This window comes from Psychrobacillus psychrotolerans, assembly GCF_900115805.1.
Taxonomy (GTDB): Bacteria; Bacillota; Bacilli; order Bacillales_A; family Planococcaceae; genus Psychrobacillus; species Psychrobacillus psychrotolerans.
The window spans coordinates 230,687-288,357 of the sequence record NZ_FOXU01000001.1 but is presented as its reverse complement, the minus strand read 5'-3'; the positions used below and the strand labels follow the sequence as shown (position 1 = coordinate 288,357).

Annotated in this window: 56 protein-coding genes, 1 pseudogene, 1 riboswitch and 1 other annotated feature (2 of these 59 running past the window's edge); of the genes and pseudogenes, 42 read left to right on the top strand and 15 right to left on the bottom strand. The window is 35.8% G+C overall.

Features of this window, described 5'->3' with window-relative positions; all coding sequences use genetic code 11:
- The 3 genes from BM260_RS01610 to BM260_RS01600 all read left to right on the top strand — a co-directional run.
- On the top strand, positions 1-430 hold the 3' portion of the coding sequence (locus BM260_RS01610) for an ATP-binding protein (protein WP_093534348.1). 434 nt of this gene lie to the left of the window's left edge; the window shows 430 of its 864 coding nt (coding positions 435-864); its start codon lies off the left edge, out of view; it ends in the stop codon at positions 428-430.
- 9 nt (positions 431-439) lie between these two features.
- On the top strand, positions 440-2,323 hold the full coding sequence (locus tag BM260_RS01605) for a vWA domain-containing protein (protein ID WP_093534346.1): 1,884 nt from the start codon (positions 440-442) through the stop codon (positions 2,321-2,323).
- 132 nt (positions 2,324-2,455) lie between these two features.
- Positions 2,456-3,028, top strand: coding sequence for a GNAT family N-acetyltransferase (locus BM260_RS01600; protein ID WP_093534344.1), 573 nt, complete (start codon positions 2,456-2,458; stop codon positions 3,026-3,028).
- A gap of 103 nt (positions 3,029-3,131) precedes the next feature.
- On the opposite strand, the gene BM260_RS01595 is transcribed toward BM260_RS01600, so the two are convergent.
- From BM260_RS01595 to BM260_RS01585, 3 genes are all read right to left on the bottom strand, one after another.
- On the bottom strand, positions 3,132-4,316 hold the full coding sequence (locus BM260_RS01595) for a toxic anion resistance protein (RefSeq protein WP_093534342.1): 1,185 nt from the start codon (positions 4,314-4,316) through the stop codon (positions 3,132-3,134).
- Positions 4,288-4,965 (bottom strand): 5-bromo-4-chloroindolyl phosphate hydrolysis family protein, encoded by a 678-nt coding sequence (locus BM260_RS01590; RefSeq protein WP_093534340.1) that lies wholly within the window; start codon positions 4,963-4,965, stop codon positions 4,288-4,290. The genes BM260_RS01595 and BM260_RS01590 overlap by 29 nt, the downstream gene beginning before the upstream one ends.
- A gap of 218 nt (positions 4,966-5,183) precedes the next feature.
- A complete protein-coding gene (locus tag BM260_RS01585) occupies positions 5,184-5,465 on the bottom strand; it encodes an acylphosphatase (RefSeq protein WP_093534338.1) in 282 nt (93 codons plus the stop codon).
- A 154-nt stretch (positions 5,466-5,619) separates the two neighbouring features.
- On the opposite strand from BM260_RS01585, the gene BM260_RS01580 reads away from it, so the two are divergent.
- The 4 genes from BM260_RS01580 to BM260_RS01565 all read left to right on the top strand — a co-directional run bounded on the left by BM260_RS01580 (position 5,620) and on the right by BM260_RS01565 (position 7,932).
- The gene (locus BM260_RS01580; protein ID WP_093534336.1) at positions 5,620-5,898 is read left to right on the top strand and encodes a DUF1033 family protein; all 279 of its coding nucleotides are present in this window, start codon (positions 5,620-5,622) and stop codon (positions 5,896-5,898) included.
- 184 nt (positions 5,899-6,082) lie between these two features.
- Positions 6,083-6,283: a cold-shock protein gene (locus tag BM260_RS01575; RefSeq protein WP_093534334.1), complete on the top strand. Its 201-nt coding sequence runs from the start codon at positions 6,083-6,085 to the stop codon at positions 6,281-6,283.
- 127 nt (positions 6,284-6,410) lie between these two features.
- Positions 6,411-7,232 (top strand): STAS domain-containing protein, encoded by an 822-nt coding sequence (locus BM260_RS01570; RefSeq protein WP_093534332.1) that lies wholly within the window; start codon positions 6,411-6,413, stop codon positions 7,230-7,232.
- A gap of 196 nt (positions 7,233-7,428) precedes the next feature.
- Positions 7,429-7,932: a YkvA family protein gene (locus BM260_RS01565; RefSeq protein ID WP_322788051.1), complete on the top strand. Its 504-nt coding sequence runs from the start codon at positions 7,429-7,431 to the stop codon at positions 7,930-7,932.
- Positions 7,933-8,173: 241 nt separating this feature from the next.
- On the opposite strand, the gene BM260_RS01560 is transcribed toward BM260_RS01565, so the two are convergent.
- Together BM260_RS01560 and BM260_RS01555 are read right to left on the bottom strand one after the other, a co-directional pair.
- Entirely contained in the window at positions 8,174-9,775 is a 1,602-nt protein-coding gene (locus tag BM260_RS01560; RefSeq protein WP_093534328.1) for an ABC-F family ATP-binding cassette domain-containing protein, read from the bottom strand.
- 174 nt (positions 9,776-9,949) lie between these two features.
- On the bottom strand, positions 9,950-10,639 hold the full coding sequence (locus BM260_RS01555) for a site-specific integrase (RefSeq protein ID WP_093534326.1): 690 nt from the start codon (positions 10,637-10,639) through the stop codon (positions 9,950-9,952).
- Positions 10,640-11,809: 1,170 nt separating this feature from the next.
- Between BM260_RS01555 and BM260_RS18905 the strand changes: the two genes are divergently transcribed.
- The 3 genes from BM260_RS18905 to BM260_RS01540 all read left to right on the top strand — a co-directional run bounded on the left by BM260_RS18905 (position 11,810) and on the right by BM260_RS01540 (position 13,542).
- Positions 11,810-11,923, top strand: a complete 114-nt coding sequence (locus tag BM260_RS18905; protein ID WP_139219888.1) for a transposase — start codon at positions 11,810-11,812, stop codon at positions 11,921-11,923.
- Between the two features lie 217 nt (positions 11,924-12,140).
- Complete coding sequence (locus BM260_RS01545; protein WP_093534322.1) at positions 12,141-12,659, top strand: RNA polymerase sigma factor; 519 nt, start codon at positions 12,141-12,143, stop codon at positions 12,657-12,659.
- Entirely contained in the window at positions 12,652-13,542 is an 891-nt protein-coding gene (locus tag BM260_RS01540; RefSeq protein WP_093534320.1) for an RsiV family protein, read from the top strand. The genes BM260_RS01545 and BM260_RS01540 overlap by 8 nt, the downstream gene beginning before the upstream one ends.
- 1,276 nt (positions 13,543-14,818) lie before the next feature.
- On the opposite strand, the gene BM260_RS01530 is transcribed toward BM260_RS01540, so the two are convergent.
- A complete protein-coding gene (locus BM260_RS01530; RefSeq protein ID WP_093534316.1) occupies positions 14,819-16,432 on the bottom strand; it encodes an MFS transporter in 1,614 nt (537 codons plus the stop codon).
- 374 nt (positions 16,433-16,806) lie between these two features.
- On the opposite strand from BM260_RS01530, the gene BM260_RS01525 reads away from it, so the two are divergent.
- The 3 genes from BM260_RS01525 (at position 16,807) to BM260_RS18310 (ending at position 17,806) form a co-directional block, all read left to right on the top strand.
- A complete protein-coding gene (locus tag BM260_RS01525; RefSeq protein ID WP_093534314.1) occupies positions 16,807-17,172 on the top strand; it encodes a hypothetical protein in 366 nt (121 codons plus the stop codon).
- A 152-nt stretch (positions 17,173-17,324) separates the two neighbouring features.
- On the top strand, positions 17,325-17,612 hold the full coding sequence (locus tag BM260_RS01520) for a hypothetical protein (protein WP_093534312.1): 288 nt from the start codon (positions 17,325-17,327) through the stop codon (positions 17,610-17,612).
- A 17-nt stretch (positions 17,613-17,629) separates the two neighbouring features.
- Positions 17,630-17,806, top strand: a complete 177-nt coding sequence (locus BM260_RS18310) for a hypothetical protein (RefSeq protein ID WP_175496153.1) — start codon at positions 17,630-17,632, stop codon at positions 17,804-17,806.
- Positions 17,807-17,893: 87 nt separating this feature from the next.
- Here BM260_RS18310 and BM260_RS01515 read toward each other — a convergent pair whose 3' ends face one another.
- Entirely contained in the window at positions 17,894-19,060 is a 1,167-nt protein-coding gene (locus tag BM260_RS01515; RefSeq protein WP_407691694.1) for a sensor histidine kinase, read from the bottom strand.
- Complete coding sequence (locus tag BM260_RS01510) at positions 19,041-19,736, bottom strand: response regulator transcription factor (RefSeq protein ID WP_093534310.1); 696 nt, start codon at positions 19,734-19,736, stop codon at positions 19,041-19,043. Before BM260_RS01510 ends, BM260_RS01515 begins: the two co-directional genes overlap by 20 nt.
- A gap of 216 nt (positions 19,737-19,952) precedes the next feature.
- Between BM260_RS01510 and BM260_RS01505 the strand changes: the two genes are divergently transcribed.
- Genes BM260_RS01505 through BM260_RS01495 form a run of 3 tightly spaced genes read left to right on the top strand, consistent with a single transcriptional unit; the run spans position 19,953 to position 24,290 of the window.
- Positions 19,953-21,896 carry an ABC transporter ATP-binding protein gene (locus BM260_RS01505; protein ID WP_093534308.1) on the top strand — a complete coding sequence of 648 codons (1,944 nt, stop codon included), beginning with the start codon at positions 19,953-19,955 and terminating at the stop codon, positions 21,894-21,896.
- A 47-nt stretch (positions 21,897-21,943) separates the two neighbouring features.
- On the top strand, positions 21,944-23,692 hold the full coding sequence (locus BM260_RS01500) for an ABC transporter ATP-binding protein/permease (protein WP_245762607.1): 1,749 nt from the start codon (positions 21,944-21,946) through the stop codon (positions 23,690-23,692).
- A gap of 40 nt (positions 23,693-23,732) precedes the next feature.
- Entirely contained in the window at positions 23,733-24,290 is a 558-nt protein-coding gene (locus BM260_RS01495; protein WP_093534304.1) for a hypothetical protein, read from the top strand.
- A 388-nt stretch (positions 24,291-24,678) separates the two neighbouring features.
- Here the strand turns inward: BM260_RS01495 and msrA are convergent, their stop codons facing one another.
- Positions 24,679-25,197: a peptide-methionine (S)-S-oxide reductase MsrA gene (gene msrA, locus BM260_RS01490; RefSeq protein ID WP_175496152.1), complete on the bottom strand. Its 519-nt coding sequence runs from the start codon at positions 25,195-25,197 to the stop codon at positions 24,679-24,681.
- 142 nt (positions 25,198-25,339) lie between these two features.
- On the opposite strand from msrA, the gene BM260_RS01485 reads away from it, so the two are divergent.
- The 8 genes from BM260_RS01485 (at position 25,340) to metA (ending at position 34,246) form a co-directional block, all read left to right on the top strand.
- The gene (locus BM260_RS01485) at positions 25,340-26,281 is read left to right on the top strand and encodes an LCP family protein (protein WP_093534302.1); all 942 of its coding nucleotides are present in this window, start codon (positions 25,340-25,342) and stop codon (positions 26,279-26,281) included.
- Between the two features lie 71 nt (positions 26,282-26,352).
- Entirely contained in the window at positions 26,353-27,546 is a 1,194-nt protein-coding gene (locus BM260_RS01480; protein WP_093534300.1) for an AI-2E family transporter, read from the top strand.
- Between the two features lie 5 nt (positions 27,547-27,551).
- Positions 27,552-27,944, top strand: a complete 393-nt coding sequence (locus tag BM260_RS01475; RefSeq protein ID WP_245762606.1) for a sporulation protein — start codon at positions 27,552-27,554, stop codon at positions 27,942-27,944.
- Positions 27,945-28,501: 557 nt separating this feature from the next.
- Entirely contained in the window at positions 28,502-28,738 is a 237-nt protein-coding gene (locus BM260_RS01470; protein ID WP_139219887.1) for a hypothetical protein, read from the top strand.
- Between the two features lie 59 nt (positions 28,739-28,797).
- Complete coding sequence (locus tag BM260_RS18735) at positions 28,798-28,932, top strand: RAxF-45 family protein (RefSeq protein ID WP_322788050.1); 135 nt, start codon at positions 28,798-28,800, stop codon at positions 28,930-28,932.
- A gap of 122 nt (positions 28,933-29,054) precedes the next feature.
- On the top strand, positions 29,055-30,938 hold the full coding sequence (abc-f, locus tag BM260_RS01465; RefSeq protein WP_093534294.1) for a ribosomal protection-like ABC-F family protein: 1,884 nt from the start codon (positions 29,055-29,057) through the stop codon (positions 30,936-30,938).
- A 146-nt stretch (positions 30,939-31,084) separates the two neighbouring features.
- On the top strand, positions 31,085-33,091 hold the full coding sequence (locus tag BM260_RS01460; protein WP_093534292.1) for a methyl-accepting chemotaxis protein: 2,007 nt from the start codon (positions 31,085-31,087) through the stop codon (positions 33,089-33,091).
- A gap of 65 nt (positions 33,092-33,156) precedes the next feature.
- A riboswitch (SAM riboswitch) is annotated at positions 33,157-33,262 on the top strand.
- 75 nt (positions 33,263-33,337) lie between these two features.
- Positions 33,338-34,246, top strand: coding sequence for a homoserine O-acetyltransferase MetA (gene metA / locus BM260_RS01455; RefSeq protein ID WP_093534290.1), 909 nt, complete (start codon positions 33,338-33,340; stop codon positions 34,244-34,246).
- Between the two features lie 70 nt (positions 34,247-34,316).
- Here metA and BM260_RS01450 read toward each other — a convergent pair whose 3' ends face one another.
- Entirely contained in the window at positions 34,317-35,255 is a 939-nt protein-coding gene (locus BM260_RS01450; RefSeq protein ID WP_093534288.1) for an aldo/keto reductase, read from the bottom strand.
- Between the two features lie 80 nt (positions 35,256-35,335).
- Between BM260_RS01450 and BM260_RS01445 the strand changes: the two genes are divergently transcribed.
- From BM260_RS01445 to BM260_RS18580, 4 genes and pseudogenes are all read left to right on the top strand, one after another.
- Complete coding sequence (locus BM260_RS01445; protein WP_093534286.1) at positions 35,336-35,848, top strand: DUF1572 family protein; 513 nt, start codon at positions 35,336-35,338, stop codon at positions 35,846-35,848.
- Between the two features lie 16 nt (positions 35,849-35,864).
- Complete coding sequence (locus tag BM260_RS01440) at positions 35,865-36,407, top strand: GrpB family protein (RefSeq protein WP_093534284.1); 543 nt, start codon at positions 35,865-35,867, stop codon at positions 36,405-36,407.
- A 2-nt stretch (positions 36,408-36,409) separates the two neighbouring features.
- Positions 36,410-36,961, top strand: a pseudogene (locus BM260_RS18585) (histidine phosphatase family protein); the annotation flags it as partial.
- Positions 36,962-37,405: 444 nt separating this feature from the next.
- Entirely contained in the window at positions 37,406-37,501 is a 96-nt protein-coding gene (locus tag BM260_RS18580) for a putative holin-like toxin (protein ID WP_245762605.1), read from the top strand.
- Between the two features lie 213 nt (positions 37,502-37,714).
- On the opposite strand, the gene BM260_RS01430 is transcribed toward BM260_RS18580, so the two are convergent.
- A complete protein-coding gene (locus tag BM260_RS01430; RefSeq protein WP_245762604.1) occupies positions 37,715-37,945 on the bottom strand; it encodes a PepSY domain-containing protein in 231 nt (76 codons plus the stop codon).
- Between the two features lie 189 nt (positions 37,946-38,134).
- Positions 38,135-38,350 (top strand) — a binding site (T-box leader).
- 81 nt (positions 38,351-38,431) lie between these two features.
- Between BM260_RS01430 and trpD the strand changes: the two genes are divergently transcribed.
- From trpD to trpA, 5 genes are read left to right on the top strand one after another with little or no spacing between them, the layout of a single operon-like run.
- Positions 38,432-39,463, top strand: a complete 1,032-nt coding sequence (gene trpD, locus BM260_RS01425) for an anthranilate phosphoribosyltransferase (RefSeq protein WP_093534280.1) — start codon at positions 38,432-38,434, stop codon at positions 39,461-39,463.
- Positions 39,460-40,251, top strand: a complete 792-nt coding sequence (gene trpC, locus BM260_RS01420; RefSeq protein WP_093534278.1) for an indole-3-glycerol phosphate synthase TrpC — start codon at positions 39,460-39,462, stop codon at positions 40,249-40,251. The genes trpD and trpC overlap by 4 nt, the downstream gene beginning before the upstream one ends.
- Complete coding sequence (locus BM260_RS01415; RefSeq protein ID WP_093534276.1) at positions 40,248-40,868, top strand: phosphoribosylanthranilate isomerase; 621 nt, start codon at positions 40,248-40,250, stop codon at positions 40,866-40,868. Before trpC ends, BM260_RS01415 begins: the two co-directional genes overlap by 4 nt.
- Positions 40,868-42,073: a tryptophan synthase subunit beta gene (gene trpB, locus BM260_RS01410; RefSeq protein WP_093534274.1), complete on the top strand. Its 1,206-nt coding sequence runs from the start codon at positions 40,868-40,870 to the stop codon at positions 42,071-42,073. The genes BM260_RS01415 and trpB overlap by 1 nt, the downstream gene beginning before the upstream one ends.
- Complete coding sequence (gene trpA / locus BM260_RS01405; RefSeq protein WP_093534272.1) at positions 42,066-42,854, top strand: tryptophan synthase subunit alpha; 789 nt, start codon at positions 42,066-42,068, stop codon at positions 42,852-42,854. Before trpB ends, trpA begins: the two co-directional genes overlap by 8 nt.
- 115 nt (positions 42,855-42,969) lie before the next feature.
- On the opposite strand, the gene BM260_RS01400 is transcribed toward trpA, so the two are convergent.
- Entirely contained in the window at positions 42,970-44,391 is a 1,422-nt protein-coding gene (locus BM260_RS01400) for a DHA2 family efflux MFS transporter permease subunit (RefSeq protein WP_093534270.1), read from the bottom strand.
- A 58-nt stretch (positions 44,392-44,449) separates the two neighbouring features.
- Positions 44,450-45,019 carry a TetR/AcrR family transcriptional regulator gene (locus tag BM260_RS01395; protein WP_093534268.1) on the bottom strand — a complete coding sequence of 190 codons (570 nt, stop codon included), beginning with the start codon at positions 45,017-45,019 and terminating at the stop codon, positions 44,450-44,452.
- Positions 45,020-45,199: 180 nt separating this feature from the next.
- On the opposite strand from BM260_RS01395, the gene BM260_RS01390 reads away from it, so the two are divergent.
- Positions 45,200-46,072, top strand: coding sequence for a GNAT family N-acetyltransferase (locus tag BM260_RS01390; protein WP_093534266.1), 873 nt, complete (start codon positions 45,200-45,202; stop codon positions 46,070-46,072).
- 3 nt (positions 46,073-46,075) lie between these two features.
- Here the strand turns inward: BM260_RS01390 and BM260_RS01385 are convergent, their stop codons facing one another.
- Complete coding sequence (locus tag BM260_RS01385) at positions 46,076-46,294, bottom strand: hypothetical protein (RefSeq protein WP_093534264.1); 219 nt, start codon at positions 46,292-46,294, stop codon at positions 46,076-46,078.
- Positions 46,295-46,662: 368 nt separating this feature from the next.
- Between BM260_RS01385 and BM260_RS01380 the strand changes: the two genes are divergently transcribed.
- The 7 genes from BM260_RS01380 to BM260_RS01350 all read left to right on the top strand — a co-directional run bounded on the left by BM260_RS01380 (position 46,663) and on the right by BM260_RS01350 (position 53,984).
- Positions 46,663-47,457 (top strand): DUF4097 family beta strand repeat-containing protein, encoded by a 795-nt coding sequence (locus BM260_RS01380; protein WP_093534262.1) that lies wholly within the window; start codon positions 46,663-46,665, stop codon positions 47,455-47,457.
- A 142-nt stretch (positions 47,458-47,599) separates the two neighbouring features.
- Positions 47,600-48,415, top strand: a complete 816-nt coding sequence (locus BM260_RS01375) for a YitT family protein (RefSeq protein ID WP_322788049.1) — start codon at positions 47,600-47,602, stop codon at positions 48,413-48,415.
- A 201-nt stretch (positions 48,416-48,616) separates the two neighbouring features.
- On the top strand, positions 48,617-50,233 hold the full coding sequence (locus BM260_RS01370) for a spore germination protein (RefSeq protein WP_245762603.1): 1,617 nt from the start codon (positions 48,617-48,619) through the stop codon (positions 50,231-50,233).
- Positions 50,226-51,431, top strand: coding sequence for a Ger(x)C family spore germination protein (locus BM260_RS01365; protein WP_245762602.1), 1,206 nt, complete (start codon positions 50,226-50,228; stop codon positions 51,429-51,431). The genes BM260_RS01370 and BM260_RS01365 overlap by 8 nt, the downstream gene beginning before the upstream one ends.
- A gap of 6 nt (positions 51,432-51,437) precedes the next feature.
- Positions 51,438-51,665 (top strand): hypothetical protein, encoded by a 228-nt coding sequence (locus tag BM260_RS01360; RefSeq protein WP_093534258.1) that lies wholly within the window; start codon positions 51,438-51,440, stop codon positions 51,663-51,665.
- Between the two features lie 18 nt (positions 51,666-51,683).
- Positions 51,684-52,805 carry a GerAB/ArcD/ProY family transporter gene (locus BM260_RS01355; RefSeq protein WP_093534256.1) on the top strand — a complete coding sequence of 374 codons (1,122 nt, stop codon included), beginning with the start codon at positions 51,684-51,686 and terminating at the stop codon, positions 52,803-52,805.
- A 198-nt stretch (positions 52,806-53,003) separates the two neighbouring features.
- Entirely contained in the window at positions 53,004-53,984 is a 981-nt protein-coding gene (locus BM260_RS01350; protein ID WP_093534254.1) for a tyrosine-type recombinase/integrase, read from the top strand.
- Positions 53,985-54,275: 291 nt separating this feature from the next.
- On the opposite strand, the gene BM260_RS01345 is transcribed toward BM260_RS01350, so the two are convergent.
- Positions 54,276-56,021 (bottom strand): glycoside hydrolase family 13 protein, encoded by a 1,746-nt coding sequence (locus BM260_RS01345; RefSeq protein ID WP_093534252.1) that lies wholly within the window; start codon positions 56,019-56,021, stop codon positions 54,276-54,278.
- A gap of 353 nt (positions 56,022-56,374) precedes the next feature.
- Here BM260_RS01345 and BM260_RS01340 point away from each other — a divergent pair, with 353 nt between their 5' ends.
- A protein-coding gene (locus tag BM260_RS01340) for an extracellular solute-binding protein (protein ID WP_093534250.1) crosses the window boundary here: on the top strand, positions 56,375-57,671 show its 5' portion. It continues 8 nt past the right edge of the window; only the first 1,297 of its 1,305 coding nucleotides appear in the window; it begins with the start codon at positions 56,375-56,377; its stop codon lies beyond the right edge, outside the window.

The following is a 57,671-nucleotide window of genomic DNA, read 5'->3' as shown; positions in this document are numbered from 1 at the left end:
AAGAATGCTCACAAACCCGTTTACAGGAGAGGTGATAAGAGCTCATCCTGATTTCTCGGTTATTTCAGCGATAAATGAAGGATATATAGGTACAACCCCTATGAATGAAGCATTAAAAAATCGTTTCGTTACCTTTTCAATTCCATATATTTCAGGTGAGCATCTGGAAAAGCTATGGCAGGAGATGTTCCCCACAGCACCGAAAGACTTACATATACTTATGTTGAATTTGGCAAAAGATTTAATGGAACAAGTAGAACAAGGAATGCTCTCAGAAGAAGCAGCCTCCATTAGAAGTTTACTGTATGCTACTGAACTGGCATTATATATGGAACCAATCAGAGCGATTACCTATGCTATTGCTGAAAAGCTTGAAGATGACCAAGAAAAACAGCTTGTGTTAGCATTGGCATCTACTTGGATTAAGTGAGGGAGATAAATGGCTTCAGTTGACCGTTTTATACAGTTCAATAATGAAACGATAGATGCTAGGCAACTCATGCATTACGAAAATGTTGCTAAAGCTTTAACCAAAAATACATTATTAGCGATTAATGAGCGTAAACTGATCGAATTTCAACCAGCGGATCAAATAATTTCCTTAAGTGTGTTTTGGAGACATCGTGAGAAGCATGTGATGCATGCAGGCAGAATTTCTGACATTTTCTTGATGGCAGAAGGGTTTTGGAAGTCCTTTGACGTGATGAAATGGCAGCAGTTTCAGGAGGAAAAACCGACTAGCTTAACTAAATTCATGGATCAGTTACTATTTTGTTTGGAAGAATTTCGTATGGTTGAAATGATTCAGAAAAAAAGAATAGGTACGCAAAAAGTATTTACAATTCGTATTCATACTTATTTAGAATTTCACAAACAGCAACTTCGAGTAAATGTTCAAAAAGGTTTTTTAGCGGACGCTTTTATAAGTTATTTATATATTTGTCTGTATGAAGGTACGATGTATGTAACAGGTCCAGATATATTTTCTGTGACAAATAGTATCATTCAAAAAGTATATGAATCTAAAAATACTCAACAATCTATTGATTTGGCCTATCAGCTATATTTTCTTTTAAACGAATATATAAATGAGGATAGCCTGCTACAATATTATGCAATTATATCGTACACACGGGTAGCATCCAAAGACTTTCACTATCATCAAGGGGCTAAAGATTCAGAACGTGGTGAGGAAGGTGAAAAAGATACGATTGAAGAGATATTTAGAACCTGGCACCGAGAAAATGAACAAGAAAATGGTGTGCATCTTCAATATGAACTAGAGCACGGCAGAGATGGGAAAGCACAACAAGCAATAGAAGCGGAGGAAGGACAGGAAGGGCACGAAATTACGATGACCGGTAAAGGTCAATCAAGTGGGAATAGCAAGGAAGGTCAGGTGGATCAGTCCACTAATGACCAATCCAGTGACTTAAAAAAAGCTGGTAAGTCCTTCGGAAAAGAACATACAAATGTGATGTATCAGGAAAAGCGTATTGCGATTAAGAGTATTTCCGAAAACCAACATCTCCTATACAAATATCGACAAGACCATGCACCTTATCTAAAAGCATTTGTACAGGAAATGAAAAAACGATTAGAACAAAAGCGAGTAGATAAGCGTACGAACTTAACAAAGGGTAGGTTATCTACAAAGCTAACGGCTATTTGGACAGATGAAAGACCAAAACCCTTTTATAAAAAAAATGCGCCAAGTATTCAATTAGATGCTGTTTTTGGTCTGTTAGTCGATGGATCAGCTTCCATGCAGGATAAAATGGAGGAAACAAAAAAAGCTGTTTTACTATTTCATGATGTATTAAGAGAACTAAAAATTACCCATGAAATTGTCCTCCATTATGAAGATGCTTATGAAGCGACGGAAACCTCTCAACCAAATGCATTTGAATGGATTCACAAGTTAGAAGATGGGCAAAAAGATAATGGTTTGGATATTCTTTCCATGGAAGCACATGAAGACAATAGAGACGGATTTGCCATCAGATGGATGGGTAAACGATTAGAAAATAGAGCAGAGGCTCATAAGTTTCTACTTGTATTTTCAGATGGAGAGCCTTCTGCATTTGGTTATGCCCAAAATGGTATTATGGATACAGCAGAAGCAGTGTTAGAGCAGGAGCAACTTGGTATCAACGTTTTACATTTGTTTTTGAATGATCGGGAAGCAACAGAAGAACAATTAAACTTGTTTCGTTTAATCTTTGATAAAAAGTCTGCCACTGCGTCTTCATTAGAAAAATTTTCAGAGGAAACACTTCGATTACTTCGGAAGATGCTACATCTGGTTGTGCAAAGTTCTTAAAAGAATCCTTATAACATGTTTATGAACCTTTAAATAGGGAATAAATATACTCGAGGATTTTTTTCGGCAACTTGTTCCTATTTAAAACAAACCTCCGAGCAAAATATAATTTTGAAAGGAGAACTATTACACATGAATTGGTATGAAAAGCTTAATCAATATTTTCCAGTGGATGAAATGAAATCTCGCGTTCATATGGAAACACTTTTGACGGATAAAGAAGATATCTATATAAAAGACGAGGGACCAAAGCATGTATTGATGTACGTGGAGTTTGAAAACTTCATTTTTGTAGACTATCTATTTGTTTCTAAAGAAGCTCGTGGAGAAGGCCTAGGTCGGAAATTATTGAGTCAATTAAAAGAAAAGAATAAGGTCATACTATTAGAAGTAGAACCTGTTAACTATGATGACTCTGATTCTGAGAAGCGTCTAAAATTTTATGCACGTGAAGAATTCAAACACGCTACTCGCATAGGATACTCACGGCGTTCTCTAGCAACTGGAGAAAATACCATTTTGGAAATTTTATACTGGTCCCCAACAGACCAAGATGAGTATGCCATTTATGAAGCTATGAAATGGACATATGAAAATATCCACACGTATAAAGATGAACATTTTTATGGTGATTCTTATGATGCTTCTCATGAGGTATTAGTATTTAATGATGAGGATAAGAAAAATATGCTGAAGCCTTACTAAAGGGTCTTGCGACTTAAAAAAGAATTCATTTTAAATCAAATGTGATTTAAAATGAATTCTTTTTGTTGTGGTAATCTATTCTTTACTGCTCCATATAATATTCTTAGGAAGAACGGTTTTTAGATTGGTCAGCAATTAGTAGTAGACGTTGTTTTAGTTCTTCTTCCATACGACCAATTTCTATTTCTGCTGCTTTTCGTTTTACACGACCATCAGCTTGAATACGCATCGTTTCTTCGATTGTTTGTAGTAAATTTTCTTGTGTTTTCTTCAATGTATCAATTTCTACAATGCCTCGTTCATTTTCTTTTGCCGTTTCAATACTATTCACTTTTAACATCTCCGAATTTTTCAATAATAAATCATTCGTCGTCTGCGTTACTTGCTTTTGTGCAGCTACTGCTTTTTGCTGACGATTTAAAGTTAAAGCAATAGCAATTTGGTTTTTCCAAAGCGGGATAGATGTCATAATAGATGATTGAATTTTTTCGGCAAGCGTTTGGTTGGTTTGTTGAATCATACGGATTTGTGGTGCACTCTGTATCGTAATTTGACGAGATAACTGTAGATCATACACTCTTTTTTCTAAACGATCTACGAATTGTGCCATATCATTGACTTCTTGATAAGCCATTTGATCGTTGGATAATTCTGCTTTTCGTCGTAACTCCGGAATAGTTACATTTACTATGTCATCCTTTTTTAACTCTGCAGCAGCAATATATACATTTAATGCTTGGAAATACGTTTTGTTTTGATCGTAAAGTTTGTTTAGCATTTGAACATCTTCCACAAGTCCTCTTTTAGAATGTTCTAGCTGAATGCCAATACGATCTACTTGTGTACTAAGCTTCTGATATTTTGTCATTACCTCCTGGACGGAGCGATTGACACGACTAAATAATTTTTTAATACCTGATTTTTTCTCCGTAGATAGTTCTTCGGGATTAATCTCGGATAATTTGCGCATCAAATCACTTAATATATCTCCAACAGGTCCGATATCTTTTTTTTGCACATGATCTAACATCTGATGAGAAAAACGGGTAAGCTCAGATTGTGCGTTTGCACCGTAGGTTAGAATCGCTTCGTAGTCACCAGCTGGTATTTGGTCAGCTAATTGTCGAGCTTTTTGTTGCTCAGCTTCCGAAAGTCGATCGATCAGTTTAGTCGGGGCTGCTTCTGTTTCTGTAATGGCTTGTGGCTTAGTAGTATCTAGGTTAAAAGGACTGGATAATAGTTCGTCCATTAATATATCTTCACTTGTATTTGATATCTTTTCGCTCATTTTCGGATTCTCCTTTTAAATATAAAGGTTTTTCTGTTTGTTTAACGGATAATTTAGCAAAATCTAACTCCATTTTAAGTAGCTCTACATCAGAGGCTAAGACACTTTGTAAATCTTCTTCCATAACTGTGTTGATAGATTCTAATGTCTCTCGCGTATCTTGCAAAGCTAATTTCATATCTTTATTCTTCACCGGTTGGGAAACTAATAAAGTATACTTTGATGTTAGTTCTACTGCTGAATCTAAATGTGCATAAAAGAACTTTTCAGCTTGGTAGAACTTTTTAGGGTTAGATCTTACAAGTGAAATAATCCTTTTTGCTAATCGATTCATTTCGAATAATTGTTTAAATGAACTGATTGAACGAACTTTCAGATACAGACTATTTAAAGCTTTTATCTTTTTATTTGCTTCTTTTAATTGTTGTTGGATATGGAAATACTCAGAAAGAGTCATTTGATGTTTTTTCATAATTCTTCTCTGTTGAATTTTCTTTATCGAAAAGTTAGAAACAATATATACTCCTATAGCAAAAACGGAGCTCCATAAAAATCCACTCTCGAATGGAAAAAAGAAAACAAACCACGAAGTAATCATGATAGGGAAATTTAAGCAATGTCGTATGAAGGTTTGCAGTAGTTCACTCATGATGTTACCTCCTTTTTCCGGTATTAACGGGCAGTATCTCCCTCTTAATGGCTTGGGCTATATAACTAACTGGCATAAGGGGGAGAAAACTGCCTGTAAAAACCCGAATGGTTCAATTTACACTTTTTGTGGGTGAACCGATCCTACGATAGAAGTTTCACTTTTTCTATACTACTATATACGATTCAATCAGCAGAAAGTTTCATTTCCTACAAATATTAAACAATATCTGACTCCATCGAAGTATAACCTTTTAGTTCATCAAATAATTCCATTCGATAAGCATTTGTCTGGGATAAAGGAGATACTCCTTTTTGAATATACTCCAAAAACTCCTCCAACTGTTGAATATTGCCTTCAATATGAATATGAATGAGTTTGTCTTCTGTTTGTTTGCAACTACCTTTCAATCCAAGTGATTGAGCTTTTTGTTTCACTAAAAATCTAAAGCCTACTCCATCCACATCACCATGCATTTGAATATAAGCCCGCTTTTTCATAGCATAGTCTCCTAACTTGTTTATAATAGTGTTATCTATAATTTAACTGAAAAAGTAGGAATATTCAATTTATAAAATTGCTAGGCATTTAAGTAGACATTTTATATAGGAGCAGTAAAATATGAGTTAATAAAAAATGTTAGAGGCGATGTCTATGTTCGAAGTAATTTATATGAAGGCAGACTATGAACCGTGGTGGCTTTTTGAAGGTTGGGAGCAGCATATTGTAGAAAAGCATACTTTTGAAACACAAGCAGATGCCCAATCCTATTTAAATGAGAAACTAGTGGAATTACGAGGGAAATTTCCAAAAGAAAAAGTGAAGGATGAGAAATACTGGGCTTTTTGGTCAGAAAAAGAAGTATGTTTTTGTGAATCATGTGATGATGATTTGCAAATATATCATGGTTTAATATGGAATGAAATTACCTGAACTATTTAGAATTATGAAAATACTCATTGACTAAATCAGTACCAATGCTATAATTAATTTACAATTTAAAGTGAAAATCCGTACTAATGATTCACATATCCTATGAAGTGATCGATGTGAAATCGGTACTTCATGGAATATGTGAATTTTTTCACGTATTGATTAATTTTTTGGAGGTAATAGTATGAAACAAGGTACAGTGAAATGGTTTAACGCAGAAAAAGGATTTGGTTTTATCGAAGTAGAGGGGGAAAATGATGTATTCGTTCACTTCTCAGCAATCCAAGGTGATGGTTTCAAATCACTTGAAGAAGGTCAAAAAGTTGAATTTGAAGTAGTCGAAGGGAACCGCGGACCTCAAGCAGCTAACGTTACAAAACTATAGTCCCTTAAGAAGCACACCTTTAGGATGTGCTTCTTTTTATAGTCCTTCTAATTTAATTTAAAAGTGAGTTTAATTAGATTACATTTGGGTATAAAAAATAGAGTTTACTATTTTAGGGGGAACTACTTTGGACAGATTAACACTGGATCTTAACTTAAAACATTATTTAGAAGAAAACAAAGATAATTTTGAACAATATTTATTAAACCAGGCTGTTAATGTTAAAGATAAGATAAATGATATATTAAGAGTTGGAGATATAGATCTAATCAATAACGCTCATACTCTGACACATTATATTATTGATGAAAATACGAAAGATTTGAGTGCTTTTGCAAAGCAGGAAGGCATTGCATGGGCAACGTTTTCTTTGACGCTATCTTTTAAATTAGAATGGATCCAGGCCATTAGAAGAACTTTGTGGATCTTTATTCAAAAGTACAATAATGACATACAACCGATTTCTATTGATTCGTTCTTTGAGTTAGAAAAGCAAATTAATAATCAAATAGATTATTTTTTAAATGAGTTTTTTATCAACTATTCGACTTATAAGGATGCTTTAATTTCTTCCCAACGTAAAGTGGTTGAAGCCCTTTCAGTTCCTATAATTCCAATTACACCCTCTATTTGTATTTTGCCGTTAATTGGCTCAGTAGATACTTTTAGAACAAGTATTTTAGAAGAAAAAGTACTAACAGAGATTGGCCGTTTACATATACAAACGTTAATAATGGATCTCTCAGGTATATCTGAAATGGAAACAGAAGTAATAGACCATTTACTGAAAATTATCTATGGTACTTCGATGATGGGCTGTGGCACCGTTATTACCGGTTTAAGACCGGATGTTGTGAGACAAATGATTCAATTAGGCGTTAAATTTGATGATGATACTAAAACCTTTGCAACGTTACAACAAGCGTTAAACGAGTATTTAGTCAAGTAAAGGAGAGGGGGATTCGGGGCTTAGATCCGAAGCTTCTTTTATTTTTATTGGAGAAAAACACTTGAAATAAATACTACTAGAAGAGTATTTATTGTTTTTCTAGCTTCTGATTCTTTAGGAATAGAACATAGAAAAGCCTATAATGTTTCAAATGGTCTTATTTTTGGTATAGTGAAGAGAGAGAGGGGCTATGACTATGAATGTAGAACTTAAAAAAGAATTACCAACTTACGAGGAGCAACAAGACTTCTATATAAAACTACGATCTAAAGTTACTGATTATGTAGAAAGTAAATCAGGTAAAGCAGGAAAGTTTACTCCATATCTTCTATTTGCTCCTGATTTATTTCACTTATTAGTAAAATCGATGTTTGATGACCGCATAGATGCGAAGAGTAAAACACTCGTTGGTAGTGGTATATTGTATTTCATCACGCCAGTAGACATATTACCTGAAGGTTTAATAGGACCAGGTGGTTTTATCGATGATATTATTGTAGCTACTTTTGTAGTAAATATGTTATTGAACAAATTTTCCCCTGAAATGATTGAAGAACATTGGGCTGGAGATGACAAACTACTAAACGTATTGAAGAAGGTTTCGGAAACGAGTGATTCCTTACTTGGAAAATTGCCGACAAGATCTCTACTTGGTCGTTTTATTAAAACTTCTAAAAAGGGCACTGCAGTTAAAAGTTAATCCACCCAGGAAAGTTCCAAATCCCTTATAAAAATGCATTGCTATATAATATAGCAGTGCTTTTTTGATGTGTTAATATTCTGAACTAGTCAACCTTATATCATGTATTGTAGGGGGGATAAGAGAAAACATATCAAGTTAAGAAAAGTATTGTCCCCATAATCTGTACTCTTTTTATAATAATAAAAAAGAGTACAGGAACATGACATATTGTCATCATCCTGTACTCTATTATTAGGTATTATAAGTTTTGTGTATCTTTCCACTCTAAGAACTCATCATAAGACAATTGTTTATCTAAGATAGACCCATCTTCACGGATTTCAATTACGCGATTAGCAATTGTTTGAATGAACTGGTGATCATGCGATGTGAAGATCATTGCGCCTTTGAATAATGTAAGACCATTATTCAATGCTTGAATAGACTCAAGATCCAAGTGATTCGTTGGTTCATCTAGTAATAATACATTCGATTCGGAAAGCATCATTTTAGAAAGCATACAACGTACTTTTTCTCCACCTGAAAGAACAGAAGGTTTTTTCTTCACTTCTTCTCCTGAGAAAAGCATACGGCCTAGGAATCCACGTAGGAATGTTTCACTTTCATCATCAGGTGAATATTGGCGTAACCAATCTACTAATGATGGCTCATTGCCTTCAAAGTATTTAGCGTTATCAAGCGGGAAGTAGGCACGCGTTGTAGTAACACCCCAACGTACGGAACCTTCTTTTGGTTCTTCTTCCTCCGCAAGTATACGTAACAATGCAGATTTCGCTAATTCATCTCCAAGAAGAATAATCTTGTCTTCTTTGTTCAACGTAAAGCTGAAGTTAGAGAAGAGGTTTTTGTCTTCAGTAGAATGACCTAAATTTTGAACTTGTAATACATCATTCCCGATTTCACGTTTCATCGAGAAGTTTACATATGGATATTTACGCGATGATGGTCTGATATCATCTAGTTCTATTTTGTCTAGCATTTTCTTACGAGAAGTTGCTTGTTTCGATTTAGAGGCATTGGCACTAAATCGAGCAATAAATGCTTGTAGCTCTTTAATTTTTTCTTCTTTTTTACTATTTTGATCGGAAGCTAATTTGCCAGCAAGTTGACTTGACTCATACCAGAAATCATAGTTTCCTACATAAACTTGAATTTTACTGAAATCTAAATCCGCAATATGCGTACATACTTTGTTTAAGAAATGACGGTCATGGGATACAACGATAACAGTATTATCGAAGTTAATAAGGAAATCTTCCAACCACTGAATAGCTTTAATATCTAAATGGTTAGTAGGCTCATCCAGTAATAGTACATCGGGTTTACCAAAAAGAGCTTGAGATAAAAGAACTTTTACTTTTTCAGATCCAGTTAAGTCAGCCATTTTCTTTTGGTGCATTTCATCTGGAATACCAAGACCTTGTAAAAGTATTGCTGCTTCAGATTCAGCTTCCCAACCATTTAAGTCAGCAAATTCACCTTCTAGTTCGGCTGCACGCATACCATCTTCATCTGAAAAGTCTTCTTTCATGTAGATAGCATTTTTCTCATTCATTACTTCATATAAACGTTTGTGTCCCATCATAACTGTTTCTAAAACATTGTATTCTTCGTATTCGAAGTGATTTTGTTTTAAAATTGCTAAACGTTCATCTGGGTTCATAATGACATTGCCTTCTTGGGCCTCAATTTCACCAGACAAAATTTTGATAAATGTTGACTTACCTGCTCCATTTGCACCAATCAATCCATAACAGTTTCCTGGTGTAAACTTTATATTTACGTCTTCGAATAACTTACGGTCACCAAAACGAAGACTTATGTTACTTACTGCAATCATGCTAGTACCTCCTAAAATTCACAATGAACTTATTATAGCACGAAATAGGAACGAATTCTACAAATCCTTGATTTTATAGGGTTTCAACGTATTTCAGTTAATGCCAACCCCAAAATCAGCCCCATATGCATTTAAGCTTTGACTGAACAAGCAAACAGATTCTAGTTCTATCTTTCAGGAGTTACTTTTAACTTTGGGTATGTCTAAACCGTGTAAAGTTATTTTTGGGAGTGCTGTACTATCTAAACTTCTATCAAGTGGTCGTTTAAAATTAGAAATAGGTCCAGCACCATGGTCACTTATAAAAACGAACGTATCATTGTTTAACATTTGCCCGTAAGAACAAAGTGTTTTTTTACACCATTTTTGATAATTTTCTAGTTGCTGTATAACAAAGTCATCTACTAAAATGGTTCTGTAAGAATTTTTGGTCTTCGGTTTGCGCTCACCAAAATGGTCTCTAGTACGTTCGATTTTAATTGTTTTATTTTTAAAATCGATATTTTTCCACATAAGTCCCATTGCTTCCCCACGGCGAACACCAGTATAAGCGACAACCAAAAGAAAACTATAATTTGTAATGGATTCATTTTTCTTTGCATCATTTATAAGCGTGACTAGTTGTGAAGATGTAAGGTAATTATTTTTAACTTCATCTTCATTCGATACAATAGATACTTTCTTGAATCGATTACGTGGAAGTATTTCATTTTCGACCGATGCATTGATAGCAATTTTAAAAATGTTATGCCATTGACGAATAGAGCTAGCGTTGTAACTTCCTTCCAACTTGTTTATAAAAGCACGTTCGTAAGTTAACTTATCTAATTGTTGTAACAAGATGATCTTGTGGTACAAGTTCATCAATCGTAATCATCTCTATTTGATCGCGTTCAACGTATTGATTTTTAGTCATCATATCCATTCACCTCATGTTTATTTAGAAAGTAGTTGATTGTAGTGTAGGCGGCGATTCCTGCGGGAACAGCCCGAGTCTCGAGATCCCGCAGGAGCTTGCGACGAGGAGGCTTGAGCCAGGCCCGCGGAAAGCGTCCGCCGAAACGAAAATCAACTAACCCTAATTCGAAAAATACTAATTCTATTTTAAAAGAAAAAAGACTGTAGATAAACTCTAAATTTATCGAGTTTGTCTACAGTCTGAGAGCTTGTTATGAACAAGCTCTTTTATTAATGTCATTTTGGGATTATACCCTACAAAATGTAGCTATTATACAGTAGAGTTCTAATACAGAAACTTCTGCCGAATTTTTCTTTTCCTGCAATCATTCTACAAGAAACACGTTGCACAGTTCTTTAGAGCTTTTGATGAAGAGGAGAGAGGAAGAGCCAAGATGGAGAAATCGTTATAGTAAAACGTGTTGTGAAGTCACAAGCCCCAGTCGTTACAGCACAAATATTTTGCTAAAGAATCGAAACCCGAAGGGATGGCGTGACAAGATTGAAATCAAAAACGAACATGAAGGAACAATGAAAGTGGAAATGGGGGATATGGAGAAGTGGAGTAATTAATAGTATTTAGTTTTTCAGCCATCCGGCATATCCATTGGCATACCTTTTCCGTGAGGAGTGGCTTCAGCCTTTGTTCTGCCGACTTCACCTGAGCATCACACCCCATAATCTGTCTATTATGACGCATGCGGGAGTATCAATGGGATAGAGTTTCAAAATACTGGGTTTTATCATTCCTATCCTCGGTTATAAAGTTAGGACTACCGAAGAAATCCCTTGTTTTTTCACACATTAGTGCTTTTACAAAACTTGTCGCGCTACCTCTTTAGTTCAATAAGAAAAGAGCTGCCTAAGCAGCTTAATGCTCTTCAATTAAAGCTAGCCTTTCGTTCAACAAACCTTCTAACCTAAATATACTACTTCACTATTTTCCCTCTTTGCTCGAATCGTGATTTTACCCACATATTGCTCTGGATTTTTATAACCATTTTCAACTTCTTGAAATAGCGTAGATAATATCGTTTCTACTTCACCTAATGTTGTATCTTTAGAAAGCCTTCTTAAATGCGACTTAAACCTTTAAAAAACTGGCAAATTGAAATTTTAAGTAGCTTTAGTTTTGGGCATTCTAACGGCTTTTTGGAATGGATTAATAACAAAATAAAAGTGATGGAATGAAAAGCGTACAGCTTTCGTTGTTTCGATCACTTTAGAGCAAAAACCTTATTAAATTTAAAGTATAAAGAAATCGGGGTTCATTGGGTTAAGGTGCAGCAAATTTACAGCTCCCCAACATTTGATTTAGAACCGATTTATTTGGTATCAACTTTTTCACCCCTTCATACGTCTAGTAGTTGTATACAAGTGAAATTGTTAAAAAGGAGCTTCTTTATATATGAAAACCAGAAATGCATTGCAACAGGATGAGGTATTTATCCAGTTCATACGTGAAAATAAGGAACGTTTTTATTTGCTAGCTTATAGCTATACGAAAAACGAGCAAGATGCACTCGATGTCGTACAGGACAGCATTCAAAAAGCGATGATTGCACTCAACAACATCGAAAAAGTCGAATATATGAAAAGCTGGTTTTATAAAATCGTCGTGCGTACTGCCATCGATTTTTTACGCAAGCATAAACGTTCACAAGTCATGGATGATGAAACACTTCATTACTTAACCCCCGCACAAGAGGATAAATACGAAAACGTTGACTTAGAGTACGCTTTAGCTGAACTGCCACAAATGTACCGTGAAATCATCATTTTGCATTATTTCGAAGACTTAAAACTTGCTGATGTGGCAAATATTCTCGGCATTAATCTCAGTACGACTAAATCACGTCTTTATAAAGCGTTAAAAATACTTAAAATTCAACTGCAAGATACAGAAGGAGAAATGACACATGAATGATAAAAAATTAAAGGATTTACAAAAACAATATGAAAATGTGCCAATACCAAAGGAGTTAGACTTTATCGTGGAAAATACGTTAAAGCAAGGAAAGAAAAAGAAAAGACGCTCACATCTGTGGTTATTTGGGACAGCCGCTGCGGCAATGCTCTTTACAGTTAGTTTAAATATTAGCCCAGCGATGGCACGTACGCTTGCAGACATCCCGGTTGTTGGTAGTGTCGTAAAAGTATTAACGTGGACAGAATATGAGGTGTCAGAGGAAACATACGATGCGAACATTGAAGTCCCTTCCATTGAAAATCTAGAAGATAAAGAGTTAGCAAACACGATAAATGAGAAGTACCGTGCAGAAGGCAAAGCCCTTTATGAAGAATTCATCGCAGAAGTCGATGATTTAAAAGCGAATGGCGGTGGACATGTAGGTGTTGACAGTGGCTACGACATCAAAACAGATACTGACCAAATTTTGTCAATTGGTCGCTACGTAGTGGAAACAGTTGGTTCTTCTTCTACAGTCATGCAATACGACACTATTGATAAGAAAAATGAGATTTTATTTAGCCTGCCAATACTCTTTAAAGACGACGCCTATGTTAACGTTATAAGCGAAAATATCAAAGAACAGATGCGGGCAGAAATGCTTGCATCAAATCAAGAAAAAATTTACTGGGTTAAAGGTGCAGGTATTGCCGATGAAGAGTTGTTTTACGATTTCACAGCCATTGATGCTAAGCAAGAATTCTATATTACCGATAGCGGCAAGCTCGTTATTTCTTTCGACAAATACGAAGTTGCACCAGGCTATATGGGTGTTGTAGAATTTGAAATCCCGACAGATTTATTACAAGATGTCCTTGTAAGTAACGAGTACATTCATTAATAAAAATGGCACTATCTCATTTCATATGGGACAGTGCCATTATTTAGGGTCCCTTAATATTTGCTGGAATTTTCACGCAATTTTACGCATGAAAAAACAATCAAAGGGGAGCACATTGCTATCGATACCACACACTACGAATCATATGACGAAGCGATACCTTCTGAAAAAGAAAAGCAAGCTCCACCCTAAAAGCGTGATCGTAAATCAAAATAAGAACGTGAAGCCTGGCTCAGCGAAAAGGCTAAAAAAGAAGCGAATAAAACGATCTTTGAAAAAGAAATCAAGCATCTACTATATACACCGCTCGATGTGCTTATTCAAGACGCACCCATCGAACCCAAATGAAAATGGGCGATGCCTACGCTTTTGAAAAAACTGACTTATGAAATTGATTCAAGTCTAAACTTTCTAGGTATTTCATGCATCTTTGGTAAGTAACTAAAAAAAGGAAAAAAGGACGTTATTACCCTTAAGCCCCAGTAAACTGCTTTTTAATGCTTTATCCTACATTGATTCATTTGACTGAAAAACCATCAGATAGTTGGTATAACAAGGTTTTCATGAAATTTAATCACTTAATCCTATCTAAAAATGTTATAGCATGAAATAGGAACGAATTCTACAAATCCTTGATTTTATAGGGTTTCAACGTATTTCAGTTAATGCCAACCCCAAAATAAGCCCCATATGCGTTTAAGCTTTGACTGAAACAGCAAACAGATTCTAGTTCTATCTTTCAGGAGTTACTTTTAACTTTGGGTATGTCTAAACCGTGCAAAGTTATTTTTGGGAGTGCTGTTCTATCTAAACTTCTATCAAGTGGTCGTTTAAAATTAGAAATAGGTCCAACTCCATGGTCACTTATAAAAACGAATGTATCATCATTTAACATTTGACCATATGAAAAAAGTGTTTTTTACACCATTTTCGATAATTTTCGAGTTGGCGTTTAACTATGTCTGCAACACAGAGGCTTTATATGTCAGCTACCCTTGGACTAGGGGGGAACTAGAAAGGATAAATGGTCAACCTGATATCCTTAGAATTAAAGCACCAGGGGGATGGGACAGGCAAGGTATTGGACGTAGACTATACTTTTTTCCAGGACACTTCGTTAACAGAGCCGTATTCTGAAGTTTTAGTGACTAAATTAATTCAAGAATCCTCGAGGTCATTAATTTTAGTTCCAGATCAGTATTCTGCTTTTAAAAAAACTTGATTTTATTACACACAAAAAGAAAAACTGTATGACCGAAATTGGCCATACAGTTTTTTAGCCTTGTAATGATTTTTTTCGAAGTGGGGCTAAAAATAATGTGACGATCAAAATACAAGTTGCGATGACTACAGCACTAGTGAATAAGCCACCGTAACCGTTTTGTGCCGCTAATGTGGTCAATTGTTGCACACTAGTAGATAACACCTCTTTTAAGGTTGGATCTTGAACTTGATTTAGTAGTTGTGTCATGTCTGTATTAGCAGAAGCACCAGATGACATTTGCGCTGTTAGTTGTTGCAACTCAGCCGCACCTTCTTGACTTAAATTTGCTTTTGCAAGATTACCTTGTAAAATTTCAGGGAAGTCCGTTTTGAATAATGCCGGTATTTCATTGTAGCCGCGAGCAATAAAGCCTGCGTATATTGTGGGTGCCAGCGTCATTCCAAGCGTTCTTGTTAATGATAATGTTGCAAGAGCAGTACCTTTATTTGCTTGTAATTTTTCAGTTGCTAACATATTTAATGGCGCACCCAAAATAATCCCCATACCAAAGCCAGCGATGATTGAAGAGATGATAAATTGCCATTTTACTTCAATCCATAATGGGAATAATAAAAATCCTATTGCTGATATAACACTCGATAAGATGACCGCAAAAATGGGTCCGCGTTTGTCTGTAAATACGCCACCTAAACCAGCACCCAAACCAGCTGCAAGAGCTAGTGGTGTCATCCAATAGCCTGCATTTTCAGATGCAATCCCAAGTACTTGCTCTGAAAATGCAGGGATGAAAATCATTCCGGCTAGTAATGCACCTGAAAATGCACCAATCATTAAAGTTAGTAAGTATGGCGGTTGACGTAGCAAGTGGAATGGTAGAATCGGGTCTCCACCACGCTTTTCAAGACGATTTTCATGTACTAGTAAACCAATTAAAAGAACAATACCAGCAATGATATAGCCATAAACATTTGGTTGCAATAAGCTTTTTAAAAGGTGAACACCTTCTAAATTTGTCAGTCCATACATAATGCCTAAAATCGCTAAAGATAATAAAATAGTTCCAAATAAATCGAGTTTTCCAGGCTGTACATCTTTCGTTTCATCTAGTTTAATAAAGCCTAAAATAACGAGCACAATGGCAATAGGTACATTCACTAAAAATAGTACATGCCAGCTACCTGTAACGTCTAATAAAACACTGCCGATATTGGGTCCAAGTACGGCCGCAATACCGTTCATCCCACCAAGCATCCCAAGTGCCTTACCTTGTTTTTCGACAGGTAATGTACTTAATATATGTGAGCTACCAATAATGAAAATACCGCCGCCACCCATTGCTTGAATAAATCGAGCGATTAAATAAAAAGAAAAGTTTGGACTCAAAGCCACGAGTAATGAGCCAATACCAAAAATGGCGATTTCAATAATAAATAATTTTTTGCGTCCATATCGATCAGAAAGTTTTCCGATAATCGGCACACTAATTGCCAAACCAAGTGTGTAAAGCGTGACACCCCATGCTCCCCAGTTTGCATCGACATCGAATGATCGATTAATCGTTGTTAAAGCAGCACTAATAATACCGTTATCAAGTGCGGCCATAAATACACCGATGGAAAAGAGGCAAATAGCCCAGGTTTGTGATGCGTTTTGCTTTTCTGTCATAAAATTCCTCCTTCGATTTAATATATTTTAACAAAACAGCGCTCATATCGTAATATTGAATCAAATTTAAAGTTATTCCTACGTTCGTATATCCCTAATTTTTGTAAAAAGGCATAGCACTGTCTGTCAAGCAGGTTGAATCCGAATACCTTCTCACAGTTTTCTTCGTCCTACAATTAGAAATGTTCATGTATTTAAGCCCATACATAAATTTGTAAGATGATTATACAGGAATTGTATGGGACTGTATAAGATTTTATGGGGTTTCCCCGTCTTACAGCGTGTATAAATCACACTCTTGTGAATTGTCTTAACAAGGATTTAACATCAATAGTTATATATTGGTAACATCAAATAGGAAGGAGGAACTTAATATGAATAAAAAATTAACAATTTCGACATTAGTACTAGGGTTATCTGTTGTTGCGGGATCTGCATATGCTGCGAGCAATACCGACATGTGGGAAACTACTAAATCCAGTGAACCTGTCAGCTTAGAAGTATTGGCTAAAGAAAAAGAGATCACTAAAGATGAACTAATTGTTCAGCTTGAAAAAAAAGGAAAGCTGACAAAAGCTGCTGAACTCACTTCGAGTACCGAAGCTAGTGAACCTGTCAACTTAGAAGAAATGGCTAAAGAAAAAGGCGTCACGTTAGATGAACTGATTGCTCAACTTGAAAAAGAAGGAAAGCTGACAAAAGCCGCTGAATTAACAGAGGCTGATTTTGAAGGTAAATAAGCAATTCAATAACGAACAATAGTTTCAAATTGTTCACCTCGTAAACACCTTTTCGCAGTCATATGGTTGTCACATTAATAAGATAAAATAGAATTATGGGAAACACATCCCATACAATATCGCAGAGCGATTAAAATAAGGAGGAATTTGAAATGAAAAAAATCCTATTAGTAGGAGCAATGACATTAGCAGTTTCAGCAATTGCAGGATCAGCTTTGGCTTCTCCAAATGATTTAAAAGAGGCATCGACACCTGCAGTGGAGACCACACCAGCAATAAAAGCGACACCAGAAGAACTAGCGGCAAGAGAAGGGGAGTCGACACTTGCAGTGGAGACCACACCAGCAATAGAAGCGACACCAGAAGAACTAGAGGCAAGAGAAGTGGAGTCGATACCTACAGCAGAATTGACACCATCGGTAGAAGCTACAACAAAGTAGTCTTCCGAATCGACTCCTTGAGTAATATGGGTTTTAAAGAGTATCCTGAACATGGTTGCAAGAATAATTCCGATTATGCCAACAAAAGAAATTTGTACGAAGCAGAGGTAACAGATGAGGCAGTACTTTATCAACTCTTACCTTATTTGAAGACATTACCAACTAACTGCTACGTCCTAACGAAAATTAATTAAAGTTTTGAACAAAGCGCCCACGTAAAAACTGAGGCGCTATTTGACGCTTATGGAGAAATGATTTACTTCGGGTCAAATACTTTTTTGTCATGACCCACTATTTAAGATGACATGAAAGCAAGTTCCACCATTTTCATTATCAGTAACAGTAATCGTACTATTATGCTTTTTGATAATGCTTTCAACAGTTGATAGACCTAAGCCTGTACCACCCAGTTGACGAGATCGTGATTTGTCCACACGATAAAAAGGTTCAAAGATTTTCTGTTTGTATTTGTCGGCAATGCCAATGCCTGTATCTATAATTTTGATTGAAACATGTTCCTTACTTAATCTGTTTACAATAACTTCAACTGTGCCGCCTTGAGTATTGTACTTAATTCCGTTTTCCACCAGGTTGTAAAAAGCACGATACAGTAGGTCAATGTTTCCAAAAACAACGCTATTATCACAATTTAAGGTCATTGTAATATTCTTATCTTTAGTGATATGAGAAAGCTCGGAAATAATATCCTCCAAAATATCCTTTGCGTAAATGCTGCTTTGTTCACCGTTATCTTCCATATTCGTCATATCTAAAAGGCTAGCGACTAGTCCTCTCAAGCGTTTTGTCTGTTTTTCAATAACGTTAATAAGCACATCATATTCCTCGGTTGTATGAATTTTTTTCTTTTTAAATACATCAACTTTTGTTTGTAACACAGCAAGAGGTGTTCTAAGCTCGTGGGCGGCACTTGCGGAAAATCGTCGTTGCATCATAAAAGAATCATTCAACTTATCCGTCATTTCATTAAAGGTACCAGTAAGCTCTGCAATTTCATCTTTTGTGAGCGGCACGGATAGTGTTTCAGATAAATTATGAACATTTATGTTTTTTACTTGTTCATTTAGCGTATCAAGAGGTTTTAATGCCTTCCCCGAAAGATAGTATGTTAAAAACCCCCCGCTAATAATAACTAAAAGCATATAAATAATACTTTCAATTCTAAAACCTATTTTTGCTTTTTGGAAAGTCTCTGATGAAACGGAAGGGGCCATGTTGCTTGATGCTGGTGGAATGCTTTCATCAATCCATTGATCTTCGCCGACTTCTTGTGCAGGTATTGTGGCAGTTGCATCAATTATTGTAGCCATTTTAATAGCAGAAAAATTTAGTATTAAGGTAAGTCCTACACAACAGACAGTTAAAAGAGCAACAGTCATAACAGTAAGTCGTAATCGAATTGGCATGTTTTTAAGCATTTTCATTTTCATTATCACTCTTTTCTGATAAAAAGTAACCTTCTCCGATTTTCGTTCCAATGGGGTCATAGTTTAAAACAGCTTTTAGCTTCTTTCGGAGCGTCGCAATATGAACACGAATAGCTCCACTAAAGCTATCTGCATGCTGATCCCAAACATGTTCAATCAGTTCTTCTTGGCTGACCACTCTGTCTTTTTGAAGCAAAAGGTATTCAAACAATGCAAATTCTTTTTTTGTAAGTGCTATTTCACTCTCGTTAATAATTGCAATCCGCTTTGATAAATCCACCTTAATTTCCCCTAATGAAAGCATACTACTTTCTTGCATAAATTTTCGCCGTAACAAATTTCGTATTCTTGCTTCCAACTCGGCAAAATCAAAGGGCTTTGCCAAATAATCATTTGCTCCTATGTCTAAGCCTTTTACTTTGTCATGTACACTACTCCTTGCACTGAGAATAAGTACCTTTAATTCCGGCTTTTCATCTCGTATCTTTTCTAAAACCTCTAGCCCATCCATTTTCGGAAGGTTTAAGTCAAGTACAACCAAATCGTAATTTACTTCATATAAAAGCTCGTAAGCATCTTTGCCGTTGTCACAAGTATCAACAGCATAACCATCTATTCTAAGCCCATCTGCAATTGCTTCCTGCAGATCAAGCTCGTCCTCTACAATAAGTATTCTCATACCAAAATCACCTCTATTTCTATTGTACTGTAAGTATGCGTTAAATCTCTGTTAAGCATTTAATTCACTACAAAAAAAACCACTTAACGGAGATTTAACATCGTTTTTTATACAATGGTGATACAAGTTTAGGAGGTATAAAAAATGTGTGTTCTAAATAGCGTAATTAAAAATATTAAATAAAGAAAAACTAATATAGTAGATAGGAGAAATAAAATGTTTGAAATTCAGAAAGTATCCAAACAATATAACGGCGAATTCGCTTTAAATAATATTTCCTTAACAATGGGAAAAGGAATGAATTTTATCGTTGGTGCTTCGGGTAGTGGTAAAACGACTCTTTTGAAAATCATCAGCGGTATGGACCAAGATTTTGATGGCGAGGTTACCTATTGCGGAAAGAATATAAAAGAATTAACCACTAGTGAAAAAAGCTATTTTTACAACAATATTTTTGGATTTGTATGGCAGGACTTTAATTTGCTTGAAGATTTATCGGTTTTAGAGAATGTGTTGTTACCACAGTATTTGAAAAATAAACAAAATCAAAAGAACGCAAATAATATTTTAAAAGAACTCAAAATATTTGACCTAGCACAACGAAAAGTGAACTCTCTTTCGGGCGGTCAAAAACAGCGTGTTGCCATCGCAAGAGAGCTCATGAAAAATCCAAAGGTTATTATCGCTGACGAGCCAACAAGTGCATTGGATGAAAAAAACTCAGAAACAACAATGGATATTTTGAAATCTATTTCTAAAAATAGGACAGTTATCGTTGTTACCCATGATGTCAATTTAATTGACAGTGACTCAAACATTATAGATTTAGATGAGGGAAAATTTGTAGCATCACCACAAAAAAATGTAACGAAAATAGAAAAACTTACATACGGTGAAAGTCATCGCTTAACGATTAAAAACGCTTTTTCAATGACTAAATCAAATGTTAAAAGTAAATTTGGCCGATTTTTAGTATCAGTTCTTTCTCTAATGATCGCAGGTGTCCTTTTGCTTACAACTGTAAGTGGGACAATAGCGAGCAGCGGTCAAGGTGATATTGAAAAACTGCTTAGTACCTATGGCGACGCACTTAAAGATATTAGTATAGTTAGCAGCTTTACCAGTGCAGTAGGAACAGACGATAATCAGGAAGAAAAGCCGAACGCAGATGTATCACAGGATATTGGTGGCTTATATGATCAATATGTAGGCGATGAACGCGTTGATTTTACTGCTTTTTTACAAGCGTTTGATAATATAAAAGTAACTGTTGACGGGAAAGAATATCCAATAGAAGGAACAGGTACTGTTCCATCAATTAATAAGTTGATAGCAGGAAAAATGCCTACTGGCAAAGACAACGAGGTTGTTGTTCCAGACAGTTTTGTTAAATCAATGGGCATATCAAACGAGCAAGCAATAGGCAAAGAAATTGATTTTAGTAGCGCTATTTACAATTGGGACACAGGTGATCCTGTTATAAAAAACGCATCCATTACCGCAAAAATCGTAGGTGTTGCAGATAATACTACCTATATGGAACTCGAAGGTAATGTGGAAGAATTTACAATCGGTGACTCTTTCTTCTTCAGCAAAACTGGACTTGATGATTTGAGAGGACAAGCAGGTATTGAAAATGAGGCAATGGACTTTCTTATTCGAGCAAAGACGCCAACTGATATGATTGCCATTAAAGACGAGCTTAACGAAAAAGGAATTGCACCTCTTGGTCAATTTGAACTTGTTGAGGATATTGTGAGATTAAATGACCAAACAACCGAACAGTCAGGCTCAGCAAGTATGTTCATAGGGATTTTGGCTGTCGTTATGGTTATGGCTATTTCCTTGATCACAGGCTTTATGAGAAAGAGAGAATTTGCAATTTACAAAGTCAGCGGCTTTAATAATGTTCATTTTAGTCTGCTTAACTTGACGGAAAAGATCACGGAAATTATGACAGCAATTCTGTTAATGCTTGTTACATCACCTCTTATCAATATAGCTACTAAAGGCTTGTTCAGCGCAAGTATTTTAAATTCTAAGATGTTAATTTCGGGTGTGCAATTCATTGCCTTAGTTGGCGTTGCAGCTTACTTAACAACGGCTATTGCCTTTATAATGACTAAGACATCCACAGCTTTGAAGACAGGTGACAGATAGTGATACAGATAAATAACCTTACAATACGATATGATCATTCAGTTATTTTGGAAGATACAAGTTTTAACTTTCCAAGCCAAGGACTTGTTTGCCTTTTAGGTGCATCAGGTTCCGGTAAAAGCACGTTGCTTAATATGATTGCAGGATTCGACAGTAATTACAGTGGTGATATTACGGCTTGTGGTACTTCTATCAGCAAAATGAATGCCGATGAATTGTGTGCGTACCGCAGAGAAAATATCGGGTTTATCTTTCAAAACTACCATCTTTTAAGAGGATATACCGTTATTGAAAACATCTTGCTTGCTTGTGAGTTAAATACAGCAAGTGAAGAGGAAAATAGAGAAAATGCCAAAGAGCTGCTAAATAAACTGGGATTATCGCAAAAGACTAATGAAAAAATCGAAAATCTATCGGGCGGTCAAAAGCAACGAGTTGCTATTGCAAGAGCGTTGATTAGTAATCCTCGTATTATTTTGGCGGATGAGCCGACTGGAGCATTAGACCGAAAGAACTCTAATGAAATTATGGAGCTTTTAAAAGAAATTTCAAAAGAACGTTTGGTGATTGTGATTACGCATGACCAAAAGATTTGTAGTTTTGCAGATAAAGTCATTCATATTGAGAAAGGAAAAATTATTGCAAAAGATACCGAGTCCCATACAGAAATTGCTAGTGATCATAAGCTCAGTTTAAATAACGCGATTAAAATATCTGCGTTCAAGCGAGGGCTTAAGAACTTCAAAGTGAATATTACACGCTATATGGCTGTCAGTTTGGCAATTTCCATCGGTATCCTTGTATTTATGTTGTCTTTATCTTCTGGGAATATAATGGACAAGAATATTTCGGATTTTCAAGATAAAAACACGGCCTTTAACAACGGTTATATTAAAGGTGAGGATGATGGTAAAGTTATTGAATTATTGAAATCCGATAAGCGTATCGAAAATGTGTATTACCAATACAAAATAACGGATGTTACTTTAAGGATAGGGGATAAAACGGAAGCATTAGTAGAAAAATACCCAATGGCAAAGGCTACTGAAAAAATGTCATATGGTGCTATGCCCAAAACAGGTGAAAAGGAAATAGCACTTAGTCCAAGCCTCGCTAAAAAATTTGAAAATGATATTAGTAGTTTGATTGGTAAAGAAGTTACCTTAAATTATGGAGCTAAAGAATACACGCTTACGATAAGCGGCATCTTTAATGAAGGCTACGATGATTTCTTTGTAAGCTCCGATATTGAAGAGAAATTTTACCAAAATGTTGAGAAAGAAAAAAACTACTCAATCAGTTATGATGTAAAGATTTTTGAAGATATTGTGTCAGTAAGTCAAATGCTTACTAACAAAAAAATCGACAGTAAAACTGCAGTCAAAGAAGTAGAAGTTTTGCAAAATACATTCAACAATCTTAGCCGTTTGTTTTTGATCGTTTCTATTTTAATCTTAGCAATTGGTTTGTTTATCAGTTCCGTATTACTGATCAAACTGCAAAATTTAAGATACAAGGAAATAGGGCTGCTTTCCGCCTTGGGCTATAATAAAGGAACAATTCGGAAAATTATTGTCAGTGAAAATTTACTTTTAGCAACAATGTCAGCTGTTTCTCAAGCTGTCCTTATAGGCTGTATGTATTTAGTCGGCATGATTTTCAGTTTGGCAATGATCATCACACCGTTACAAATCGTACTATCAATACTTTCCACTGGGAGTGTTGTAATTGTAATTAGTGTGATAGCAAGCTACAAGTTAATCTCGACAGAGCCAGCTGTAGCGTTGAGAAAGTAATATATTTTATTTTATAAAAATCCGAAGGGGAAAATATAATATGAAAAAAATGATATCGTTAGTACTAATAGGATTGATGGCTAATATGTTAGTTGGGTGTTCAGATGAACCAACAGAGGTAAATGATAAAAATGAATCTGGGCACACTAACGATAAAGACCGTGATCAGAAAAATAAAGATTTAATGGAAGATGATAAAAATAGTCAAAACAATAATGTGGGAAATTGGTACGAAGAAGATCTTGATGATAGAGTAGATGATAGTGACTTGTCTAAAGAAGAACAGGCCTTAAACAGAGAACTTGGGAAACTTGATGATGGACGTTATGAAATTGAAGTCGTTTATCCTTATGAAGATCGTGTACGTTTTAATATCTTATATCGTTTTGTAGATAAAGACAAACAAGTCAAAGATGGTGTTGGACAGGTATCAGAAGCTGGGAAGATGCCTGAAAATGACGATGATGCACTTACTCTTAAACTGGATGACAAACTACAAGGTAAAAATATTTTTCATCGTCACGGCTTAAACCACAACTCCACTAACCATTTTCATTATCTGTGGTGCAGCACTATTTTGTGTTGCATGGATGGCTAACGGGTGCTTCGTTAAAAAATAAATGAAAAAAACGTAGGGAAAGCTCAGTTCACTATAGACTGAGCTTTTTTAAAATTTATAAAAAGTACAGCTCACAGCGGTGTGATTAATTATACATTTTTCTTAGGTCAGTGCGGGAGGCATAATGTAATAACAAGGAAAAAGGTTTTATATTAATATAATCCATAGTACTTAATAAAAGCACCTCGAATAGAGATGCTTTTTGTTTTGCCCTAATTCACTTATACATTGCAGTACATACGCCGCCACTAATAATTTTATTAACCCCAATGTTTGCCTCAAACTAGCCCCAGTAAGCTATTCTCCTGTATATAAAAAGCCCCAAAAACAATTTAAAAATTGTCTCGGGGGCCAACTTAGTTAAGTTTTACTTCCAATTTTTCTCGATAAATTCATCTCGACCTGATTGTGCTCGATCCTCTTTGTAATGGTTAGGGCTTTTTTTATAGAAGTCTTGATGATACTCTTCGGCTTCATAAAATGTTTTAGCTTCTCGTATTTCGGTAACAATAGGCTTAGAGAATTTCCCACTTGCCCCAAGCTGTATTTTCGATTTCTCCGCGAGCTGTCGTTGTTCATCCGAATGAATAAATATGGCAGTGCGATAACTTTCACCGCGATCTTGAAACTGGCCTCCATCATCGGTAGGGTCAATTTGTTGCCAAAATATTTCTAGCAATTGATTGTAAGAGAAGATGCTTGGATCAAATTGTATTTCTACCACTTCTAAGTGACCTGTATCCCCTTTTTTAACGTCTTCATATGTAGGATTATCAAGATGACCACCCATGTATCCAGAAGTTACCTTATGTATGCCATCCCATGTGTCGAATGGTTTTACCATGCACCAAAAACATCCGCCTGCAAATGTTGCTTTTTCTATCATATTTATTCCTCCGATTCATCTCACCTATTGAAATTTTGTTTGTGTAAAACAAATTTTAACACTTGTTAACTAGTTGTACAAAAATCTGAAACTATCTTAGCTGAAATACGTTATTATTACTGTATAAAGGGGAGATTTTAAGATGGAAGAAGAATTACAACAAACTAGTAGACGTCGCAGAAAAAGACGTCCCAGAGTAGGACGCATACTTTTTGTTATTTTTTTGTTTTTGGCTGTAGGAATTGGTATTTATACATTTACACAATATTCTAGTGGCTACAAATTTGCAGATACAGAACAAAAAGAACCAATGGAATTTAATGGTGATGAGCTTAAGAAAGGTGACCGTGAAAATATTCTGGTTCTTGGTGTAGATTCCAGAGGGGAGGATCAAGCTCGAACAGATACAATGATGATCTTTTCCTGGGATAAAGAAAACAATGATGTGAAAGTGATATCATTCATGCGTGATATATATGCAGATATTCCCGAACATGAATCATATAAATTAAATACAGCTTTTTATCTTGGTAAAGTACAATTATTGAAAGATACTATGCAAGGGATGTTCGATTTACCTATTCACCACTATGCGTTAATCGATTTTAGTAGCTTTGAGTCTCTAGTCGATATAATTGCACCAGACGGCGTACCAGTAAATGTTGAAAAGGATATGTCTGAGAAAATTGGTGTCACATTAAAGAAAGGACAACAGAATCTAAATGGTAAAGAACTACTCGGTTATGCTCGTTTCCGTTCCGATGCAGAAGGAGACTTTGGGCGAGTAGGTAGACAACAGTTGGTGATGGAGATCTTAAAAGACGAGCTATTGTCCATCGAAAACGTACCGAATTTACCTAAATTCATTGGAGCTACTGAGGGATATATCCAAACAGATTATTCGCGTTCAGACAAAACAAAGAGAATATTAGATGCAGTTGTAAGTGGTAAGTTAGAAATGGAAAAATTGACAATTCCAGTAGAAGGTACATATTCATTTAAGAATTATAGCCATGCTGGATCAGTCATCGTACTCGACAAAGAGATGAATAAAACGGCCATTACAGAGTTTTTAGAGAAATAAGTTGCTTTAATATTGCCATATTATTTTTTACTCCGTAAAATAAATATAAATAGAAAGGAAGTTTGATAGAAGTGGAGCCAGAAAAACCTTCTTTTTTCTCTACTAGATACATAAAATTTTTAGGCGGACGTAATACAATCTTTTCATTAATTCTGTTGCTAATGATTGGACTTGTTATTATGATCTACGATGAAATTTCCTTTATTTTTGTGCCTTTGACAGTGTTTCTCGGCAATGTAATTTTACCAATAATTTTAGCTGTCATTGTATACTATTTATTACGCCCAATATTGCGGTTACTAGAAAAAATTAAAATTAAACGGGTCTGGGGAATTCTGATCATTTTCTTAGTCTTAGTCGGTTTAATAACTTTACTGGTATTCCTAGTGTTTCCTTTTTTAAAGGGACAAATATTTAAACTAGTAGAGGAACTGCCTACTTACTTTATCCAACTTTTTAATGATCTTGATGCTTTTTTAAGAACATCTATTTTTAAGGATTATTATTTACAAATAGAAAATGACGTTGCATCAGTATTAAATGGGCTTCCTGACGAAATTGGGGAATTCGTTCAAAATACTGTAACTGGAATAGCAACTGGGATTTCCTCCATTGTAGGGGTTTTAACTAGTTTTGTACTGGCGATTGTAACGGTTCCATTTATCGTTTTCTACTTATTAAAAGATGGAGAAAAGTTACCTAATTTTGTGATGAAGCTATTTCCTCCAAGGATGCGAGATGATTTACAGGAAGTATTTACAGGTATAGATAGACAAATTAGCTCATATATTCAAGGACAAATACTAGTATCTATGTGTATCGGGTTTATGATTTATATAGGGTTTACTATTATTCAAATGCCATATGCTCTATTATTGGGAGTTATCGCTATGGTTACTAGTGTTGTACCATATTTGGGTCCAGTTATTGCTATTACTCCAGCAGCGATAATCGCGTTAGTAACATCCCCATTATTACTAGTTGGATTAGCAATTGTTTGGACAGTAGTACAATTAATAGAAGGTAAGTTTATATCACCACAAATAATGGGTAAATCACTACATGTGCACCCAATTACTATTATTTTTGTTCTTATAACAGCAGGATCATTATTTGGGGTTCCGGGAGTGATTTTAGGGATACCAGGATATGCCATATTAAAAGTTATCATTTCACACTTTTATACATTGTTTAAAAAGCGTTATAATAAGTTTGAACCAGTTATTGAAAATCATTATGAGTATACAAATCACAAGGTGGACTGAGAATAATGGCGAAGAAGTTTGAATCTTCCATAGAAGTAAAATCTATTAAGATAGATACGGTTGTGGATCATCCTATTATTGAACATGGGATAAACTTATCAGGTACAATTTATATTGATGGAGTACATGATGAATCGGTTGAAAATATCAAATTAGAGGTATTTAAACTAACGAATGGTGAATCATCTAAAATAGTTTCGAAACACTCTATAGAGTTAGTCGGTGCAGCTGCTTCAAAGGATATGCAAATGATTCCTTTCGAGATTATGCCCGATGAAAGATGGATACCAGATAATAATGAGGAAGTTACGAAACTTATTTTAAGAACAACCGTGTTATTTGAAAATGGATCTGAGTATAACGATGAAGACGAGATCCATTTTGATATTGAAGAATAATATATGAAACTCCAGCCATGTGTTGGAGTTTCAGTTTGACGACAAAGGTATTTTTATAAACGGTTATGAATAGTAATAAATGTCCCTAAGGATGTTTATTCATCTTATTAAAAGTAAGATATTAATTACTCTATTGGAACTGTTTATAAGGCAAGGTTCACCACGAAGACTCCTGTGGGAATAGCTTGAGCTGAAGACCCCGCAGGAACGTAGTGACGAGGAGGCTGAAGCCAAGCCCACGGAAAGCGAAGTGGTGGGCCTTGCCGAGTTTAATATTTAACTCTATACACCTAAAATTGAGTTTGTCTACAGTCTGAAACTCCAGCCATGTGCTGGAGTTTTTTTCTATCCTGAGCATTAAATCATTTACTTACAGAACTAAAGAGATAACTGGCAGTCTATATAGATTATTTGTTCCTTAGAAATATGTTACTCACCCTAAAGTAAACTTTACCTGGAAGATATTCCGTTTTTTTGTTTGCGCCAAATTTAGAAATCTTATAGTATAAATCTTCTTTGCTAGTGCATTCTAATATTAAATTGGGAGGCAACTAATGATGACTAAACGAATATTTTCAATATTGATTATTTCAAGTCTTTTACTGACTGCCTGTGGATTTCAAAGGGACTCCAATCAGCCAGCTAAACCAGAAACACAATTAAACAACCAAGATAAAGAAGTTCCTAACACAGGGAATGAAGAAGTAAATGAAGAAAATGATGTAGGAATTCCAAAGGTAGATGAGGGGCTAAATGATCCTTCGTTTGAAAAACCAAATGAAAATAACGATTGAATTGTTTGAATAATTGTGTTATTGTTTATTTAACTAACTCGAACGGAGGTGAAGAAAGGATGAAAAACACTATGAACGCACAATTTTTTATGTTGGAATTCTTATCAACTTCTTGTGCAATTACTCATGAAAATGCTACTAACGGGATAGGTCTGTCTATTTTTAGCCATTTTCATAGTAATACTCATAGCTGAGAAGTCATTCTTTCGGATCCAATTAGGTAGCGAAAAGACTGTGCTTTTTAGACAGTCTTTTTTTGTTGCGAAAAAAAGAATTGCTCCTCAGCTCATATAAGAATTGAAGGGAAGCGTTCATTATGATATGTACAGTTCAAAATATAACTAAAATGCTCGGAGGAAATATAATCTTTGAAAAGTTGTCTCTAGCTATTAAAACTGGGGAGAGGTTAGCGATTGTTGGTCGTAACGGTAGCGGTAAAACGACTTTATTCAAATTATTGGCGGGAAATGAGAAACCTGATGAAGGATCTATTCACTTTAAGAAAGGTACTTCTGTAGGTTATTTGGCTCAAATTCCTTCCTATTCGGAAGATGTCACTGGTCTAGATGTTCTTCATTATGCTTTTGAAAAAATAACAGCGTTACAACAGAAAATGATACAAATGGAAAAACAAATGGCAACTATTGGTGCAGCGGAGATGGAACGTCTGCTACAACAGTATGGAGAAGTTCAAGAACAATTTACACTTTTGGGCGGTTATACAATGGAGTCTGAAATTGAAAAAGTAGTGCAGGGACTCCAGCTTACTCGGTTTATAAACCAACCATTTGCTAGTTTAAGTGGTGGAGAACAGACGAAAATAATGTTAGGGAAGATTTTACTGTCGGATCCAGATGTATTATTGTTGGATGAACCAACCAATCATTTAGATTTGTTTGCAGTTGAATGGTTGGAACAATATTTGATTGGCTATTCAGGAACAGTTGTAATTATTTCGCATGATCGATATTTCTTAGATCAAGTTGTGACTAAAATTGCAGATTTAGAGGAAGGAGAGCTTTCTCTTTATCATGGGGATTATTCTGCCTTTATATTAGAAAAAGAAGCCAAATTAATTCGTGAATTTCAGCATTATGAGGAGCAACAGAAAAAGATAAAAAAAATGAAGGATGCAATAAGACGTCTTCGACAATGGGCCAACGAAGCGGTGCCACCAAATCCGAAGTTATTCCGCCAAGCACGCAATATGGAAAGAGCACTAGAACGTATGGTAAAAGTGAGAAAACCACTCATCGACCCCAAAAAGATGGAGCTCTCATTTGAATTTGCTTCTAGAAGTGGGAAAGAAGTAGTCATGATGAAAAATGTATACAAATCATTTGGTGAGAATGTTTTATTAGAAGATGCTCAGCTTAATCTATACTGGAAGGAACGGGTTGCGATAGTTGGGCGAAATGGTTCAGGTAAATCCACTATTTTACATCTGCTGTTAGGTAATCTTCCTATTGATAATGGAGTGGCTCGGTTAGGTAGCAATGTGCGTGTAGGTTATTTATCGCAGCATTTCGAAATACAGAATCCGAAGGCAAGGCTGATTGATGTATTTCGAAGTGAGTTAAATTTAGTAGAGGGCGATGCTCGCCATATTCTTGCGAAGTTTATGTTCTTTGGTCCCGATGTTTTCAAGCGAATAGGTGATTTAAGTGGTGGAGAACGTATGAGACTTCGCTTAGCGCAACTTATGCATCAGGATATTAACCTCCTAATTCTTGATGAGCCGACGAACCATTTAGATATCGAATCGAGAGAGGTCCTGGAAGATGCTTTGGGTGATTTTGATGGTACTATTTTAGCTGTTTCACATGACCGATACTTTTTGAACAAATTATTCCCGAAAACGGTCTGGTTAGAACAAGGTCAGCTAACAACTTTTGAAGGGTCATATGATTGGGCGCGTATAAAGTGGGAAGAGCAAGTACCAATTGAAATTCCTTTTAAAAATGAAAAACAAGAAAAACCAACATATAAAAGAAGTGCAGGAGGAAGTGTAGAACGAAAGATTGAGGAAGAGATTCAAGCAGTGGAAAAAGAAATTTCCAACCTAAAAGAGCAAATCGAAATAGAAGAGGATTGGGAGACATACGAAAAACTTTTGAAAGCTATTGAATCAAATGAAATGAAGATAGAGAAATTGACTCTGGAATGGATAGAGCAAGAAGATGATTCAAATTGTATATAATTTTGATAATAGAAAAGAAATTTATCAAATAGTTAGAAAAGAGCATTAACATTCATACATTTGTACTATATAATAAATTAAATACTATCCCAAATGGATTAGTAATATTGGCATGTATTTAATATTATATAGAGAGTAGATGGAAAATGAGAAAATCAATAAAGTGGAAAATTATTGTTTCAGTAATGGCATTAATATTCGTAAGCATGATACCGCTAATAAGTATTAGTACAAATACAATAAGTGAAAAGACCGAAAAAGATTTACTTGACCAGAGCCAAGTAATAGTTAAAGAAATGACCTCATCCATACAAAATTATCTAGCTGTATACGAAAAAGGACTTTTACAACTATCTACTTCTAATGCAATTTTAGATTTTGAAAATAATGAAAAAGCTACGAATGTAGTATTGACTACTCAATTAGAAAAAAACTTAGATACTAGATTCAATGAATTTGTTTCTTTGTATGATGCTGTAGCATCTGTGTATATCGCTTTTCCAGATAAATCGATTGAAATAATACCAGAAGCGGATCTTGGAGCAGACTTTGATCCAACCTCAAGAGAATGGTATTCCAATGCTGTTTCAAACAAAGAGAGTTTTAGCTGGTCTAAACCATTTGTGGATGCAGCAACTGGAGAATATGCTATTTCTGGTGCTAAAGCTGTTATTAAAAATGGCCAAGTGGTCGGTGTTCTTGCTATTGATATTTTACTGTCGAAGTTAACAGAAACGTTAGCTGACAGCGAGTTGGGGTACGAAGGTTATCCTATAATTGTAGATGCTGATGGTAATGCCATTGTTCATCCAACGTTATTTGGTGAAAATTTATCCAAGGATTCTTCTGTAAAGAAAATGCTTTCTAGTACCTCAGAAACAGGACATGTGACCGGTTTGATGGATGGTACTAACACAACTACTGTATACACTACGTTACCAGGATTAGATTGGAAGGTAGGCGCTGTTTATGAAGAAAGTAAAATCCATCAAACAGCAGACAGTATTCGTTCACAAATAATTATTATTGTTATATGTATAGAAGCGTTAATCTTTTTAGTATTATTTTTCCTTATAAGTCGTATATTGAAACCGATTGAACAACTTAAAAGATTGATGGATTCAATGGCAGAAGGAGATTTAACTGTTCAGGCTAATATTAAATCCAAGGATGAAATCGGACAACTAGCGAATAACTTCAACAAGATGGCTGTAAATATGAATGAAATTATTCAGGTCGTGAAAGAGTCAGCGAGTAATGTCCAATCGAATTCGGAAAGTTTAAGTGCTGTGGCAGAAGAAACAAACGCTTCCGCAGAGCAAGTTTCGTCAGCTGTGAGTGAGATTGCGGTAGGTGCTTCTAAATCTGCAGAAGATGCTGTAGACGTAACAGAAAGTTCGTTGCACTTAAGTGATCAAATCAATCTCATCAATGAAAAATCAGTAATGATGACTGATATAGCTATAAAAGCAAACACTATGAATTCGAATGGTCAAAACCAAATGAGTGAACTTAAATCATCTTTCCAAAACTGGGAGTCAAATCTAATCTCTATGTCCACATTGTTTAGTACATTGGAAGTTAGAGTAAATGCGATTGGTAGTGTGATGGAAACTATTATGCAAATTTCTGCACAGACGAACCTACTCGCATTGAATGCAAGTATTGAAGCTGCACGGGCAGGGGAGCATGGAAAAGGATTTGCAGTAGTAGCGGATGAAGTACGGAAACTAGCGGAGCAATCTGCAAAAGCGACAGAAGAAGTAAAGCATACGATTACGGAACTTCAAAGTGAATCACATACTGTAGGGCAACAAATGGAAGATACTATCAAAACTTTCCGTGAGCAGGGATCTGTTGTAACAAATACTGAAGTAACTTTTGGTGAAATATCGTTACTGATGAATAATTTGCAAACTTCAATCGATGCTGTTTCAGCAGAAATTGAACAGGTTTCTACCTTTAAAGATCAAGTTGTAGATATAATTCAAGTGATGGCTTCAACTTCAGAGCAAACTGCAGCAGCATGTGAAGAAGTAAGTGCATCATCAGATGAACAACTAAGAGCGATCCAATCGGTAGCGAAAGCTTCGGAGACTCTTACAGAGCTTAGTGACAAATTAGCGAATGCAGTGAATCGCTTTAAAGTTTAAAAGAAGTTGAATTGTTTGAAAACAAATGTTAATATTCACTCAGGAAGAACAATATAATTTAATAACTCTTATCAAGAGAAGCCGAGGGAAATGGCCCGTTGAAGCTTCAGCAACCTCTGACTAGTCAGAAAGGTGCTAACTCCTACAAGATAATTTCTTGAAAGATAAGAATCGAGAGCAAAACGTTCACCCTCTTTTCTTGTTTATAGGAAAGAGGGTTTTTTGAATTTAAAGGAGGACAACAAATTGCCTATAAATATACCAAAACAGTTACCCGCAGCTGAACATCTTAAAAACGAGAAAATATTTATCATGGACACCGATCGAGCGATAGCTCAAGACATACGTCCGTTAAATATAGTTATCTTGAACCTTATGCCTGAAAAAGAAAAAACAGAGCTTCAATTGCTCCGTTTACTAGGAAATACGTCGCTACAAGTAAATGTAACCTTTTTACATATGGCAACCCATGATTCCAAAAATGTAAGTAAAACACATCTAGACACTTTTTATACGACATTCGAGGATATTAAGCACCGAAAATACGATGGGATGATTATTACCGGTGCACCTATTGAGCATTTAGAATTTGAAGACGTTAATTATTGGAATGAGATTATGGAAATAATGGATTGGTCTAAAACTCAGGTGACCTCTGTTTTACACATTTGTTGGGGGGCTCAAGCCGCTCTCTACCATCACTATGGTATCGGGAAATATGACTTGTCGAAGAAATGCTTTGGGGTATTCAGTCATCGTTTATCAGACCCAACTGTACATTTAGTGCGAGGGTTTAATGATGAATTTCACGCACCTGTGTCTCGATACACAGCTGTATCTTTCGATGAAATAAAAAAAGACCCTCGTTTAATACTGCTTTCCGACTCAAAGGATGCGGGTGTTTTTCTAGTAATATCCAAAGATAAAAAGCATATTATGATTACGGGTCATTTAGAGTATGATGCAACTACACTTGCAGACGAATATAACCGAGATATTAAAAAAGGTGTGGATATTGATGTCCCAAAAAATTATTTTCCAAACGATGATCCAACACAAATACCGATGAACTCCTGGCGTTCCCATACACATTTACTTTTTTCCAATTGGTTGAATTATTATGTGTACCAAGAAACTCCTTATGATTGGGAGTAACTAAAAGGCTGGCCGTGAGTGAATTCACGATCAGCCTATATATGTTGATGAAAATGAGCATTATAATTTTTTATTCTGTCTTAAAAATTCGGTTAATTTCCTGCATTTCTTCTATCGTCAGTTCCACTTCAAGTGCTTTCAGATTTCGTAACACTTGTTCTGGTTTTTTAGCTCCAGGAATTACTGTATCTATGGTATTTTGTGCTAGATACCATGCAAGAACGATGGAAGAAACCTCTGCTTGTTTATCATTTGCTATACTACGAAGAGACTCAATCTTTTCCAAGTTACGAATATAAACCTCCCCTTGAAATAACGGATTTTTTGAACGGCCGTCTTCAATTATAGAATCTTTATTGAATTTTCCTGTCAAAAGACCAGAAGCAAGAGGGAAATACGGGATAAATGAAATTTGGTGTTTGGCGCAAAAAGGGATTAAGTCATTTTCTGCCTCTCTTTTGAATAGATTATAGCCTGATTGGATTACTTCTAAATTCCCGTCTTTATTGGCTTCGGTTAATTGATCCATTGTGAAATTGGATACGCCAATTGCTCTAATTTTACCCTCTTCTTTAAGTCGTGAGAGTGTTCCAATTGCTTCATCCTTAGGAGTTCCTTCATCTGGAAAATGGATATAGAATAGATCAATGTAGTCGGTTTGCAGTCTGCGCAAACTATTTTCAACGGTCTCTCTTAAAAATTTAGGAGAGTTATCTACAATAACCTTTCCATCCTCTATCTTGTGTGCCCCTTTTGTTGCAATAATCATATCTTGCCTGGTGTTAAATTCCTTTAATACTTCTCCAATGAGTTCTTCTGATCTTCCCATCCCATATATAAAGGCACTATCTATAAAATTGATTCCTTTTTGAATAGCAGCACGTACAATTTCCTTGCCTGTTTCATCGTTTAAATTAGGGAATAGATTGTGTCCACCGACCGCGTTACTTCCTAAACCAATAGGATTTACCAATAGACCAGTGCGACCAATTTCTACTGCATTTTTCATAATAATAGAAACAACTCCTTTTCTCTGAATATTTCTATTATAATATAGAAAAACCAGAATACAAAAAGGTGGAGATTGATTTGACGGTACTAACGGATGTGCACACTGATTTTATTGGAGTAGTTCATCAAAAGTTTTCTGATTTGATGAGAGATGTAGAAAAAGCAATCATGCAGATGGAGGAAGATAAGTTATTTTGGACTCCAAATAATCATTCGAATAGTGTAGCTATCATCATTAAACATATGAGTGGAAATCTGATTTCAAGATGGACGGACTTTTTGACGACAGACGGTGAAAAGCCTGACAGAAATCGGGACGAGGAATTTGAAAGTACAGTGGAAACTCGTGAGGAGTTGTTAGAAATTTGGTCGAGGGGATGTCAAGTATTCTTAGAAGCATTAGATACAATAAAATCAGTCCATTTGCTCCAAACTATTTACATTAGGAACGAGCCTCATACTGTTATGGAAGCTGTTATTAGAAGTCTTTCTCATACATCTTCTCATGTTGGACAGGTGATTTATATTGCGAAGCAAGTGACTACTGAAGAGAAGTGGACAACATTGTCTATTCCTAAAAAGCAAAAGTAGAAGTGGAGGCATTATTTTGAAGCTTGGACTATTAAAAAACGAGGTAAAGTTATCTCCATACGACGGGGAATGGGGGAAAGAGTTCGACCGGGTGAAACTAGAAATTTTAGAAGCAACAGGACTTCTAGAAGATCGAATACAGCATATTGGAAGCACCGCAATAAAAAACATGCCTGCTAAACCAATTATAGATATATTAATAGGAATAGACGATATTTCAAATGTAGATAAAGCTATATTTAAACAATTACAAAGTATCGGATTTCTAAGATTGAGAGTGGAAAGACCAGGTGAAATAGTTCTGGCCAAATTTACGGATGAAACTTATGAAGTGAAAACTCATTTCATCCATATGGTAGATTTTGAAGAAGAACTATGGTGTAATCAACTATTTTTTAGAAATTACTTAAATTCCAATGAGAAAGCAAAAGAAGCTTACATGAATATAAAAATTCAGAGTGCAAAGCAAAAGAATATTAATATTAGTGCATATACAGATTTGAAGGAACCATTTGTTAAAAGTATATACTCAAAGCGAACTAGTAAGGAAGTGAATTAGGAATGCTCACTAATCTTTATTTCGTCAGACATGCGCATTCCATCTATTCCACGGACGAATTGGGAAGACCGTTGTCTGAAAAGGGTATGGTCGATGCAAAGAAAATAACAGATCTGTTACTACAGGAGAATATAGAAGTAATAGTATCAAGTCCTTATAAGAGAGCTATTCAAACTGTGGAAGGAATTGCGAATCATTTAAAAAAAGATATAGAAATTATGGATGCATTCAAGGAACGACTTTTATCCGATCAACCAGTTGCTGATTTTAACGAAGCAATGTTAAAAGTATGGTCGGATTATGGCTTTTCACTTCCAGGAGGAGAATCTAATCATGTTGCGCAAGCTAGAGGTATCCATGTAACGAAAGAAATCTTGAAGAAATTTGATGGCAAGAATATCGCAATAGGTACACATGGTAATATAATGGTTCTGATCATGAATTACTTTGACTCTATCTATGATTATCGTTTTTGGAAGCAACTTGAAATGCCTGATATTTATAAACTCACTTTTTACGAACAGCATTTGGTAGCTGTTAATCGAATAGACAATGAATCCAGAACGAAGAGTTCGGGCTATACTATTTACAAACGATCTGACATACAACATACCTTTCAACAAGTGGATTTGAATCATCAAAGAATGATTGGTACTGTAACCTTGCATGACCAGGTACTAATAACTATTGAGGTAGATTTATTGAATGATTGTCTTCAAGTAGATGGGGATATCGAGCATTTGAAACAGTTAATGAGCGAAAGAGATTTAGACATGGATTATATGGTTTTCTTTAAGGAAATGACTAAGTTTTTTGTTGAAAATAAAATTAAAGATCCTCAAAAGTACGTTGAAAAATTATTAAAATAACAGGAGGAAATTACCGGAATAGAACGTATGTGTGGTATAATTGATAGTATAGATTGATCTTCTCATGGGTGGACGGCACAATTTTTTTTACTTTCTGTTTAACGACCGGTACAGAAGGGGGTGCTGCTTTTGACGATATTTGAATCGCTCGTAATTATGATTAGTTTTTCTTCTCTAATCATTGCATTGATTACGCTGACCTTTTCAATGACACGAAAAAAGTAATCCACCTATGAGTTAGCGCTCGGATGGATTACTTAATCTCTTTGCCGACACCCTTGAAGGGAATCAGTCTATTTTACCGACCGGATGCTACTAACATCCGGTCGGTATTTTATTGTATACCTGTAATTCCTTTATTATACCAACTATCCTGAAGGGAATCAACGGAGTAGTTTTTTAACTATACACTTCTATGTTCAACTTGCAGTTTGTCGATCAATCAAAATCAAAGTCTTCTTCTCGTTCGATTTTTAGGATATTACCAGTTCTTGCATGGACTTCCACTTCAAAAATCTGGTTGCTTGATGTCATGATGAATACTTCGTATACGAGAAGACCATCCTCCATATCCAAATCCACGTGTACAATTTCTCCAGGAATTCTCTGCAGAGCAATACTTATCGCTTGCTCCGAACTAATTCTCTGTCCATTCATTGGATTTACCACTAATTAAAACCCTCCTTGTCTTATTGATACCATTTTATGCAGACTGAATATAAAAGGATAAAAACTGTTTGACAATTGAAAGTATTCCTACTATCATAATAATTAACTTTTATGTTCGGAAAAAAGGCAGAAGATGCTAAAAGTAGTGTCGCCTAAGAACAGACGAGCTGAGACGAGTTAGTATAGCTGAGAAATTGTTTGAGTAAGAATAGTAGCTTTTGCGGACAATCAAGAGAGTCAGTGGATGGTGAGAACTGATTTGTTGCTAGAGCGAATGGGCTTATGAGAGCTTCCTCGATAACATTCATTGTTGAAGAGGTAGACGTGTTTCCTACGTTACAGGAGCTTAAGTGGGAGTATTACACTCCAACTAGAGGTGGCAACGCGGTAAATACCGTCCTCTTCCAAGGGATTTTTCTGAAATCCCTTGGAAGAGGACTTTTTTTATTTCAAAAATAGCTGAGCAGAGCAGAGGAGAGATTTTAGATGAGAGGATTTATAGATAAAGTGGAGAAGAGTGAGCATTTGACTTATGAGGAAATGGTGGCTGCTTCCAAGCTATTGTTTGCAGAAAATACGGAAGTACACTATATTGTTGACTTTTTAAAAGCACTCTCCAAAAAGGGAGAGACTTCTATTGAGGTTGCAGCACTTGCAACAGTTATGAAGTCATTTGCCATTAACTTAAACGAACCGCATGGTGATTATATGGATAATTGCGGTACAGGTGGAGATGGTTTGAATAGCTTTAATATTAGTACCACCTCTGCATTCGTGTTAGCCGGTGCAGGAGCAACAATAGCGAAGCATGGTAACCGGAAAATTTCTAGTAGCGCTGGAAGTTCAGATGTACTAGAAGCATTAGGAATTCATGCATCTATTAGCTCTGAGGCAACTATCGACCTACTTAAGCAAGAGGGATTAACTTTCCTCTACGCACCAAATGTACATCCAAAGTTAAAAAGGATTGGAATCGCTAGACAAATGATTGGGAAACGGACTATTTTCAACCTCGTCGGTCCGTTAACTAATCCAATTAAATTAGAAACACAATATACCGGAATTAATCGTTCGGATTTCACGATGGAATATGCAGAAGTCTTAAGAATTTTAGGAAGAAAAAGAGCCATTGTTGTTTGCGGTGCTGGAGGGATGGATGAGGCTTCTCTTGCCGGTGTTAATCAGTTAGTCCTAATAGATAACGGAGATTTAATACCCTTTAAGCTGACGGCAAATGATGTAGGTTTAACTTCTGCTCCTATTTCAGCAATACGTGGTGGAGATGGTCACACAAATGCCAAAATACTGCGTAACGTTCTCCAAGGTGAAGCAAGTCCTTATTTAGATACGGTGCTTTTTAACACTGGAATAGGATTATTTGCATCTGGAATCGTTAGCTCTATTCAAGAAGGAGTTAAGCTAGCAGCAGAAACGATCCGTTCAGGAAAAGCATTAGAAAAGTTGGAAGCAGTTATAACTTTCAGTCAACAATCTGTTAGACAGGAGGTGGCATTATGACAACAATCTTAGATAAGATATTAGCTGCCAAAAAAGGGCAAGTAGAACAGATGCTTCTCGGATCGATACCTGACCAGTTAGATATTATTACACGACCATCGTTATTTGATGCACTTTATCAATCTGAAAAACTACAAGTAATTTCTGAGATTAAACGAGCTTCCCCTTCTAAGGGATTAATCGCAGAAGGGATTATTCCAGCTGACCAAGCATCTCAATATGCTAATGCGGGAGCAGCTTGTATTTCTGTATTAACCGATACGCCGTTTTTTCAAGGAACATTTGATGATTTAGCTGAAGTTGCAAGCACCGTTTCTATTCCAATTCTTTGTAAAGACTTTATCATTCATCCAATCCAAATAGATTATGCGAAGCATGCTGGAGCTTCTGTTATATTACTTATCGTAGCAGCACTAAAACAAGAAAAACTTTTATCTTTATACGAATATGCAGTTAGCAAGGGTTTGGAAGTGTTAGTAGAAGTTCATGACTCAGTGGAGCTAGACCGTGCTTTGCAGCTGGATGCAAAACTAATCGGCGTTAATAACCGAGATCTTCGAACGTTTCAAGTAGATTTATCACGTACGGCTGAAATTGCAGCAAGCTTTCCATTTGAGGAAAAACGTGTGCTCATAAGTGAAAGTGGTATTTGGAATGCTACGGATGCTTCAAAAGTTGCTAACTATGGTGCCAGTGCTGTACTTGTTGGGGAATCGTTAATGCGAAGTGGAGATGTTCAGAATGCTCTTCAAAGCTTGCAAGTACAAAGAGAGGTAATTACTTCATGACGAAAGTGAAAATTTGTGGCCTCATGGAGAAAGAACATGTGGAAGTGGCAGTTCAGGCGGGAGCAGATGCGATTGGTTTTGTTTTTGCACCTAGCAAAAGAAAAATAACGATTGATAAAGCACGAGAGTTAGCAAAAGGCATTCCACCTGAAGTTTGGAAGATTGGAGTATTTGTCAACGCAACAAAAGAGGAACTATTAACTGCTTTTCAAGAGGTACCGCTCGATTTTATACAATATCATGGCCAGGAAACACCTGAATTTGTTCGAACAAATAATGTACCTTCTATTAAGGCATTATCTGTTCATAATGAAGCTGATGTTTTACAGGCGAAACAATATGACACTGATTTTTATTTATTTGATGCACCGGGTACGGATTATCAAGGGGGTAGTGGTGAAGTATTTGATTGGAAGCTGATGGAGGGTAATGATATTCAAACAGAAAAAATCATTCTAGCGGGTGGGTTGAATCCAAACAATGTAAAAGTGGCTATTGAGCAGATAAAGCCCTTTATGGTTGATGTTTCTAGTGGAGTAGAGCGAAATGGAACCAAAGATATAAAGCTTATTCAAGCATTTATAAGAGCCGTAAAAGATGATGGGAGTGTGGAATAATGGTAAAAATAGCAGATGACCAAAGAGTGGGAAGATATGGTAGATTCGGTGGTCAATATGTTCCAGAAACATTGATGACAGCTTTAATAGAGCTTGAAAAAGCTTACGAGGAAGCAATTGCTGATCAAACATTTGTAGATGAAGTAAATTACTATTTAAAAGACTATGTTGGTCGCGAAACCCCATTATATTTTGCAGAAAGACTGACAAGAGAACTTGGTGGGGCACAAATTTATTTGAAAAGAGAAGATTTAAATCATACAGGTGCCCACAAGATAAATAATACAATTGGTCAGGCGTTGCTCGCAAAGCGAATGGGTAAAAAGAAAATCGTAGCGGAAACAGGTGCTGGACAGCACGGCGTTGCAACTGCAACTGTTTGTGCATTATTTGACCTTGAGTGTGTTGTATTCATGGGCAAAGAAGATGTGCGTAGACAGGAACTAAATGTATTTCGAATGGAATTGCTCGGTGCACAAGTAGTGTCAGTGGATAAAGGGTCTGGCACGCTGAAAGATGCAGTGAATGAGGCTTTAAGGTATTGGGTTTCTAATGTCGAAGATACCCATTATATATTAGGCTCTGCGCTTGGTCCCCATCCATTCCCTAGAATTGTTCGTGATTTCCAACGAGTAATTGGAGTAGAAACAAAGCGTCAAATAGTTGAAAAGGTAGGGAAATTACCAGATGCGGTTGTCGCATGTGTTGGTGGCGGTAGTAATGCAATAGGCATGTTCCATCCTTTTGTAGATGATCAGGTTGTTGCATTATACGGCGTTGAAGCAGGAGGAAGTGGTATTTCGACAGGACTCCATGCAGCGGCTGTCACTGGGGGGAAAGAAGGGGTGCTACATGGTTCTTATATGTATATTTTGCAGGATGATAATGGATTTATACAAGAAGCACATTCCATCTCCGCTGGTTTAGATTATCCTGGAGTAGGTCCAGAGCATTCCTATTTACATGATATTGGACGTGTACAATATACATCCGTAACAGATGCTGAAGCGTTAGAAGGTTTACAACTGTTATCAAAAAAAGAAGGAATTATACCAGCACTTGAAAGTGCCCACGCTATCCATTTTGCGACGGAACTTGCAAAAGAAATGTCTCCAGAAGAAATATTAGTTATTTGTTTATCTGGTCGGGGGGATAAGGACGTTCAAACAGTGCGTGATGCGTTAGGGGTGAATAACAATGGCTAAAACAAAACTATTAAACGCTATTCAATCAGTAAATACTCAAGGAGATAAAGCATTTGTCGCATATATAATGGCAGGAGACGGAGGACTAGAGACATTAAAGTCTAAAATTTACTTTTTACAACAAGCAGGTGTAACTGCTATTGAATTAGGTATTCCTTTTTCGGATCCTGTTGCAGATGGGCCAACCATACAGAAAGCAGGTGAACGCGCTCTTGCAAACGGTGCAACACTTCGGTCTATCCTGCAGGAACTAGAAACTTTTTATGAGGAAGTTAGGGTACCGCTTGTACTAATGACTTATTATAATCCGTTACTTAGTTATGGGTTAGATCAGTTTGCACAACAATGTGAAAAATTAGGAATAGCTGGACTAATCGTCCCAGATGTACCAATGGAAGAAACAATAGAGCTTCATGGAGTTCTTGAAAATACAGATATCGCATTAGTTCCTCTTGTTTCTTTAACAAGTCCACCAGAGCGTCTTAGGAAAATTGCAGTGTCCGGTGAAGGGTTCATCTACGCTGTAACGGTAAACGGAATCACGGGGATCAGAGATGGGTTTAGTGACCAGTTGGAGCAACATTTCACAAGTCTTTCTGAGCAGAGCGCTATACCAGTACTAGCAGGATTTGGTATATCTACCCCGGAACAAGTAAAAAGTATGGGAACATTAGCTGATGGCGTAATTGTAGGGAGTGCTATAGTGGAAGCGTTCCATCAAAATGACTTGGATCATATAACAGCACTAGTTCAAGCTTCTAAAGCAAAAGTATTTAACTAACACTTAATGGATTGAGATTGTATGGAGGATTCTTCAATTAAAAAGCCTAAGTAAGGTAAAATAAACCCCATTCTGAGCAACTAGCTCATAGAATGGGGTTTATCATTTATTTTATCTAAGCCTTTTTGATAAATAAAGACATGATTAATCCTACGATTGCTAGGATTAAACCAAATATAAATGCATCTTGTACACCAGCAGTTAATGAAGCACTCAATGTTTCTGGATCCATTATATCAGTCGCATTCTTTAAATAAGCAGTTTGAGAAGTCGACATAATTGTAATCGCAACGGCTGTACCGATTGCACCAGATACTTGTTGTAATGTATTCATCAATGCTGTTCCATCAGGATACAGTTTTCTCGGAAGCTGATTAAGACCATTTGTCTGTGCTGGCATCATAACCATTGATATTCCAACAAACAGAACTGAGTGCATCACAACAACCATAAATATAGAAGTGTCCATTGTAATATTGGATAGCATCCATAACATGATAATCATGATGACAAACCCTGGAGTAACAAGGCCTCTAGGACCATATTTGTCAAATAGACGACCAGTTAAAGGAGACATAAGTCCGTTCAAGACACCCCCTGGTAGAAGTACGAGTCCAGCTGTAAATGCAGCTAAAGCAAGTCCTGTTTGTAAGTATAATGGCAACAGAATCATGGAAGACATAATTACCATAAAGGTTATAAATACACTTAATAACCCTAACGTAAACATTGGGAATTTTAGGACACGTAAGTTAATCATTGGTACTTCCATTTTGAACTGTCTTAGACTGAACAAAACTAGTGAAACAAGGCCGACAACGATTGTCAAAATAACTATTGTACTGCCCCAACCCTTTTCTCCTGCACTACTAAAGCCGTACACAATTCCGCCAAAACCAATAGTTGATAAAATAATAGAAAGTATATCTATTTTCGGTTTCGTTACAGTTGTTACATTTTCTACGAATTTTATACCGAACAACAAAGCAATGAAAAGAAACGGTAAACAGATCCAGAAAATCCAATGCCAAGTAAGTTTCTCAAGAACCAAACCTGAAATAGTTGGACCAATGGCTGGTGCAAACATGATAACCAATCCCATGAGCCCCATTGTTGCCCCTCTTTTGTGAACAGGGAAGATGAGTAAAATAGTATTGAACATTAATGGTAATAATAATCCTGTCCCTATTGCTTGTACAACTCGTGATAGCAATAACACAGTGAAACTAGGTGCAACCGCTGCAATGAATGTTCCTACTATAGAAAATAGTAAAGAAGCAATAAATAATTGTCGCGTGGTGAACCATTGCATGATAAATCCAGAAACAGGAACTAATATTCCCAGTGTTAATAGGTAACCAGTTGTTAACCACTGAACGGAGGATGGACTAATATCGAATATTCCTATTAGATCTCCTAGTGCCATATTCAATGCTGTCTCACTAAATAATCCGACAAACCCTGCTATTAAAAATGAAATTAAAATAGGGGTTGTTTTAAATACTTGTTTTTCTTGCTGTGGTGCGTTTTCAATCATGAACAAATTCCTCCAATTAATAACTATATAGACCTTCATACATTTGGATGAATTTAAACTAATCCTTACTTAATAATATTGTTATGTGCTTTTTAGCTACTTCAAGCGGTTTATTACTTTTACTCGTTAAAGATAAAAGAATAGCACCTTCTATCATTAAATTCACAGTAATCCCCAAGTCCGTTGCTTTTTCTTTGTCATATCCAGACTGAAGCAATTTTTTCTGATAAATTGCTTGCCATTCTGCAAAGGCTAATTGACAAGCTATACGAATCGGCTCACTCGTAGAATGGGTTTCGCCAGCTATTGTGCCAATAGGGAAACCTATGTTTTTACTATTTACAATGATTTCTGATAAATGATCTAAATGTATTTGAAATGCATTGATAGGATCTTCAATTTCACCAAATAATTCTTGAATTTCATTTATAACAATTTCTTTTGTATATTCAATTGCTGCAATGGCAAGCTGTTCCTTTCCATCCGGAAAATAATGATAAAGTGATCCTTTGGGAATTCCACTTTCCGCAAGAATGTCTTTAAGCCCTACTCCGTAGTAGCCTCTTAATCGAAAAAGGCGAGAGGCAGTTTCAATAAGAAGATCTTTTGAATTATTTTTCTCAGGCACTTTTAAATCACCTCACAAATTATACAAACTGGTCTATTAGTAAATATATAGAAATGCACAAGCGTTGTCAAAAATTTTTGATGAGATTAGCAGTGGCAGGTTACCATTTGCGTATATCATTCCCATTATATAAATGATAAAATATTTTGATAATGGTATTGAGCAAAAGGAGAAATGTAGATGATTTATGTAGGACCTCCAAATAATTTACACCAATTAGCGGCTTTCTTAGAAACGATGAATAGTATTGATGCTTCACATATTGGTTATTGTGGAGAAGAAGAGGAAGAGATTTTTGATACACTTTCCCATGATTTTTCGGATATAGACATAGAGAAATCATTTGTGGTTGCATACGAAGAAGATCATCTAGTTGGTGCATTAGGATTTGATATAGATGCAAAAAAAAGAAGTGCGGAAGTATGGGGACCATTTGTCGGAAATGGGAAAGATAAGCTTCAAATTGCCGATAACTTATGGAAAACTTTAGAGAATACAATTCCTTTTAAATTAGATGAATACCAATTCTTTATAAACGATAAAAACACTTTTGTGAAACAATTTGTTGGACGTATGGATGGAATAGAAAACGGCCACCATCTCATATTAAAGGCCTCAAGAGATTATATAGCAGATAGAATTGATCTACATGTCGTAACATATGCCTCTTCTTTTAAGAAATCATTTAGCGAGCTTCATCATCTGGCATTTCCAAATACATATTATAGTAGTGAGCAGATTCTATCCCGAATAAGTAAAGATAATCTTTTGCTTATCATCCAACACGATATGGAGTTAAAGGGGTACGTGTATGTGGAAGCTTCTCCACTTCACGGAGAAGGAGCAATTGAATATATTGCCGTTTCTCCAGATTACAGAGGGCAAGGGTTAGCAAAGAAACTAATGAAAGCTGCACTACATCATTTATTTTCATGTGATTCAATAGAAGAAATCACCTTAAGTGTGGAGTCTAGCAATAAAGCAGCAATAGCCCTTTATATGGACGCTGGATTTCGAGTAAAACATACGCTCGTTGCCTATAAAAATAGATAAGCGTTATTTGGATCGAGAAGTACGTTCTTCATAATTCTTTTCATGCTTCGTATCTCTTAACATTTGATTATTATGCTTTTCCTCCGGATCGATTCCAGACATTGCATCATCGAAAGGTTGATAATTCATAGGAGGAAAACGATTCTTTTTGATCATTTTGTAAGTAATGCGTGCAATTAACACAATAAAGAAAAGTCCAAATAGAGTACTAACAATATCCATCTAATAACACTCCTTTCCATATAGTATTCGACTTCAAAGAAGAAATACCTTTTTCAAAGAAGGTCCTTCATCGTAATCACTTCCTACTACGCATAGAATATAGAGTCTTAAAAAGTCTATCATACGAAGGGAGAAGAAAATGGGAGCAAGGTTGATCCAAATTTCGGTTGTCTATTTTGCAATTGGGGTTAGCTTAGGAATGTAAAGGCACTGCCAAATAGAAAGTGCCTTTAAATTACATAGAACTTAAACAGGTTAATACAAATACATCTTAAGGCTGAGGGAACTTCCCATCTGAAGACCATAGGAAATGGTATCCATATCTATATAATGAACTGTATAAGGTAAATAATTAGGAGGTTGCGGAAATGAGTATAAAAAAGATTGGTGTCATCGCAATTATTGTCATAATTTTAGGAGCAGCTATTAATATCGGGATGAATATTGCGGGGGGATCTAACAAAAAAACAGAAGAAATTGAGATAGCCGAAAAGTTCACGAAAATAGAAATTATAGGTGACAATACAGCCATTGAAGTAGTTCAATCATCGGATTCTAAAGGAAAAGTTGAATTTAAAAATAAAAAGGGCGCATCTAGTAAAATAAAGGCATATGTTAAAGGCAATACTTTACATGTAGAAAAGAAAAAGAAATTTTTTGGCGGCATTAATATTGGATTAAATACTTCTCACAATAAAATTATTGTATCTGTTCCAGATGAAAAGTATGAAGAGTTAACAACGGAAACAGACAATGGGCAAATTACCGTAAATAATCTTCAAATTGCCAATGTCGATATCAAAACTGATAATGGAAAAATAGTGCTCGAGGACCTGGAAAGTAAAAAGGTCTATGTAAAAACGGATAATGGAAAAATTGACTTTCACCATGTATCCGGAGATGTAGAAGCCAAAACAGATAACGGGCAAATTACCATGGTGACGGATAATTTAGAGCGGAACATCTCTTTCAAAACCGATAATGGCCTTATAAATATTCATACAACGACGGAACCAAAAAATGCAACTATTCAGGCGGATATAGACAATGGAAGAATTAATATTTTTGGTTCTGCTAATGAAAAAACTGTTTTTGGTAAAGGCAAGAATATAATCGATTTAAGAACAGATAATGGAGTTATTTCTATTATAAAGGGAGATTAACAAAGAAAAAAAACCAATATATTGACGTACACCCTAATCTTTGTTAAATTGTTTCTTATATCATTTGTGAAGAGAAGATTCTAGTAGAAGAAAAACTCGTCCTTAGTGGGCGAGTTTTTTTATGGAAGAAAGGAGCAGTCTATTGTTAAAAAATCTAATTGTAGTAGTAGGCTCCTTTATAATTGCTTTTGCGTTTAATGCATTTTTAGTGCCGCATGAAATTTTAAGTAGTGGAATTAGTGGGATCGCTATTTTGGTAGGATTGATAACCCCGTTTGATACAGGTATACTCAATTTTGTCATGAATGTACCTCTTTTGATATTAGGGTATTACAAGCTTGGGAAACAAATTACGCTTAACACCCTCGTGTGTGTGTTATCGTTATCTGTATTTCTTTATGTAATTCCAGCAGAGTCAATTACAGATAATATATTGCTATCAGCTATATTTGGCGGAGCTATAGGCGGTGTGGGAATAGGACTTATTATGAAATACTCGGGTACTTCTGGTGGTATGGATATAATAGCTATTATTATTTCTCGCTCAAGTAATTTTAGTGTTGGACTATTACTCACAGGAATGAATAGTGTGATTGTGCTAATTTCAGGAATGATATTCAACTGGGAAATAGCACTCTACACCTTATTATCTATATATTTAACTGGTAAAGCGATTGATACAATCTATACTAATCATGAAAAAATAACTATGCAAATTATAACAACGGTCGCTGAACCAATTCGTCAGGAATTGTTAGCAAGCATTTATCGTGGCGTCACAGTGACAGAAGGTTATGGTGGCTATACGCTAGAGAAAAAGTATATTTTAATGATGGTCGTTACTCGTTATGAAACGGCACAAATCAAACAAATTGTTAGAAAACATGATGAGCAGGCATTCATTAATATTACACAAACGATTGAAGTAGATGGTAATTTTGCTCGGAATATTCATTAGCTAAAAGTCTTACGAGTTGAACTTATATATGAGAAAATCTGATAGAAAATGCCGAGGGTTATCATAACTCTCGGCATTTTTGTATTTATTTGGGTGCATCCCGTATTTTTCTTCTTGTTGAAGTGAAGTTTTGAATAAATTAGTAATCACAGGGAACACTTTTCGGTAAGAACCATTATTTAATGGAAAGTGAGGTAGAATATGAATTTATTTAAAAAGAATCGAAAAATTGTTATTCAACCGTCACCTCCAAGTAAAAGTGAGCCGAAAAGTATGCCAGAGAGTAACTCATTAAGACTAAAATTGGAAGAGAATCTACAGCATATAAAAAGTTCAGTTGGCGAGAGCTCAGACATTGTCTTTCGAGAAATTAAAATTGGCAATGAGGGTAACATTAAAGTAGGGATTATTTATACAGAGGGTTTAAGTGACTCAGTGACCTTGCAGCAAATTATCATGGAAACGTTAATGTTGGAGATAAAAGAGTCAGATATCGACCTTGAATTAACTTCTGATTCCGCCGTTTTAACTACCTTAAAGGATTTTGCATTAACGGTAGGTGAATTAACGGAAGTAAGTGATTTTGATCAATTATTTACTCGGCTTTTATCTGGGGATGTAATTGTTTTAGTTGATGGCTTTTCAACTGGATTTATCATAGGAAACAAATCCTGGGAAGGTCGCGGTGTTACGGAGCCTACAGCGCAAACAGTTATCAGAGGACCTAGGGAAGGGTTTTCTGAAAATATACGTTTAAATACTGCACTTGTTCGTCGAATTATCAAAGATGAAAATCTGTGGATGATTACTAAGGAGGTTGGCAGGCGGACTAAAACGAATGTAGCCATTATGTACATAAATGGAGTGGCAGAAAAAGATGCAGTAGATGAAGTTACTAATAGGATAGGGCGTATTGATATTGATGGCATTTTGGAAAGTGCGAATATTGAAGAGTTTATACAAGACTCTCAGTTCACTCTTTTCCCTACCGTATTCAATACAGAACGGCCAGACACCGTCGCTGCAGGTTTGTTAGAAGGTCGTATTGCCATATTAGTGGATGGAACACCTTTTGTATTACTAGTACCTGCCTTATTTGTACAGTTCTTTCAGTCGTCAGAAGATTATTATCAACGTGCAGTGATGGCAAGTTTAATACGATTACTCCGATTTGTCGCATATGGAATATCCATACTTGTGCCTGCATTATATATTGCTCTAATCACATTTCATCATGAAATTATACCACCTGCACTTTTGGTCAGTTTAGCAGCCCAGCGGGAAGGGGTTCCGTTTCCGGCATTTGTGGAGGCTATAATTATGGAGATTACATTTGAAATATTGCGGGAGGCAGGATTGAGGATGCCTAGAGCTATTGGATCTGCAATGTCCATAGTCGGTGCATTTGTTATTGGTACGGCTGCAGTAGAGGCTGGGATTATTTCAGCTGCAATGGTAATTGTTGTTTCTATAACAGCTATTTCTAGCTTTGTTCCTCCCACATATGATATAGCCATCGCTGGGAGGATTTTACGTTTTGTGTTTATGGGAATAGCAGCCTCTTTCGGATTATACGGTATCCTTATTGGGGTAATTGCATTAGTTCTTCACCTGTGTAGTCTTAGTTCTTTTGGTGTTCCTTATATGTCGCCATTTGCTCCGTTTAATTTAGCTGGTCAAAAAGATAGTGTAGTTCGTTTTCCAATTTGGAAATTACTTACACGTCCATCTGAAATTTCGAAAAATAGAATCAGACAGCGCGCTACAAAAGTAAATTTCAAAAAAAGCTCTCACTCGAAGAGGTCCCAAGATGGATAGAGTGATAGTTCGATTCATAGCTATTATTTTCGTTAGTTTATTGCTCGCGGGATGTTGGGATAAACGAGAACTGAATGAGTTAGCCATAGCAACGGCCATATCTATTGATAAAAAAGACGATGAATATCATGTTGCCGCTCAAGTGGTGATTCCAACTGAATTATCAACGAAAGGTGGAACTGGAAGTTCGCCAGTTACACTCTATGAGGCAAATGGAAAATCAGTAAATGAGGCAATTCGGAAACTCACTCTAGTAGCCCCACGGATGATCTACTTAGGACATCTTCGAATCGTCGTGATTAGTGAAGAATTAGCAAAGGAAGGTATCGATGGTACAGTGGATTTTTTATCTCGAGGTTGGGAACTTAGATCTGATTTTTATTTAATTGTTTCTAAAGAAACAGATGCTAGGGAAATATTAAATATACAAACTACATTGGAAAAGGTTCCTGCTAATGACCTCTTTAACATACTCCATACTTCTGAGGCAAACTACTCTAGTACGATTGCTGTAAACTTTTTTGAAATGAAAACAAATTTGGAAAGAGAAGGAAAACAAGGAGTATTGACAGGTGTTCAAATACTTGGAGATTCAAGCAAGGGCTCCAGTAAACAAAATGTAGAAAGTATTGTTCCGGAAGCTTTCATCAAATTTGAAGAGTTAGCGGTTTTCAAAGAAGATAAACTAGTTGGTTGGTTGAATGATAATGAGAGTCGGGGGTATAACGGAATAACAAATCAAGTAAAAAGTACTGTTGGAATAGTATCCTGCCCTGAGGGTGGAAATGGAAACGTGTCTATTCATATAAAAAAATATAAATCAGAGATGAAGAGTAAAAAAACAAATAGTAATAATCCTGAAATAGATTTAAAAGTAAATATAGTGGCCAATTTAGGGGAGGTTAGCTGTGATATCGATTTAACTAAGCAAGAAACTGTAAAAATGCTTGAAAAGGAATTTGAAAAAGCTGTAAAAACAGATCTTCAGGAAACAATTAAAGTAGTACAAGAAAAATATCACACAGACATTTTTGGTTTTGGCGCTACTATAAACAAAGAAAATCCTGAGAAGTGGAAAAAAATAAAAGGAAATTGGGATGAAATTTTTTCTGAGATGCCGGTCAATATTGATGTCGATGCACAAATTAGTCACTTTGGGTCGGTTCTAAATCCAGTTGGGAGAAGTACAAGTGAGTAGAGCGGTATGGTGAAAACATTAGCTATATTAATAATAACTGTAGTCATTGCCATGTTTGACGTGCCATCCATGTGGAAGAACAAACAAAAAAAGGAATTGGTAGTATATTCAGTACTTCTTTTTATAGGATCTACCTGTTTAATTTTGTTAGCAGTTGGTGTTAAAATACCTAGCCCTGTTGATTTGTTTTCAAAAACGGAGAAACTATTTCAAAGTATATTCCAAATAAATTAGAAAAATGAGGGATAGAGGATGCAGACAGATAAAGTAACTCCGTTTCAATTTTTAGTGTTAGTTATTTTTTTTACGGTTGGATCAAGTATTCTCTATATCCCTTCTACTCTAACAATTGCAGTAAAACAAGATGCGTGGATTGCTGCATTAATTGGAAATTTATTAGGATTGGTAGTTATATGGTTTTTTACAACAATTAGTTTGTGGTTTCCTAAATTGACCTATATTGAAATTAATGAAAAAATATTTGGTAAATTTCTAGGAAAGTCAATTTCTATCTTATTCGTACTTATGACTTTACTTTATGCATCAGCACTTATTGCACAATCTAGCATCTTTTTAATTACCCAAATGTACCCAGAGACACCAATTACGTTTATTAATCTTTTATTGGTAATTATTGTTGTCATGGCAGTTAGGCTAGGTATACAAACTATTGCACGCTCCGCTGAAATCTTCATATTCATTTTTTTCTTTTTGTTTATTGTATTAGCAGTATCGATATCACCTCAAATTGATGTAACGAATTTAGAGCCTTTTTTTCAGACGAAGTTAAGTTCTATATTATCTTCATCTTTTAAGCTTACAGCGGTTTCTACGGTTAATTCCATTGCATTGTTCATGATCTTTCCTGCATTTGTAAATGAAATTAAAAAATGCAGGAAAAATTTTTATTTAGGATCTTTAATAGGTGGAGCAGTTATTGTCTCGATTACGATGTTATGTATTTTTGTACTAGGTTCAAATACAACTGCACGCCAGGTTTATCCTAGCTATACATTAGCAAAAGTAATAAATGTAGGAGATTTTATAACACGGATAGAAGCATTAATGGCCACTTTATGGACTCTTGCATTATTTTTTAAGGTTACTCTTTATTTTTATGCTGGGGTTTTTGGATTGAGTAAAATTCTCAATATAAAGGAATATCGAGTATTAACTTTTCCAGTCGCGGCAATTGTCCTATTCCTTTCAATAATCATTTTTCCTAATATTTTATATCAAACAATCTTTGACGAAAAGAATGCGATCGTAATCACTACAATAGTTGGTTTGTTTTGTCCTCTACTAGCAACAATTGTATTTCTTTTAAGAAAGAAAAAATTCAAAAAAGACCCAGATTATGCAAATTCAAATTAGAAGCAGCTTATGACCAATCATACGCAAATGAAAAGTTAAAAGGCTCTAAGGGCTAATGTGAAGCATCCTAATATTTGTAATTGTTATGGTCGAAAATGTATTTTTGAAGAGAAATCATAGTGAATTTTAATAAGGTTCCCAAATACATATTTGGGAACCTTTTTTTGTGGTAATATAAGTAGTAGAGGAAGTGGTTTGATGCAAAAGGAATTACCTAAAATTATGAAAGATTTTTTAGTGTATTTAACGACTATTAAAGGCAAATCAATACGAACGAGAAAAGAATATGAATATGATTTAACTTTGTTTTTCCGATTTTTATTAGCAGTTGAAAATGATGTGCCAATAACCGAGATACAAAGCATTAGTATTAAGGAAGTGGATCCTGAATTTATCCAAAAGATAACGCTCGAAGATATCTACCTTTTCCAGGAGTATTGTGAAGTACAGCGCCAAAATAGTGCCGCATCAAGAGCTCGCAAAGCAGCAACTATTAAATCGTTTTTTAAATACCTAAAAGGGAAAAGAAGATTATTAGATTATAATCCTGCAGAAGAGCTAGAATCACCTAAGATAGCAAAAAAAACACCGATCTATTTGGATCAGCATGAGGCAATACAGTTCATCACTGGTATAAAGAAAACGAGCCATTATTATCGTAACTATAGTATTATTATGTTTTTCTTAAACTTAGGAATTCGTGTTTCCGAATTATGTAGCTTAAATATAAACTCCATACAAGGAAATGTATTACATGTTGTGGGGAAGGGAAATAAAGAAAGAACGGTATTCTTGAACTCTACTTGTCTCCAATCCATCCAACATTATAAAGAAAAAGAAAGACAATACATAAAAGGCGCGAGTACAAATAACTCCTTGTTTCTTTCTCAAAAAGGCACACGACTCACTCGACAAACGGTAGCTAAAATAGTGAAACAAATCAACGTGGCATCAGGGTTAAACAAAGGAAGTATAACGCCTCATAAGTTAAGGCATACTTCCGCAACAATCATGTACAAAAATGGAGCAGATATTAGAAGTCTTCAGCAAATACTAGGTCATACGAGCGTTTCCACTACTCAGATTTATACGCATGTAGAAGACAAAGAAATACAAAATGTAATGGAGAATAACCCATTCAACTTCCTTCAACAAGCAAAACATACTACTGTAGAATGAGGATAAATTTTCCAATCTATTTTTGGTATTTATAATAATATTATGTAAACTAGAATTAATTAAAAATTATTCTAAAATAATGGGTACCAGTTAGTCATGAGTTTCGTCACATCCAACTAGCATCCCTGAAATTGATCAGTAGTCATGGGGGTGTCATTTTTGCCCATTTTTCCTTATGTCTTCAGCTCCTGAACCCACGAATAACCTTAGAAAAGCAATAAAGGCAAATTATGCCTTTATTGCTTTTTAGTGTTCGCCGGGAAAGACATAGGCACTTATGCTTTTGTTTTTTTAGAGGTTATATTCGATAATTCCAAATCCTTCTGTAGAAATACTGACATTAGACCCTTCTATTAATAACCCAGAACTATACAGTATGTTATATTTTTGGTCCCGATCCAGTGCATATTGCTGCTCATCGGAACTAGGATTAAGTAAGACGATAATTGTTTTGGTAGCGTTGTGCTTTTTATACCCAAATATACCATTTGCCTCCGTAGGATGTACGAATGTTATGGAGCCTTCATTGGCAAGTAGTTTTTCTTTAGTTCGTAGTGCTATCAGCGTTTGGATATGATTTTTTAACTCTAGCTGGTGATTATTTTCATCCCAGTCCATACATTCACGACAGCCGGGATCTTGGCCACCTGTAAGTCCTATTTCATCGCCGTAATAGATGCATGGAGTTCCCATAAAGGTTAAAAGAATAGTAAATACTTGTTTCGTTATATTAATATTATCATTACATTCTGTAAGAATTCTAGCAGTATCATGGCTACCAACAAGATTAAAAGTGAAATCAAACACAGTTTTCGGGTAACTGTAGTATACCTTACTCATATTCTCTGCAAATTGTTTTGAATTAATGCTGTTTTTTGCCAGAAGATTTAATACATTTGTTTTAAAGGGATAATTCATCACCGCATCAAATTGATCTCCTCTAAGCCATGGCATTGAATCATGCCATATTTCTCCAAGAATATAAACATCCGGTTTTGCTTCTTTAACAGTTTTTCTAAACTCGCGCCAGAAAGGTTGGTCTACTTCGTTTGCAACATCAAGTCTCCAACCGTCAATATCAAATTCATTGATCCAATAGGTACCTACTTCCAGTAAGTATTTTTTAACTTCTGGATTAGCAGTATTCAGCTTGGGCATAGAATCTACAAAACCAAAAGCCTCATAGTTTGGCTTTTCTCCTCCTAGAACGGGGAAGCTATGGATGTGGAACCAATCTTTATAAGGTGAGCTTTCTCCGTTCTTTAGGACATCCTGGAAGGGAGGGAAGTAATAACCGCTATGATTAAATACGGCATCTAGCATTACCTTAATGCCGCGGCTATGGCATTGTGTTATTAGTTCTTTTAATGCATCTGCATCCCCAAATTGAGGATCTATCTCCATATAGTCAATCGTATCGTATTTATGATTGGAGGAGGCTTCGAATACTGGAGTAAAATAAATACCATTTACCCCTATATCCGTGAGGTGGTCTAAATGTGCTGTTACGCCGTCGAAGTCACCACCAAAGAAGTTATTAACTGCAGGGGGTTCACTGCCCCAAGCTTTTGTGTTTTTGGGATTAATAGAAGGATTTCCGTTGCCAAAACGTTCTGGGAATATTTGATACCAAACAGTGCCTTTTACCCACTGGGGCGCTTGGAACAGTTCATTCTCATGTAAATATGGAAAACAAAAATAATAATCACTGTCAGTTGGTATACTGTCAAAAAAACCTTTTTCTGTATATATTGTTTCCTCCGTTAAAGAAGTTAACTGAAAGCCGTAGCGTAACCGTTTGGTTGCTGCAAATGCTTCAGTTTCCCAATAATCATGTAAACCATCGTTTCCAACTAAGTTCATAGGCATTTTAGAAAATTGCCATTCGCCATTTCTCCAAATATAAGGATCACCAAATATTAACGAAACAGAAGTAACATCATTTTTTTTTGTCTTAAGTCGTAATTGTAGTGTTCGATCATCTAGTAAATAAGCGAAGTTATCGGTGGGACGGTGAAAAATAGCAGTTTTCTCCATTATACATCTCCTTTAAAATGAATTATTTTACTTCCAAGTAATTTAAATATGGACGCTCAATGTAGTGAGCATAGAAGGAGAAGAAGCGTTATATTAAAAAATTTTAATATTTATAATATTTATAAAAAATAGATTGTTTCCTTCTTAAATAAATGTATAATAAAACTATGAGTTGTGCAATCGTTTTCATAGATTCATTACTAATATATTATTCTTTCAATCTTATATATAGACTTATAAGTAATTGAAAGAAATTATTTTTAGCAAATTATGATAGCGCTTTCTTTTGCTGAAATGTGCAAGCGTTTGTCCAACTTAGTGTAGGTTTAAACCAAAAAATAGGAGGGGTACAAATGAAAAAGTCATTAACTTTGTTGTTCATGCTCATTATTACATTGGCATTATTAGTTGCATGTGGACCGAAAAGAGAGGAAACAACTCCTGCGAAAACAGATGAAAAAGAAACAGAAACAGAAACTGGGGCTGAATCTTCAGAAGAACCAGCAAAACCTGAAACACTTATAGTTTGGGAGGATACAGATAAATCTGTCGCTCTAAAACCTGCTATCGAATCTTTCGAAAAGGAATATGGTATTAAGGTTGAATTTAAAGAATTAGGTATGGCGGATAAAATGCGTGATCAGCTACGTTTAGATGGTCCTTCGGGAACTGGTGCAGACGTAGTTACTTTACCTCATGATCAAATTGGTCAAGTTGTGACAGAAGGGTTGCTTCAGGAAATTGAAGTAAGTGATGAAATCCTTTCTACTTTCAGTGAATCAGCTGTGACTGCACAGAAATATGATGGAAAATTATACGGGTTACCAAAAGCTACAGAGACACCAGTATTTATTTACAATAAGGCTTTAATGGAGGAAGCTCCAGAAACAATGGATGAAGTTTATGCTTTTGCAAATGAATTTACAGATGGTAAAAAGTTTGGATTCTTAGCAAAATGGGATGACTTCTACTTTGCGCACGGAGTCTTTGGAGGTATGGGGGGATATGTATTCAAAGAGAATGATGGAGCCCTTGACCGAGATGATGTTGGTTTAAACAATGAAGGCGGTATAGCTGGTGCAGAATATATTCAAAAATGGTATGCAGAAGGTTTATTCCCTAAAGGAATTATAGGGGATAGCGGTGGCTCAGCGAAAGATGGTCTATTCAATGAAGGGAAAGTCGCATCTGTAATGGACGGTCCTTGGGCATTCCAAGGGATGAAAGACGCTGGGATTGATATTGGAGTAGCTGCAATGCCCACCTTGCCAAATGGTGAGCATATGAAGACATTTATGGGAGTTAAAGGATGGCATGTATCCGCATTTACAGAACATCCATATTGGTCAACTAAATTAATAGAATGGTTAACAAATGAAGAGAATGCAAAAATTCGTTTTGAATTAACACAAGAGATTCCACCAGTTACAACATTGATTGAAGATCCGATTATTGCGGACAATGAAGGGGCAAAAGCAGTAGCACTTCAATCCCAATACGCAATACCTATGCCTAATATTCCAGAAATGGCGGAAGTATGGGGTCCTGCAGCATCAGCACTACAAACCCTTGCAACTGGTAAGGCAGAACCAAAAGCTGCAATGGACGATGCAGTTAAAACGATCAAAACAAATATAGAAACTAACCATC

Excerpts from the sequence above, each read along its gene's own strand:
- trpD (WP_093534280.1), top strand. The coding sequence starts at position 38,432 with ATGAGAGGATTTATAGATAAAGTGGAGAAGAGTGAGCATTTGACTTAT.
- BM260_RS01370 (WP_245762603.1), top strand. The coding sequence starts at position 48,617 with ATGAATTTATTTAAAAAGAATCGAAAAATTGTTATTCAACCGTCACCT.
- BM260_RS01485 (WP_093534302.1), top strand. The coding sequence starts at position 25,340 with ATGGAAGAAGAATTACAACAAACTAGTAGACGTCGCAGAAAAAGACGT.
- BM260_RS01555 (WP_093534326.1), bottom strand. The coding sequence starts at position 10,639 with ATGAACTTGTACCACAAGATCATCTTGTTACAACAATTAGATAAGTTA.
- trpA (WP_093534272.1), top strand. The coding sequence starts at position 42,066 with ATGGCTAAAACAAAACTATTAAACGCTATTCAATCAGTAAATACTCAA.
- trpC (WP_093534278.1), top strand. The coding sequence starts at position 39,460 with ATGACAACAATCTTAGATAAGATATTAGCTGCCAAAAAAGGGCAAGTA.
- BM260_RS01545 (WP_093534322.1), top strand. The coding sequence starts at position 12,141 with ATGAAAACCAGAAATGCATTGCAACAGGATGAGGTATTTATCCAGTTC.
- BM260_RS01450 (WP_093534288.1), bottom strand. The coding sequence starts at position 35,255 with ATGAAAAATGCAGTAGAAATTGGTCGCACTGGTCTATTGGTAAATCCT.
- BM260_RS01565 (WP_322788051.1), top strand. The coding sequence starts at position 7,429 with ATGAATGTAGAACTTAAAAAAGAATTACCAACTTACGAGGAGCAACAA.
- BM260_RS01505 (WP_093534308.1), top strand. The coding sequence starts at position 19,953 with ATGTTTGAAATTCAGAAAGTATCCAAACAATATAACGGCGAATTCGCT.
- BM260_RS01475 (WP_245762606.1), top strand. The coding sequence starts at position 27,552 with ATGGCGAAGAAGTTTGAATCTTCCATAGAAGTAAAATCTATTAAGATA.
- BM260_RS01520 (WP_093534312.1), top strand. The coding sequence starts at position 17,325 with ATGAAAAAAATCCTATTAGTAGGAGCAATGACATTAGCAGTTTCAGCA.
- BM260_RS01595 (WP_093534342.1), bottom strand. The coding sequence starts at position 4,316 with ATGAGCGAAAAGATATCAAATACAAGTGAAGATATATTAATGGACGAA.
- BM260_RS01515 (WP_407691694.1), bottom strand. The coding sequence starts at position 19,060 with ATGAAAATGAAAATGCTTAAAAACATGCCAATTCGATTACGACTTACT.
- BM260_RS01355 (WP_093534256.1), top strand. The coding sequence starts at position 51,684 with ATGCAGACAGATAAAGTAACTCCGTTTCAATTTTTAGTGTTAGTTATT.
- BM260_RS01585 (WP_093534338.1), bottom strand. The coding sequence starts at position 5,465 with ATGAAAAAGCGGGCTTATATTCAAATGCATGGTGATGTGGATGGAGTA.
- BM260_RS01540 (WP_093534320.1), top strand. The coding sequence starts at position 12,652 with ATGAATGATAAAAAATTAAAGGATTTACAAAAACAATATGAAAATGTG.
- BM260_RS01360 (WP_093534258.1), top strand. The coding sequence starts at position 51,438 with ATGGTGAAAACATTAGCTATATTAATAATAACTGTAGTCATTGCCATG.
- BM260_RS01600 (WP_093534344.1), top strand. The coding sequence starts at position 2,456 with ATGAATTGGTATGAAAAGCTTAATCAATATTTTCCAGTGGATGAAATG.
- BM260_RS01385 (WP_093534264.1), bottom strand. The coding sequence starts at position 46,294 with ATGGATATTGTTAGTACTCTATTTGGACTTTTCTTTATTGTGTTAATT.
- BM260_RS01400 (WP_093534270.1), bottom strand. The coding sequence starts at position 44,391 with ATGATTGAAAACGCACCACAGCAAGAAAAACAAGTATTTAAAACAACC.
- BM260_RS01365 (WP_245762602.1), top strand. The coding sequence starts at position 50,226 with ATGGATAGAGTGATAGTTCGATTCATAGCTATTATTTTCGTTAGTTTA.
- BM260_RS01470 (WP_139219887.1), top strand. The coding sequence starts at position 28,502 with ATGACTAAACGAATATTTTCAATATTGATTATTTCAAGTCTTTTACTG.
- BM260_RS01390 (WP_093534266.1), top strand. The coding sequence starts at position 45,200 with ATGATTTATGTAGGACCTCCAAATAATTTACACCAATTAGCGGCTTTC.
- BM260_RS01575 (WP_093534334.1), top strand. The coding sequence starts at position 6,083 with ATGAAACAAGGTACAGTGAAATGGTTTAACGCAGAAAAAGGATTTGGT.
- BM260_RS01580 (WP_093534336.1), top strand. The coding sequence starts at position 5,620 with ATGTTCGAAGTAATTTATATGAAGGCAGACTATGAACCGTGGTGGCTT.
- BM260_RS01380 (WP_093534262.1), top strand. The coding sequence starts at position 46,663 with ATGAGTATAAAAAAGATTGGTGTCATCGCAATTATTGTCATAATTTTA.
- BM260_RS01560 (WP_093534328.1), bottom strand. The coding sequence starts at position 9,775 with ATGATTGCAGTAAGTAACATAAGTCTTCGTTTTGGTGACCGTAAGTTA.
- BM260_RS01530 (WP_093534316.1), bottom strand. The coding sequence starts at position 16,432 with ATGACAGAAAAGCAAAACGCATCACAAACCTGGGCTATTTGCCTCTTT.
- BM260_RS01345 (WP_093534252.1), bottom strand. The coding sequence starts at position 56,021 with ATGGAGAAAACTGCTATTTTTCACCGTCCCACCGATAACTTCGCTTAT.
- BM260_RS01525 (WP_093534314.1), top strand. The coding sequence starts at position 16,807 with ATGAATAAAAAATTAACAATTTCGACATTAGTACTAGGGTTATCTGTT.
- msrA (WP_175496152.1), bottom strand. The coding sequence starts at position 25,197 with ATGATAGAAAAAGCAACATTTGCAGGCGGATGTTTTTGGTGCATGGTA.
- BM260_RS01510 (WP_093534310.1), bottom strand. The coding sequence starts at position 19,736 with ATGAGAATACTTATTGTAGAGGACGAGCTTGATCTGCAGGAAGCAATT.
- BM260_RS01350 (WP_093534254.1), top strand. The coding sequence starts at position 53,004 with ATGCAAAAGGAATTACCTAAAATTATGAAAGATTTTTTAGTGTATTTA.
- BM260_RS01495 (WP_093534304.1), top strand. The coding sequence starts at position 23,733 with ATGAAAAAAATGATATCGTTAGTACTAATAGGATTGATGGCTAATATG.
- BM260_RS01415 (WP_093534276.1), top strand. The coding sequence starts at position 40,248 with ATGACGAAAGTGAAAATTTGTGGCCTCATGGAGAAAGAACATGTGGAA.
- abc-f (WP_093534294.1), top strand. The coding sequence starts at position 29,055 with ATGATATGTACAGTTCAAAATATAACTAAAATGCTCGGAGGAAATATA.
- trpB (WP_093534274.1), top strand. The coding sequence starts at position 40,868 with ATGGTAAAAATAGCAGATGACCAAAGAGTGGGAAGATATGGTAGATTC.
- BM260_RS18905 (WP_139219888.1), top strand. The coding sequence starts at position 11,810 with ATGCGACTTAAACCTTTAAAAAACTGGCAAATTGAAATTTTAAGTAGC.
- BM260_RS01605 (WP_093534346.1), top strand. The coding sequence starts at position 440 with ATGGCTTCAGTTGACCGTTTTATACAGTTCAATAATGAAACGATAGAT.
- BM260_RS01460 (WP_093534292.1), top strand. The coding sequence starts at position 31,085 with ATGAGAAAATCAATAAAGTGGAAAATTATTGTTTCAGTAATGGCATTA.
- BM260_RS01590 (WP_093534340.1), bottom strand. The coding sequence starts at position 4,965 with ATGAGTGAACTACTGCAAACCTTCATACGACATTGCTTAAATTTCCCT.
- BM260_RS18735 (WP_322788050.1), top strand. The coding sequence starts at position 28,798 with ATGAAAAACACTATGAACGCACAATTTTTTATGTTGGAATTCTTATCA.